General features: G+C 72.3%; 54 protein-coding genes and 1 pseudogene (1 of these 55 cut by a window edge). 26 read left to right on the top strand and 29 right to left on the bottom strand.

From position 1 onward, the window contains the following. From HCC61_RS15830 to HCC61_RS15800, 7 genes are all read right to left on the bottom strand, one after another. Positions 1-179, bottom strand: partial view of a DoxX family protein gene (locus HCC61_RS15830; protein WP_206322572.1) — the start only. 1,543 nt of this gene lie to the left of the window's left edge; only the first 179 of its 1,722 coding nucleotides appear in the window; the start codon lies at positions 177-179; its stop codon lies beyond the left edge, outside the window. A 204-nt stretch (positions 180-383) separates the two neighbouring features. After that, positions 384-1,337 carry a 23S rRNA (guanosine(2251)-2'-O)-methyltransferase RlmB gene (gene rlmB / locus HCC61_RS15825; protein WP_169136117.1) on the bottom strand — a complete coding sequence of 318 codons (954 nt, stop codon included), beginning with the start codon at positions 1,335-1,337 and terminating at the stop codon, positions 384-386. Between the two features lie 232 nt (positions 1,338-1,569). After that, positions 1,570-2,982: a cysteine--tRNA ligase gene (cysS, locus tag HCC61_RS15820; RefSeq protein ID WP_169136116.1), complete on the bottom strand. Its 1,413-nt coding sequence runs from the start codon at positions 2,980-2,982 to the stop codon at positions 1,570-1,572. A 155-nt stretch (positions 2,983-3,137) separates the two neighbouring features. Further along, a complete protein-coding gene (locus HCC61_RS15815) occupies positions 3,138-3,545 on the bottom strand; it encodes a PPOX class F420-dependent oxidoreductase (protein ID WP_169136115.1) in 408 nt (135 codons plus the stop codon). A gap of 101 nt (positions 3,546-3,646) precedes the next feature. Continuing rightward, positions 3,647-4,198: a 2-C-methyl-D-erythritol 2,4-cyclodiphosphate synthase gene (ispF, locus tag HCC61_RS15810; protein WP_169136114.1), complete on the bottom strand. Its 552-nt coding sequence runs from the start codon at positions 4,196-4,198 to the stop codon at positions 3,647-3,649. Beyond that, a complete protein-coding gene (ispD, locus tag HCC61_RS15805; RefSeq protein ID WP_169136113.1) occupies positions 4,188-5,039 on the bottom strand; it encodes a 2-C-methyl-D-erythritol 4-phosphate cytidylyltransferase in 852 nt (283 codons plus the stop codon). The genes ispF and ispD overlap by 11 nt, the downstream gene beginning before the upstream one ends. Before the next feature lie 514 nt (positions 5,040-5,553). Further along, positions 5,554-6,036, bottom strand: a complete 483-nt coding sequence (locus HCC61_RS15800) for a CarD family transcriptional regulator (RefSeq protein WP_016472332.1) — start codon at positions 6,034-6,036, stop codon at positions 5,554-5,556. Positions 6,037-6,590: 554 nt separating this feature from the next. On the opposite strand from HCC61_RS15800, the gene HCC61_RS15790 reads away from it, so the two are divergent. Continuing rightward, complete coding sequence (locus tag HCC61_RS15790) at positions 6,591-7,289, top strand: DUF461 domain-containing protein (RefSeq protein ID WP_169136112.1); 699 nt, start codon at positions 6,591-6,593, stop codon at positions 7,287-7,289. 168 nt (positions 7,290-7,457) lie between these two features. On the opposite strand, the gene HCC61_RS15785 is transcribed toward HCC61_RS15790, so the two are convergent. Further along, positions 7,458-8,138 (bottom strand): response regulator transcription factor, encoded by a 681-nt coding sequence (locus tag HCC61_RS15785; protein WP_169136111.1) that lies wholly within the window; start codon positions 8,136-8,138, stop codon positions 7,458-7,460. Then, positions 8,135-9,808, bottom strand: a complete 1,674-nt coding sequence (locus tag HCC61_RS15780) for an ATP-binding protein (RefSeq protein WP_240969033.1) — start codon at positions 9,806-9,808, stop codon at positions 8,135-8,137. The genes HCC61_RS15785 and HCC61_RS15780 overlap by 4 nt, the downstream gene beginning before the upstream one ends. 219 nt (positions 9,809-10,027) lie before the next feature. Here HCC61_RS15780 and phoU point away from each other — a divergent pair, with 219 nt between their 5' ends. Continuing rightward, entirely contained in the window at positions 10,028-10,726 is a 699-nt protein-coding gene (gene phoU, locus HCC61_RS15775; RefSeq protein WP_169136110.1) for a phosphate signaling complex protein PhoU, read from the top strand. A 548-nt stretch (positions 10,727-11,274) separates the two neighbouring features. On the opposite strand, the gene HCC61_RS15770 is transcribed toward phoU, so the two are convergent. Further along, complete coding sequence (locus tag HCC61_RS15770; protein WP_169136109.1) at positions 11,275-12,033, bottom strand: phosphoglyceromutase; 759 nt, start codon at positions 12,031-12,033, stop codon at positions 11,275-11,277. A gap of 122 nt (positions 12,034-12,155) precedes the next feature. Between HCC61_RS15770 and HCC61_RS15765 the strand changes: the two genes are divergently transcribed. Next, a complete protein-coding gene (locus tag HCC61_RS15765; RefSeq protein WP_169136108.1) occupies positions 12,156-13,682 on the top strand; it encodes an MFS transporter in 1,527 nt (508 codons plus the stop codon). On the opposite strand, the gene HCC61_RS15760 is transcribed toward HCC61_RS15765, so the two are convergent. Together HCC61_RS15760 and HCC61_RS15755 are read right to left on the bottom strand one after the other, a co-directional pair. Continuing rightward, complete coding sequence (locus tag HCC61_RS15760; protein WP_169136107.1) at positions 13,644-15,668, bottom strand: GAF domain-containing protein; 2,025 nt, start codon at positions 15,666-15,668, stop codon at positions 13,644-13,646. The two genes, HCC61_RS15765 and HCC61_RS15760, sit on opposite strands and share 39 nt — an antisense overlap. Before the next feature lie 302 nt (positions 15,669-15,970). Next, a complete protein-coding gene (locus tag HCC61_RS15755) occupies positions 15,971-16,795 on the bottom strand; it encodes a 3-hydroxybutyrate dehydrogenase (protein WP_169136106.1) in 825 nt (274 codons plus the stop codon). Positions 16,796-16,991: 196 nt separating this feature from the next. On the opposite strand from HCC61_RS15755, the gene HCC61_RS15750 reads away from it, so the two are divergent. Both HCC61_RS15750 and HCC61_RS15745 read left to right on the top strand, forming a co-directional pair. After that, the gene (locus tag HCC61_RS15750) at positions 16,992-18,014 is read left to right on the top strand and encodes a PHB depolymerase family esterase (protein ID WP_169136105.1); all 1,023 of its coding nucleotides are present in this window, start codon (positions 16,992-16,994) and stop codon (positions 18,012-18,014) included. A gap of 311 nt (positions 18,015-18,325) precedes the next feature. Next, positions 18,326-18,712 (top strand): hypothetical protein, encoded by a 387-nt coding sequence (locus HCC61_RS15745; RefSeq protein WP_169136104.1) that lies wholly within the window; start codon positions 18,326-18,328, stop codon positions 18,710-18,712. 156 nt (positions 18,713-18,868) lie between these two features. Here HCC61_RS15745 and HCC61_RS15740 read toward each other — a convergent pair whose 3' ends face one another. After that, positions 18,869-19,414 carry a YbjN domain-containing protein gene (locus HCC61_RS15740; RefSeq protein WP_169136103.1) on the bottom strand — a complete coding sequence of 182 codons (546 nt, stop codon included), beginning with the start codon at positions 19,412-19,414 and terminating at the stop codon, positions 18,869-18,871. After that, positions 19,407-20,804 (bottom strand): D-inositol-3-phosphate glycosyltransferase, encoded by a 1,398-nt coding sequence (gene mshA, locus HCC61_RS15735; protein WP_346777227.1) that lies wholly within the window; start codon positions 20,802-20,804, stop codon positions 19,407-19,409. Before mshA ends, HCC61_RS15740 begins: the two co-directional genes overlap by 8 nt. A gap of 304 nt (positions 20,805-21,108) precedes the next feature. Between mshA and HCC61_RS15730 the strand changes: the two genes are divergently transcribed. After that, positions 21,109-21,924, top strand: a complete 816-nt coding sequence (locus tag HCC61_RS15730; RefSeq protein WP_169136102.1) for a class I SAM-dependent methyltransferase — start codon at positions 21,109-21,111, stop codon at positions 21,922-21,924. Between the two features lie 24 nt (positions 21,925-21,948). On the opposite strand, the gene HCC61_RS15725 is transcribed toward HCC61_RS15730, so the two are convergent. The 10 genes from HCC61_RS15725 to HCC61_RS15680 all read right to left on the bottom strand — a co-directional run bounded on the left by HCC61_RS15725 (position 21,949) and on the right by HCC61_RS15680 (position 33,908). Continuing rightward, positions 21,949-22,329: a DUF2267 domain-containing protein gene (locus HCC61_RS15725; RefSeq protein WP_346777226.1), complete on the bottom strand. Its 381-nt coding sequence runs from the start codon at positions 22,327-22,329 to the stop codon at positions 21,949-21,951. Positions 22,330-22,522: 193 nt separating this feature from the next. Beyond that, entirely contained in the window at positions 22,523-22,948 is a 426-nt protein-coding gene (locus HCC61_RS15720; RefSeq protein WP_169136100.1) for an Hsp20/alpha crystallin family protein, read from the bottom strand. A gap of 124 nt (positions 22,949-23,072) precedes the next feature. After that, positions 23,073-24,293, bottom strand: a complete 1,221-nt coding sequence (locus HCC61_RS15715) for a CHAD domain-containing protein (RefSeq protein WP_346777225.1) — start codon at positions 24,291-24,293, stop codon at positions 23,073-23,075. A gap of 348 nt (positions 24,294-24,641) precedes the next feature. Then, a complete protein-coding gene (locus HCC61_RS15710) occupies positions 24,642-26,969 on the bottom strand; it encodes an RNA degradosome polyphosphate kinase (RefSeq protein WP_169136098.1) in 2,328 nt (775 codons plus the stop codon). 289 nt (positions 26,970-27,258) lie between these two features. Continuing rightward, entirely contained in the window at positions 27,259-28,173 is a 915-nt protein-coding gene (mshD, locus tag HCC61_RS15705; RefSeq protein WP_169136097.1) for a mycothiol synthase, read from the bottom strand. A 181-nt stretch (positions 28,174-28,354) separates the two neighbouring features. Next, the gene (locus tag HCC61_RS15700; RefSeq protein WP_169136096.1) at positions 28,355-29,077 is read right to left on the bottom strand and encodes an NAD(P)H-dependent oxidoreductase; all 723 of its coding nucleotides are present in this window, start codon (positions 29,075-29,077) and stop codon (positions 28,355-28,357) included. A gap of 123 nt (positions 29,078-29,200) precedes the next feature. Further along, entirely contained in the window at positions 29,201-30,754 is a 1,554-nt protein-coding gene (locus tag HCC61_RS15695; RefSeq protein WP_169136382.1) for a HAMP domain-containing sensor histidine kinase, read from the bottom strand. A gap of 218 nt (positions 30,755-30,972) precedes the next feature. Then, positions 30,973-31,731, bottom strand: a complete 759-nt coding sequence (locus HCC61_RS15690; protein WP_169136095.1) for a response regulator transcription factor — start codon at positions 31,729-31,731, stop codon at positions 30,973-30,975. A gap of 205 nt (positions 31,732-31,936) precedes the next feature. Then, complete coding sequence (locus tag HCC61_RS15685) at positions 31,937-32,983, bottom strand: LacI family DNA-binding transcriptional regulator (protein ID WP_169136094.1); 1,047 nt, start codon at positions 32,981-32,983, stop codon at positions 31,937-31,939. A gap of 109 nt (positions 32,984-33,092) precedes the next feature. Further along, the gene (locus HCC61_RS15680) at positions 33,093-33,908 is read right to left on the bottom strand and encodes a response regulator transcription factor (protein WP_169136093.1); all 816 of its coding nucleotides are present in this window, start codon (positions 33,906-33,908) and stop codon (positions 33,093-33,095) included. A 356-nt stretch (positions 33,909-34,264) separates the two neighbouring features. On the opposite strand from HCC61_RS15680, the gene HCC61_RS15675 reads away from it, so the two are divergent. The 12 genes and pseudogenes from HCC61_RS15675 (at position 34,265) to HCC61_RS15620 (ending at position 43,785) form a co-directional block, all read left to right on the top strand. Continuing rightward, complete coding sequence (locus HCC61_RS15675; protein WP_240969052.1) at positions 34,265-35,161, top strand: alpha/beta fold hydrolase; 897 nt, start codon at positions 34,265-34,267, stop codon at positions 35,159-35,161. A gap of 136 nt (positions 35,162-35,297) precedes the next feature. Further along, entirely contained in the window at positions 35,298-35,564 is a 267-nt protein-coding gene (locus tag HCC61_RS15670; protein WP_169136092.1) for a MoaD/ThiS family protein, read from the top strand. A gap of 221 nt (positions 35,565-35,785) precedes the next feature. Then, a pseudogene (locus tag HCC61_RS15665) lies at positions 35,786-36,556 on the top strand (hypothetical protein); the annotation flags it as partial. 62 nt (positions 36,557-36,618) lie between these two features. Next, entirely contained in the window at positions 36,619-37,329 is a 711-nt protein-coding gene (locus tag HCC61_RS15660; RefSeq protein WP_169136090.1) for a DUF2993 domain-containing protein, read from the top strand. A 601-nt stretch (positions 37,330-37,930) separates the two neighbouring features. Further along, positions 37,931-38,770, top strand: a complete 840-nt coding sequence (locus HCC61_RS15655; protein ID WP_169136089.1) for a sulfurtransferase — start codon at positions 37,931-37,933, stop codon at positions 38,768-38,770. A 75-nt stretch (positions 38,771-38,845) separates the two neighbouring features. Next, positions 38,846-39,133 carry a DUF1416 domain-containing protein gene (locus tag HCC61_RS15650; protein WP_070018969.1) on the top strand — a complete coding sequence of 96 codons (288 nt, stop codon included), beginning with the start codon at positions 38,846-38,848 and terminating at the stop codon, positions 39,131-39,133. Positions 39,134-39,314: 181 nt separating this feature from the next. After that, positions 39,315-39,713, top strand: a complete 399-nt coding sequence (locus HCC61_RS15645; RefSeq protein WP_169136088.1) for a DsrE family protein — start codon at positions 39,315-39,317, stop codon at positions 39,711-39,713. 330 nt (positions 39,714-40,043) lie between these two features. Continuing rightward, the gene (locus tag HCC61_RS15640; RefSeq protein ID WP_169136087.1) at positions 40,044-40,634 is read left to right on the top strand and encodes an FABP family protein; all 591 of its coding nucleotides are present in this window, start codon (positions 40,044-40,046) and stop codon (positions 40,632-40,634) included. Between the two features lie 22 nt (positions 40,635-40,656). Next, positions 40,657-41,169, top strand: a complete 513-nt coding sequence (locus HCC61_RS15635) for a Fur family transcriptional regulator (protein ID WP_169136086.1) — start codon at positions 40,657-40,659, stop codon at positions 41,167-41,169. A gap of 113 nt (positions 41,170-41,282) precedes the next feature. Next, positions 41,283-42,254, top strand: coding sequence for a folate-binding protein YgfZ (locus HCC61_RS15630; RefSeq protein WP_169136085.1), 972 nt, complete (start codon positions 41,283-41,285; stop codon positions 42,252-42,254). A 158-nt stretch (positions 42,255-42,412) separates the two neighbouring features. Beyond that, positions 42,413-43,342 carry a helix-turn-helix transcriptional regulator gene (locus HCC61_RS15625; RefSeq protein WP_169136084.1) on the top strand — a complete coding sequence of 310 codons (930 nt, stop codon included), beginning with the start codon at positions 42,413-42,415 and terminating at the stop codon, positions 43,340-43,342. Next, a complete protein-coding gene (locus tag HCC61_RS15620; protein ID WP_169136083.1) occupies positions 43,339-43,785 on the top strand; it encodes a VOC family protein in 447 nt (148 codons plus the stop codon). The genes HCC61_RS15625 and HCC61_RS15620 overlap by 4 nt, the downstream gene beginning before the upstream one ends. Before the next feature lie 43 nt (positions 43,786-43,828). Here the strand turns inward: HCC61_RS15620 and dtd are convergent, their stop codons facing one another. Continuing rightward, complete coding sequence (gene dtd / locus HCC61_RS15615; RefSeq protein ID WP_169136380.1) at positions 43,829-44,254, bottom strand: D-aminoacyl-tRNA deacylase; 426 nt, start codon at positions 44,252-44,254, stop codon at positions 43,829-43,831. 159 nt (positions 44,255-44,413) lie between these two features. Here dtd and HCC61_RS15610 point away from each other — a divergent pair, with 159 nt between their 5' ends. From HCC61_RS15610 to HCC61_RS15600, 3 genes are all read left to right on the top strand, one after another. Then, positions 44,414-45,067, top strand: coding sequence for a hypothetical protein (locus HCC61_RS15610; protein WP_206322571.1), 654 nt, complete (start codon positions 44,414-44,416; stop codon positions 45,065-45,067). 124 nt (positions 45,068-45,191) lie between these two features. Then, a complete protein-coding gene (locus HCC61_RS15605) occupies positions 45,192-46,169 on the top strand; it encodes an asparaginase (RefSeq protein WP_169136081.1) in 978 nt (325 codons plus the stop codon). A 149-nt stretch (positions 46,170-46,318) separates the two neighbouring features. Then, a complete protein-coding gene (locus tag HCC61_RS15600; RefSeq protein WP_169136080.1) occupies positions 46,319-47,569 on the top strand; it encodes a GNAT family N-acetyltransferase in 1,251 nt (416 codons plus the stop codon). A 239-nt stretch (positions 47,570-47,808) separates the two neighbouring features. Here the strand turns inward: HCC61_RS15600 and HCC61_RS15595 are convergent, their stop codons facing one another. After that, complete coding sequence (locus tag HCC61_RS15595; RefSeq protein ID WP_169136079.1) at positions 47,809-47,985, bottom strand: hypothetical protein; 177 nt, start codon at positions 47,983-47,985, stop codon at positions 47,809-47,811. 237 nt (positions 47,986-48,222) lie between these two features. Here HCC61_RS15595 and HCC61_RS15590 point away from each other — a divergent pair, with 237 nt between their 5' ends. From HCC61_RS15590 to HCC61_RS15575, 4 genes are all read left to right on the top strand, one after another. Beyond that, the gene (locus tag HCC61_RS15590) at positions 48,223-49,089 is read left to right on the top strand and encodes a GntR family transcriptional regulator (protein ID WP_169136379.1); all 867 of its coding nucleotides are present in this window, start codon (positions 48,223-48,225) and stop codon (positions 49,087-49,089) included. A 194-nt stretch (positions 49,090-49,283) separates the two neighbouring features. Then, the gene (locus HCC61_RS15585; RefSeq protein WP_169136078.1) at positions 49,284-50,384 is read left to right on the top strand and encodes an aminoglycoside phosphotransferase family protein; all 1,101 of its coding nucleotides are present in this window, start codon (positions 49,284-49,286) and stop codon (positions 50,382-50,384) included. Between the two features lie 213 nt (positions 50,385-50,597). Then, positions 50,598-51,293 carry an HAD-IA family hydrolase gene (locus HCC61_RS15580; RefSeq protein WP_169136077.1) on the top strand — a complete coding sequence of 232 codons (696 nt, stop codon included), beginning with the start codon at positions 50,598-50,600 and terminating at the stop codon, positions 51,291-51,293. A 316-nt stretch (positions 51,294-51,609) separates the two neighbouring features. Further along, a complete protein-coding gene (locus HCC61_RS15575; RefSeq protein ID WP_169136076.1) occupies positions 51,610-52,032 on the top strand; it encodes an ankyrin repeat domain-containing protein in 423 nt (140 codons plus the stop codon). Positions 52,033-52,223: 191 nt separating this feature from the next. Here the strand turns inward: HCC61_RS15575 and HCC61_RS15570 are convergent, their stop codons facing one another. Further along, on the bottom strand, positions 52,224-53,453 hold the full coding sequence (locus HCC61_RS15570; protein ID WP_169136075.1) for a MerR family transcriptional regulator: 1,230 nt from the start codon (positions 53,451-53,453) through the stop codon (positions 52,224-52,226). 375 nt (positions 53,454-53,828) lie between these two features. Between HCC61_RS15570 and HCC61_RS15565 the strand changes: the two genes are divergently transcribed. Next, positions 53,829-54,563: a DUF4097 family beta strand repeat-containing protein gene (locus HCC61_RS15565; RefSeq protein WP_169136074.1), complete on the top strand. Its 735-nt coding sequence runs from the start codon at positions 53,829-53,831 to the stop codon at positions 54,561-54,563. A 12-nt stretch (positions 54,564-54,575) separates the two neighbouring features. Here HCC61_RS15565 and HCC61_RS15560 read toward each other — a convergent pair whose 3' ends face one another. Then, positions 54,576-55,682, bottom strand: coding sequence for an aminotransferase class V-fold PLP-dependent enzyme (locus HCC61_RS15560; protein WP_169136073.1), 1,107 nt, complete (start codon positions 55,680-55,682; stop codon positions 54,576-54,578). Between the two features lie 126 nt (positions 55,683-55,808). Further along, a partial coding sequence (locus tag HCC61_RS15555; RefSeq protein WP_169136072.1) for a transposase occupies positions 55,809-56,230 on the bottom strand: 422 nt, incomplete at its 5' end.

Raw genomic sequence — 56,230 nt, 5'->3', positions numbered from 1 at the left:
GTCCACCCGCCAAGGTCCGCGGCCGTGCCCCATACGACGGGCATGCCGGGCACGGCGGAGTGCTGTCCTGTGGCGGCGAGGTCGGCGGAGTCCGCGGTGGGCGATGCGAGCTGCACCCGGAAACTCGCGTGAGTGACGACGACTTCGGCAGGGTCGGAGGGGACCTTGACCGTGCTCAATGCCGGTCCGTCGTCGAAGAAACCGCTCGGGCCGCCCTGTCGGGTGTCCCCAGGACGCCGGCCCGAGGGGTCGGGCGTGCGGGGTGTTCTGGTGTCCACACTGATCTAACCGAGTGACGGACGCTTAAGACACTGCCTTGACCGCCCCGATCTGTCCGAGGCCCGTCAAGGCAGGCCGACGCGGGTCACGGCCTGCCCGCGTGCTCAACTCCTGCGCCGCGCCGCCTCGTAGAGCACCACGCCCGCGGCCACTCCCGCGTTCAGCGACTCGGCCCCGCCGGGCATCGGGATCCGTACGCGTACGTCGCAGGTCTCGCCCACCAGACGGGAGAGGCCCTTGCCCTCGCTGCCGACGACGATCACGACCGGGCCGTCCAGGACCTCCAGCTCGGTCAGGCCGACGTCGCCGTCCGCGGCGAGTCCGACGACCATCACGCCGGCCTTCTGGTAACTCTCCAGCGCACGCGTGAGGTTGGCGGCGCGCGCGACCGGCGTACGCGCCGCCGTGCCCGCCGAGGTCTTCCACGCACCGGCCGTCATCCCCGCGGCCCGGCGCTCCGGCACGACGACGCCGTGCCCGCCGAAAGCCGAGACGGAGCGCACGACCGCGCCGAGATTCCGCGGGTCGGTGATCCCGTCCAGCGCGACGATCAGCGGGTCCTCGCCCTCGTCGAAGGCGGCCGCGGTGAGATCGTCGGGATGCGCGTACTCGTACTCGGGGACCTGGAGCACCAGGCCCTGGTGGTGCAGGCCCTTCGTCATGCGGTCCAACTCCGGCTTCGGCGCCTCCATCAGATGGATGCCGCCGTGCTCACCGGCGAGGCGCACGGCTTCGCGCACCCTGTCGTCGTTGTCGACGAACTGCTGCACGTACAGCGTCGTCGCCGGCACCTGCTCGCGCAACGCCTCGACCACCGAGTTGCGGCCGACGACCAACTCCGCGGGGCTCTTCCCGGCGCCCTTGCCGCGCTGCGAACCGCCCTGCGCGCGGCGGGCCTTCGCCTGCGCGGCGCGCTGCTTGGCATGCCCCTTGCGCATCTCGGCGGGCGGCGTGGGGCCCTTGCCCTCCAGGCCGCGGCGCCGCTTGCCGCCGCTGCCGACCTGCGCGCCCTTCTTGTTGGACGTACGCCGGTTGGGGCGCTGGCTGTTCCCGGCCATCGGGCACCTGTTCCTCTGCTGCTGGTCTTCGACGGGTCGCCGCCGCTGCGCCTTCACCGGGACGATCGCCGCTGCGTCGTCGCCGGCTCTCGCGCCTGGGGCACGGCTGCTTCCGCCATTATTCCGGAGGGCAGGGCGCACCGAAGAAGTGGATCTTCCCGGCGCCCGAGCGGGCCTCCTTTGCCCGGTCCGCACGGTCCGCCCGGTCCGCCCGGTGGCCCGTACGCCCCGCTCAGTGGCTGCCGCCGCCCAGCTCCCAGCGGGGGCCCGACGGGGTGTCCTCGATCACCAGCCCGGCGTGCTTCAGCTCGTCCCGGATGGCGTCCGCGGTCGCGTAGTCCTTGCGCTCGCGCGCCGCCTGCCGCTGGTCGAGCACGAGGCGGACCAACGAGTCGACCACCTCGCGCAGTTCACCGCCCTTGCCGGCGTCGGTCGCCGTGGACTGCCAGCGCGCGTCGAGCGGGTCGAGGCCGAGGATGCCGAGCATCGCCCGCACATCGGCGAAGGCCCTCGCCGTGGCGTGCTTGTCGTCGTCGCCCATGGCGGCGTTGCCCTGCCGGACGGTGGTGTGCACGACGGCCAGCGCCTGCGGCACCGCGAAGTCGTCGTCCATCGCGTCGGCGAACGCGGCCGGTACGTCATCAGCCGGACGCACCTCGCCGACCGCCTCCGTGGCCCGCTGGAGGAAGCCCTCGATGCGGCCGAAGGCGGCCTCCGCCTCGCGCAGCGACTCCTCGCTGTACTCGATGGTGGAGCGGTAGTGCGGCGAAGCCAGGTAGTAGCGCAGCACGATGGGCCGCCAGTGCTTGACCATCTCGCTGACGAGCACCGAGTTGCCGAGCGACTTGCTCATCTTCTCGCCGCTCATGGTGACCCAGGCGTTGTGCGCCCAGTAGCGCGCGAACCCGTCGCCGTACGCCTTCGACTGCGCGATCTCGTTCTCGTGGTGCGGGAAGACCAGGTCGACGCCGCCGCCGTGCAGGTCGAAGGACGAGCCGAGGTACTTGTGCGCCATGGCCGAGCACTCCAGGTGCCAGCCGGGACGGCCGCGGCCCCAGGGCGTCTCCCAGCTCGGCTCGCCGGGCTTCGCCGCCTTCCACATGGCGAAGTCGCGCGGGTCGCGCTTACCGGTCTCGCCCTCGCCCTCGGGCTGGAGGAGATTGTCCAACTCCTGGTTGGAGAGCCGGAGATAGCCGTCGTACGAGCGGACGTCGAAGTAGACGTTCCCGTCGGCCGCGTAGGCGTGACCGTCGTCGATGAGCTTCCGCATCATCTCGATCATCTCGGGGACGTGGCCCGTCGCCCGTGGCTCGTACGTGGGCGGCAGGCAGCCGAGCGCGTCGTACGCGGCGGTGAAGGCCCGCTCGTTCTCGAAGCCGATCGACCACCAGGGGCGGTGCTGCTCCTCCGCCTTCACGATGATCTTGTCGTCGATGTCCGTCACGTTCCGCACGAACGTGACCTCGTGGCCGCGGTGGGCGAACCAGCGGCGCATGACGTCGAAGTTGAGACCGGACCTGATGTGCCCGATGTGCGGGGCGGCCTGCACGGTGGCGCCACACAGGTAGATCGAGACATGGCCCGGCGTCTGCGGGACGAAGTCGCGGATCTGCCGGCTGCTGGTGTCGTACAGGCGAATACTCACGCGACCAGGGTAGTGGGCCCGTGCGGCGGGACGCCTCGCGCACCGGGCAAGGTGCGCGGATCTGTGACAGACGTCAGACCGCGGTGGGACGCGGCGGGGGCGGACGGGGCCGCCGACCAGGGCGGGCCCCCCGTCCGTCCGGACCCCGGCGCCGTTCAGATGTGTCCGGCGACCTTCCGGGGACTGACGCGCACGACGACCCTCTCGGCGTCCTGCTTCGAATTCGGGTTGAACTCGGCGTACTTCTTGCCCGCGTACTTCTGCGCCAGCTCGTCGATCAGCTCCTGGCCGCCCTCGGTGGTCAGGCTGGCGGTGCCGCGGATCTCGGCGTACGTGTACGGGGCGTCGGCGGGCTGCACCAGCACGGTCACCCGGGGATCGCGCTTGAGATTGAGGACCTTGCGGCGGTCCACGGTGGTCGAGATCAGCAGCTCGTCGCCGTCACGCTTCACCCAGACCGGTGACACTTGCGGGCTTCCGTCGGGCTGGATCGTCGCGATGCTGACGAAGACGGGGGTGTCCAGAACCTGCTTGAGGCTGTCGGAGAGCTGTGCTGCTGCCACGGGGGTCGCCTTCTCTCGGGGGCGTCGGAGTATGCGGCGCGAGGCGCCGCGTCAGCTCCAACACCGGTCCGGTGCAAGGTGTTCCGGTCCGGCGGCCGCTCTCACGCGGACGGTGGACCTTGAGCCGCCGCCGGCGGCAGCACCAGCGCCGTGGCCATCGCCGCCAGACCCTCGCCGCGTCCGGTCAGGCCCAGCCCGTCCGTCGTCGTGCCGGACACCGAGACCGGGGCACCGACCGCCGCGGACAGCACCCGCCGCGCCTCCTCGCGACGCTTGCCGATCTTCGGACGTACGCCGATGACCTGGATCGCGACATTGCCCACCGCGAACCCCTCCGACCGCACGATCCGCGCGGCCTCCGCCAGCAGCGAGACCCCGGACGCACCGGCCCACTCGGGGCGGCCCGTGCCGAAGTGGGCTCCGAGGTCACCCAGGCCGGCGGCCGAGAAGAGGGCGTCGCACGCTGCGTGCGCGGCGACGTCGCCGTCGGAGTGCCCGGCGAGGCCGTAGCGCTCGCCCTCCCACAGCAGTCCGGCGCACCACAGTTCGCGCCCTTCCTCGAAGGCGTGCACATCCGTACCGATGCCGACCAGGGGCACCGGCGCGCGGAAGGCCTCCGGGGACCCGGCGGGTTCAGCGGTCTCAGAAGCCATCGGTCGCGCGCCTCCTCGCCAGGACCGCCTCGGCCAGCACCAGGTCGAGCGGCCGTGTCACCTTGAACGCCTCGTCGTGCCCGGGGACGACCACGACCTCCACGCCGAGCCGCTCCACCATGCCCGCGTCGTCCGTGGCGCCGTCGCCCTCGCGCACCACCTGGGCGTGCGCCGCGGCCAGCACCTTCAACTCGAAGCCCTGCGGCGTCTGCACGGCACGGAGCCGCGAACGCTCGGGCGTCCCCGTCACGGGCTCCGGACCGCCGTCCTCACGTACCTGCACCTCTTTGACCGTGTCCGACACGGGCAGGGCCGGCACCACGGCGGGCGCACCCTCGCGTACGGCGGCGGCCACCGCGTCCACGGTCTCTACGGGCACGAGGGGGCGGGCCGCGTCGTGCACGAGTACGGAGCCGACGTCGTCCGGGAGCGCGGCGAGCCCCAGCCGGACCGAGTCCTGACGGGTCTCGCCGCCGGGTACGACCACGACATCCGAGGTCTCGGAGGGGGCGGTGTGCTCGTCGAGCATCCGCCGGACCTCGTCGGCGCCGTCCGGCGGTGCGACCACGACGACCAGGGAGACGGAGCGGGAACGGGTCATCGCGCGCACGGCGTGCACCAGCATCGGCGTACCGCTCAGCGCGCGGAGCGCCTTGGGTGCGCCCGGGCCGAGGCGTACACCGCGGCCCGCGGCCGGGATGACGGCGGCCGTACGGTTCCCGGAAGGGGCGGGCCGCACAGCTCCGGCACCGGCACCGGGCGCGGGGTCCTCGCCCGGTGCCCTTTCGCCTGGTCCCTGCGTGTGGTCGTCGGGCGGTTCGCCTGCGGGTCGGATTGACATGCCTCGCACGTTCAGGTTTGTGTCCTCAGCCGGTATGGGTATGGCCTGGGGGTACCCCCGGCCGCAGGTTGGGGGCGTGCCGGGCGCGAGCCTGACCGGCCCTTCCGTGATCTCCGGTCCAGGCGTGCCCGGGTCCGGCACGCTCTTGCCAGTCGCGGGCCACCATATGGGAGCGCATCACGACGAACAGTGACGAGATTACTGAACGCTGCCGGGGGCGCTCACCTCGTACGAGGCCGTATGAGGCCCCGCCCCCGGGTGGGAAGCCGGGCCGCCGGACGTGCGGAACGCAGCGCATGCCGAAGCTCAGTGCATGCCGAAGCGCCCGGCGACGGACGATGTCACTCGGGCACTGCGGCAGTTTCAGCGTTCTACGAAGCGCGCGGGGTCTACGAAGTGCACAGGAACCCCGTACACGCAGAGCCCTGCACTCCAAAGCCCTGCACACTCCAGATCCCTGCACGCCAGCGCGCTGGACGCCGTCACGACGAAGGCGCGCGAAGTCGAAGTCCCGTCAGGACGCGAGGACTTCGTCGAGCAGCGCTTCGGCCTTGTCCTCGTTCGTGTTCTCCGCGAGAGCGAGCTCGCTCACCAGGATCTGGCGGGCCTTGGCGAGCATCCTCTTCTCACCGGCGGAGAGTCCGCGCTCGCGCTCACGGCGCCACAGGTCGCGCACGACCTCCGCCACCTTGATCACGTCGCCGGACGCGAGCTTCTCCAGGTTCGCCTTGTAGCGCCGGGACCAGTTGGTCGGCTCCTCTGCGTACGGCGCGCGAAGCACCTCGAAGACCCTGTCCAGCCCGTCCGAACCGACCACATCTCGCACGCCGACGAACTCCGCATTGTCCGCTGGCACACGAACCGTCAAGTCGCCTTGTGCAACCTTCAGAACCAAGTAGGTCTTGTCCACGCCTTTGATCTGGCGGGTTTCGATAGCCTCGATCAGCGCGGCCCCGTGATGGGGATAGACCACGGTGTCGCCAACCTTGAACGTCATGTGTCAGGTACCCCTTCCGTGGCTATCCAGAGTAACACGGAATCGGGCTCTTCTGAATGGCGTTTTCGCAGGTCAGACCGCATCTCGGGGCTTGACAAGGGGCCCTGTTACGTGCTGCGGAGACCGGCGGGGGAACGGTATTCGCAGGTGGGGGCACTTCTGTACGCCCGTCGAAACACGGCCGACACGTCCGAAGAAGATGCTTCAGAAAGCATCTGCTGTCCGTTTTGTCCTGCTGTAAGTCGTCGCCCGTTCGGCCCTCTTCGGCTCTTCACGGACTTTCCCAAGAATTGATCAGCAGTTCCGCTGATCAATTCACAAGCCGTTCGCATTCTTTACCCCGGAAACCGGCCGGCCTGTTGTGCGGGAGCGTGCTCCCCGCGTGCGCGAGTGCCCGCACGGCGCGCGGCGGGAGGGCCGGGTGCGGGGCGCCGCGGAGCCCTCGGTAACCTGAACCGCGCCACAGACCGACCGCGTTACGGACGGTCGATCGTATCCGCCCGCGACCGGCTCGTAGTTCGGCCGCCAGAGCTCGCCCAGGAGTTGCCGCCGCCGTGAGCAGCAGCATTCGACGCGGCACCCTCGCCGCCACAGTCCTCGCGCTCGCCGTCGTCACACTGTCCGCCTGCGAAGCCGGTCACGACGCGCAGACGCTGGAGGTCAAGCCGGACAGCGCCGCGACGTCCGTCGGCTCCGTGAAGGTCCAGAACGTGACGATCATCACGCCCGCTGCCGGGGAGGGTCCCTCTGCCGTGACCGGCCGGATCTTCAACCAGGGCACGAAGGACGAGACCCTGACGTCGGTAAAGGTCAAGGGCACCGGTGAGCGTGTGAAGCTGCGGCCCGCCGAGGGCGAGAAGGCGCTGACGGTGCCGGCCGGCGGTTCGCTCGCGCTCGGCGGCAAGGACAACGCCTCGGCCGAACTCCCGCCGGGCGCAGAGATGCGGGGCGTGCGAAACGGCAACGCGCAGCAGGTCTCGTTCGATCTGAGCCGTACGGGAGTGGTGACGCTGCGGGCTGCGGTCGTGCCCTCGCACGGCGACTACAGGAAGTTCGGCCCGACGGTCGCGCCTTCGCCGAGCACGACCTCCGCGACGCCTTCGGGTTCGCCCTCCGGCTCTGCCTCCGAGTCGCCCGGCAGCCCCGCCGGTGAGAACTCCTCGGACGAGAAGGCCGGGAAGGGGCAGGAGGACGCCTCGGAGTCCGCGTCGCCGAGCGGCTCCGACGCGGAGCACGCGGACGGGGCGCACTGAGCGCCCGTCCCGGCAGCCCCTGACTGCGCGGCTGCGGCTGCGCCCAGACGCCGAAGGCCCCGCCCGTACGAGTCGTACGGGCGGGGCCTTCGGCGTGTGCCGGGGAGTTCGCCGGGTTCGCGAACTCATGGGCTGCGGCGCGGTGTTGCGGGCCGTGGCTCCCGCGGTCTAGGGCTCGAACTTGTAGCCCAGGCCCCGCACCGTCACCAGGAAGCGGGGGGCTCCGGGGTCCGGCTCGATCTTCGCGCGGAGACGCTTGACGTGGACGTCGAGGGTCTTGGTGTCGCCCACGTAGTCCGCGCCCCAGACGCGGTCGATCAGCTGCATCCGGGTCAGCACCCGGCCGGCGTTGCGCAGCAGCATCTCCAGCAGGTCGAACTCCTTGAGCGGGAGGTCGATCTTGTCGCCGTCGACCGTGACGACGTGGCGGTCGACGTCCATGCGGACCGGACCGGCCTCAAGGGCCGCCGGAGTGACCTCCTCCGGCTCGCCCTGGCGGCGCAGCACCGCCCTTACCCGGGCGACCAGTTCGCGTGAGGAGAAGGGCTTGGTCACGTAGTCGTCGGCTCCTATCTCCAGGCCGACGACCTTGTCGATCTCGCTGTCCTTGGCGGTGACCATGATGACGGGGACGTTGGAGCGGCCGCGCAGCTGGCGGCAGACCTCGGTGCCGGGCAGGCCCGGCAGCATCAGGTCGAGCAGGACCAGGTCGGCGCCGTTCCGCTCGAACTCGTCCAGCCCGTCGGGGCCTGTGGACGCGACGGCTACCTCGAAGCCTTCCTTGCGGAGCATGTACGACAGTGCGTCGCTGAACGATTCCTCGTCCTCGACGACGAGCACTCGGGTCACGGGAGGACCTCCGGGGCGGTTTCAGGGGCGCGCGGCAGTCCGCGCGGCGATGAGAACGGTGAAGTGGAGGAACGGGGAGGAGAGGGGCGGGGAGAAGAGGAACGGGAAGCGGAAGCGGAGTAAGAGGCGGGCGCGGGAGGCGGAGCCGCCGGTGGGTCGCCCGGGCCGCCGGGCAGGTGCCCGGGGCCGGAGCCCTTGGTGCGCTTGCCGGCCTTCGCCGGGTCACGGGGGTAAGCGGTGTCGCCGGGATGTGCGGAGGCAGCCGCGGAGGCGTCCGCGGGATCTCGGGAGACCTCGGCGGGGCGGAGGCCGCGGGGCTCGTGGAGACGCCCGTACGGGCGGTCCGGAACCTCCGCTTCGTCGGGGGCGCCGCAGTCCGGGCCGGCGTTGCCGTCCAGGTCCTCGGTGCCGTCCAGCTCGTCGGCGTCCTCGAGGTCCGCCGGCCCTTCGACGAGCCCCTGGGGACGGCGGCCGCGGGCGTGCGCCTCCGCGCGGCTGCGCGCGTGGCCCGACTCGGGCAGCCGCAGCGTGAAGGTGGAGCCCTGCCCCTCGGCGCTCCACACCGTGACCTCGCCGCCGTGCGACGCGGCCACGTGCTTGACGATGGCGAGCCCGAGGCCCGTGCCGCCGGTGGCGCGCGAGCGGGCCGGGTCCACCCGGTAGAAGCGCTCGAAGACGCGCTCCTTGTCCCGCTCGGAGATTCCGATGCCCTGGTCGCTCACGGATATCTCGATGAGGTCCCCGCCGGGTGCCGCCACCCTTCGCCCGGCGATGCCGACGCGGGTGCGGGCGGGCGAGTAGTTCACGGCGTTCTCGACGAGGTTGCCGAGGGCGGCGGCCAGCTGGCTCCGGTTGCCCCATACGTGGAGCCCCTCGTCGCCGGTGTCCGTGCCCGTACGGCCCGCGACGAGGGTGATGTGCTTGCTGCCCGCGGACTGGCGGCAGCGGTCGATGGCCTCCGCCATCAGCTCGTCCACGCCGACGCGCTCCGAGTCGCCCAGCGGATCGTCGTTCTGCACGCGGGAGAGGTCGATCAGCTCCTGGACGAGGCTCGTAAGCCGCGTCGACTCGTACTGCATGCGGCCGGCGAAGCGCTCGACCGCCTCCGGGTCGTCCGCGGCGTCCAGCACCGCCTCGGAGAGCAGCGAGAGGGCACCGACGGGGGTCTTCAGCTCATGGCTCACGTTCGCGACGAAGTCGCGCCGCACGGCCTCGATGCGGCGGGCCTCGGTCATGTCCTCGACCAACAGCAGCACGAGCCTGGAGCCCAGCGGTGCCACGCGGGCGGAGACGGCCAGGGCCTCTCCGCGGCCCGTGCCCCTGCGCGGAAGGTCCAGGTCGACCTGGCGTATCTCTCCGTCCCGCCTGGTGTCGCGGGCCATCTTCAGCATGGGCTCGACGGCGAGCGTGCCGCCCCGCACGAGCCCGAGGGCGTACGCGGCGGAGCTGGCCTTGACCACTTCGTCGGCCTCGTCCAGCACGACCGCGGAGGAGCGCAGCACCGACAGCACCGTGTCGACGCCCGGGGGCAGCACGGCCTCGATGTGCAGCGAAGAGCGGGTGGGGCGGGCCTGGTCGCGCTCACTCCAGCGGAACGCCAGCATCGCGATGACGCCGGTGAGCACCCCGGCGATCGCCGCCGCTGCGGCGACCGCCGCGTTCACGTTCATGCCTCCAGGCTATGCGCGCCCGCCGACAGCACCCCATGGGAAGCGGGAGACCTCGGACACTCGTCTCCCAGAGTTCACCTCGAGGTCGGGGCCGATTCACTCATGAGGTCGGCGACGGACGCATTGCGGACCGAGCGTGGGAGCGTGGAGGGCGCCGAGGCCTGATACCGCCCGGCCTGCGGGCCCCCTGGAGAGAGAACATGCGAGGGAAGGACAGCCATGCGTGACGCGTACCACGAGGAGCTGGACTCGATCAGCGACAGCCTGGTCGACATGGCCAGGTTCGTGGGCTCTGCGATCGGCCGCGCCACGACGGCGATGCTGGACGCGGACCTGAAGCTGGCCGAGAGCGTCATCGCCGCGGACGAGAAGGTCGACGACATCCAGCGCGACCTGGAGACCCGCGCCATCCAGCTGCTCGCCCGCCAGCAGCCGGTGGCGACCGACCTGCGGATAGTGGTCACCTCGCTGCGGATGAGCGCCGACCTGGAACGCTCGGGCGACCTGGCGCAGCACGTCGCCAAGGTCGCGCGGCTGCGGTTCCCCGACTCGCCCGTACCGAGCGACCTTCAGGCGACGCTGCTCGAGATGGGGCAGCTGGCGCAGCGGCTGATGGCGAAGGCCGCGGAGGTGATCATCACCAAGGACGTCGATCTGGCGATGCAGCTGGAGCAGGACGACGACACCATGGACGACCTGCACCGCACGCTCTTCCAGCACCTGATGGACGACCGCTGGCACCACGGGATCGAGACGGCCGTGGACGTGACGCTGCTCGGCCGCTACTACGAGCGCTTCGCGGACCACGCGGTCTCGGTGGCGCGCCGCGTCGTCTACCTCGTCACCGGCGACTACGCCGACGAGCTGGACCCGGCGGAGGCCGCCGAGGACGGCACGGCTCCCGTCGAGAGCGCCTGAGCGGTTCGTACGGGCCTGTTCGTACGGGCCTGATGGCGCGCGCTACCAGGCTTCTCGATACCGGGCCCGAGGTTCCGTACGGGCCCTGCCGACGCCCGTGCGCTGGGCCAACGGCCGTGCGCTGCCGGGGAGTTGACTCCTCGTGCACCGACGCGCCCTTGATGCGCCCGCCCCGGGATCCGGAATGTGGGGAGAAGACCCGGGGAGGGAGAGGAGGGAAGTCATGGCTGATCACAACGATCCGGTCCCGGCCCCCGCGCGGTCGGAGGACCGGCCGACCCTGCACGTACTGGGGGCATGCGGGTGCGGTCCGGGATGCGGTTGCGGTTGCCAGTCCGGCGGCCCGTGTCAGTGCGGCGGCTGCTGCGGCTGACCCAGGGGAGCGGCGGCGGGCGCGCGGCGGCCGCGGCCGTTCCCGTATGAGCCGCTGAGGGCCCTGCCCGGTTCGACGAGGCAGGGCCCTCAGCTCGTCCCGCGGCTGCGCGGGCACGGCAAGGACTCGGGCACGGCAACACCCGGACGCCGCCCGGGAGTTGCCGTGCCGTCGGCTACTTCTTGCCCTGGTTCTTCACGGCCTCGATCGCGGCCTTCGCCGCCTCCGGGTCGAGGTAGGTGCCGCCCGGCTTCACGGGGTGGAAGTCCGCGTCCAGCTCGTAGAAGAGCGGGATGCCCGTGGGGATGTTGAGGCCCGCGATGTCCTCGTCGGAGACGCCGTCGAGGTGCTTCACGAGGGCGCGCAGGGAGTTGCCGTGCGCGGCGGCCAGCACGGTGCGGCCGGCGAGGAGGTCCGGGATCATGCCGTCGAACCAGTACGGCAGCATGCGGCCCACGACGTCCTTGAGGCACTCGGTGCGCGGCCGCAGTTCGCTCGGGACGCCGGCGTAGCGCGGGTCGTCGCTCTGCGAGTACTCGGAGCCGTCGGGCAGTTCGGGCGGCGGGGTGTCGTACGAGCGGCGCCACAGCATGAACTGCTCCTCGCCGAACTCGTCACGGATCTGCGCCTTGTCCTTGCCCTGAAGGGCGCCGTAGTGGCGTTCGTTGAGGCGCCAGGAGCGGCGGACCGGGATCCACAGCCGGTCGGCGGCCTCCAGCGCGAGCTGTGCGGTGCGGATGGCCCGCTTCTGCACGGAGGTGTGCAGGACGTCGGGGAGCAGCCCCGCGTCCTTGATCAACTCGCCGCCGCGGACCGCCTCCTTCTCGCCCTTCTCGGTGAGGTTCACGTCCACCCAGCCGGTGAACAGGTTCTTCGCGTTCCACTCGCTCTCTCCGTGCCGGAGGAGGATCAGCTTGTACGGTGCGTCGGCCATGCGAAGCACCCTACTGTGTGTGCCGGCCGGGCCCGCCGGTGTGTCCGGAGGCGATATCCGGGCGGTCGGCTGTGGCCCCCGAGCACATGTGGCGGTGGCCGGTTCGTCCCTACGGTCACGCCATGACCCCCGAGAACTCCCCAGCTGACAAGAGCAGGACGCCGTCGTCCGCGTCCTCGTCGCCCGACCCGTCGACGCCGGTCCCGGCCCCGGTCCCGGCTTCGCCTTCGTCGTCCTCGTCGCTGCGCCGCATCGTCGCCGCCAGCCTCATCGGCACGACGATCGAGTGGTACGACTTCTTCCTCTACGGCTCGGCCGCGGCGCTCGTCTTCAACAAGCTCTTCTTCCCGGACTCCGATCCGCTCGTCGGCACGCTGCTCGCGTTCCTCACCTATGCCGTCGGCTTCGCCGCCCGGCCCGTCGGCGCCCTCGTATTCGGGCACTACGGCGACCGGATCGGCCGCAAGAAGCTGCTGGTCCTCAGCCTGCTGCTGATGGGCGGCGCGACGTTCGCCATCGGGCTGCTGCCGACGTACGCCGCGATCGGCTCCTTCGCGCCCGTACTGCTGACGACGCTGCGCCTGGTGCAGGGCTTCGCGCTCGGCGGCGAGTGGGGCGGCGCGGTGCTGCTGGTCTCCGAGCACGGGGACGCGAGGCGGCGCGGCTTCTGGGCCTCGTGGCCGCAGACGGGCGCGCCCGCGGGCCAGTTGCTGGCGACGGCCGTGCTGGCGGTGCTGACCGCGGTGCTGTCGGACGCCGCGTTCATGGGCTGGGGCTGGCGGGTGCCGTTCCTGCTGTCGGGCGTGCTGGTCGGCATCGGGCTGTGGATACGGCTCGCGGTCGACGAGTCGCCGGTCTTCAAGGAGGCCCGCGAGCGCGCGGAGGCCCGCAAGGCGGAGGCCGCGAAGCTCAGCGGCGACGAGCAGGTGGAGAAGATGCCGCTGATCGCGGTGCTGCGCTTCCACTGGAAGGACGTGCTCATCGCCATGGGCGCGCGCATGGCGGAGAACATCACCTTCTACGTCATCACGGCCTTCATCCTCGTCTACGCCACGAGCGAGCTGAAGCTGTCGCAGCAGACGGCGCTCAACGCGGTGCTGATCTCCTCCGCGGTGCACTTCGCGGTCATCCCCGCCTGGGGTGCGCTCTCCGACCGCGTCGGTCGGCGGCCGGTCTATCTGCTCGGCGCGATCGGCACCGGCCTGTGGGTCTTCCCGTTCTTCGAGCTGCTGAACACCAGGAGCTTCGGCGCCATCGTGCTCGCCGTGATGGTGGGGCTGATCCTGCACGGTGCGATGTACGCGCCGCAGGCGGCGTTCTTCTCCGAGCTGTTCGCCACCAGGCTGCGCTACTCCGGTGCGTCGATCGGCGCGCAGTTCTCGTCGGTGGCGGCGGGGGCGCCCGCGCCGATGATCGCGACCGCGCTGCTCGCGGACTACGGCAGCTCGACGCCGATCGCGCTGTACGTCATCGCCGCCGCGCTGATCACCGTGATCGCGATCGCGTGCGCCAAGGAGACCAGCAAGCGGGACCTGACGAGGATCGGCGAGGACGACACCACCGCCCCGGCGCCTGTCTCGTCCGGCAACACCGGCCCGGCCGGGGGGAGTTCAGCGCCCGACCGCTCCCGCGAGGCGGTGCAGCCGTAGCGCGAGCTGCGTCTCCAGGGCGCGCTCCGGGGCTTGCCAGTCGTCGCCCAGCAGCCTGGCCACGCGCTCCAGGCGCTGGGCGACGGTGTTGACGTGGACGTGCAGCTCGTCCTTGGCGCGGGCCGGGCTCATGCCGCACGCGAAGTAGGCGTCCATGGTGGCCACCAGGTCGGTGCCGCGGCGTTCGTCGTAGTCCAGTACGGGCCCGAGCGTGCGGCGTACGAAACTGCCCACGTCCCGGCTGTCGGTGAGCAGCATGCCGATGAAGCCGAAGTCCTCGGCGGCGGCGCCCTCCCCGGGGCGGCCGAGCAGGCGGAGCGCGTCCACGCAGCGACGGGCCTCGGGGTAGGCGGCGGCGACTGCGCCGGACTCGGCGGCGGGCGCGGAGACCGGCGCCGAGGCGCCCACCGTGACGGGGGCGCCCGCCGAGTGGCCCAGCTCGTGGGCGATCTCGCGGGCGACGCGCGAGGGCGTGCCGTCCGCGGGGAGCGGCAGCAGCAGCACGATGCCTCCGTCCCTGGCGGCGGCCAGGCCCCGCCGGGTGGCGGCCAGATGGGAGGCGGCGGCCCACAGGCGCTGCCGGCCGGGGCTCTGCTCCTGCTCGCCGGGCCTGTCCCGGGTCCGCTCCCGTGCCGCCTTCCGTGCCGTCTCCCCCGGCGCCTCCCGCACCGTCTCCCTCGGTCTCTCCCGTGCGCTCTCACCCCCGTCAGACCCGTTACGGGCGGTGCCGTGCCCGCCGGGCTCTCCCGCCGCGAGGCCCTCGACGCGGGCGCTGAGCAGTACGTGCGGGGCGTCGAGGTCCGCCTTGAGCCGTGCCGCGCGGTCGCGCAGCAGACGCGGGTCGTGCCGGGTCGAGTCGAGCAGGTCGTCGAGGAGTTCGCCGCGTACGCGCTGTTCGGCCTCGCCCGCGGAGCGCCGTGCGAGCAGCAGCAGGGAGGTGACCATGGCGGCACGTTCGAAGGTGCGCTGGTCGACGGGGTCGAGCACGGGGTGGCCGTGGAGCACGAGCGCGCCGAGGAGTTCGCCGCCCGCCGAGACCGCGGTGACCCAGCTGCCGTCGTCCCGCATGGCGTACCCGGCGCTGCGGGAGCGTTCCACGGCGGGGCGTGCGGAGGCGGCCGACGGCTCGACGAACTCGACGCGCCCCGCGAGCACTTCGGAGACCGCCGCGGCCACGTCCGTCACGTCGCCGCCGCGCAGCACCAGTTCGGTGAGCCTGTCGTGCACGTCGCTGGCACGCTGCATGGTGTCGTTGGCGCTCTCCAGCTCGGCCATCGCGTCGCGGGTCTCGGACAGCAGCCGGGCCGTGTCGATCGCCACGGCGGCGTGCGCGGCGAACGAGCCGAGCAGCGCGATCTGTTCACGCTCGAAGACCCGGGCGCGGCGGTCGGCTGCGTACAGCACGCCGATGACGTCCCGTCCGCCGAGCAGCAGCGGCACCCCGAGGATCGCGATCAGGCCCTCCTCGTTCACGGCGGCGTCGATGGGGCCGGTGTGCCGGAAGCGCTCGTCGGAGGGGTAGTCGTCGGTGACGTACGGGCGTGCGGTCTGCGCCACGAGACCGCCGAGGCCCTCGCCCATGCCGAGCCGCACCTGCTGGAAGCGGGCCGAGACCGAGCCCTCGGTGACGCGCATGTAGGTGTCGCCGCGCTCGTGGTCGGTGAGGGTCATGTACGCGACCTCGGTGCCCAGCAGCGAGCGGGCCCGCTGGACGATGGCACGCAGCACGTCGTCCAGGTCGCGCAGCCCCGCCAGGTCGTGCACGGTCTCGATCAGCGCCGTCAGCTCGGCCTCGCGCCGCCGCCGTCCCTCCAGCTCGGCACGGATGCGCAGGGCCAGCTGCTTGCCGCTATCCAGGGCCGCGAGCTCCGCGGGGGGCGCGCCGGACTCGCGGGCGAGGGCGAGCGGTTCGTCGTACGCCTCGGCGGGGGCGCGGCGTACGAGGAGCTCCAGGTACGCGTCGTGGGGCGGCGGGGCTTCCGGCATGGTCACAGCCTTACCCGCGGCGGGGTGCGCGACGCCAGGGCGCGTGCGCCGCACCCGGCGGCGAGCCCGGCGCCGGGCCCGCACCCGCACCTCGCGGCAGGCCCGCACCCGCACCTTGCGGGCTGCCGTGACCGGGCGCCGCCGTCCCGCCGACGGGACTGACCTCGACGGCCCGCCGACCCGACGGCCCGCCGACGGCCGCGCGCCTCGCCTCCCTCGCGGGGCGCGCGCGGCGCCGTCGGTGCGCCTCCCCGTCAGTGCGCCTCCCCGTCAGTGCGCCTCCCCGTCAGTGCGCCTCCCCGTCAGTGCGCGGTCCAGCCGCCGTCGAGCGGCAGCGAGGACCCGGTGATGAAGGACGCCTCCGGGGCGCACAGATAGGCCACGGCCTCGGCGACCTCCCCGGGCTCCAGCAGCCGCTTGAGCGCGGAGTCCGCGAGGAGTATCTGCGAGACGACCTGCTCGGCGGGGATGCCGTGTGCATCGGCCTGGTCGGCGATCTGCTTCTCCACCAGGGGCGTACGTACGTAGGCGGGGCTGACGCAGTTGGAGGTGACGCCGTGCTCGGCGCCCTCCAGCGCGGTCACCTTCGACAGTCCCTCCAGCCCGTGCTTGGCGGAGACGTACGCCGACTTGTAGGCGGAGGCACGCAGCCCGTGCACGGAGGAGATGTTCACGATCCGGCCCCAGCTCTGGCCGTACATGTGCGGCAGCGCGCCGCGTACGAGCCGGAAGGGCGCCTCCAGCATCAGCGTGAGCAGCCTGCGGAAGTCCTCGGGCGGGAACTCCTCGATGGGACGGACCAGTTGGGCGCCCGCGTTGTTGACGAGGACGTCGGTCCCCGAGGCGAGGCGCTCGGCCACGTCCAGTCCCTCCGGAGCCGTGAGGTCGAGCGGGTGGGGCTGGACCGAGCCGGCGGGCTCCGCGTCCTGGAGGGCGCTCAGCCCGTCCGCGTCGCGGTCGACCGCGCGCACCTTCGCACCCGCGGCCGCCAGTCTCAGGGCGCACGCGCGGCCGATGCCGCTCGCGGCTCCGGTGACCAGCGCGGTGCGCCCGGTCAGGTCGAGGGCGACGGAGTGCGGGCCGGGGCCCGGGCCGGGATGCGGGCCGGGTGTCTGCTGCTCGGTCATGCCGCCACGCTAGGCCGGTGCGCGGCGGGCGCCCAATGTGGCGGCGCCACATTCGCGCCCGTGCACCGCTGGACGTACGACACGTTCGGGCGGCGGCTTCCGCGGCTCTACCGTCGGTGCGTTCCCCCACGGGCCCCGCGGGATCCCCGCAGGATCCCGTGGGCACCTCACGGGGCACCCCCACATAAGGAGCGCCATGAAAGCACAACGCTCGAAAGCCGCTCTGCTGTTCACCGCACTCACCACGATCACGAGCCTGACCGCCCTCACCGCGCTGACCGGCGGTACGTCGCAGGCCGCCACCGCGGGCGGCAAGACCCCCGACGGGCGGCGGGCGGCGGCCGGCCTGGAGAAGATCGGCGACTTCGGCTCCAACCCCGGAGCGCTCGGCATGTACCGCTACGCCCCCGAAGGGCTGCCCGCGAAGAGCCCGGTGGTCCTCGTGCTGCACGGCTGCACGCAGGACGCGGCGACGTACTTCGAGGGGGCGGGCTGGCAGAAGGCGGCTGACGAGGGGAAGTTCTCCGTCGTCGCGCCGCAGCAGGAACAGGCCAACAACGCCAACAAGTGCTTCAACTGGTTCCAGTCCGGCGACACCGGCCGCGGCAAGGGCGAGGCCCTGTCGATCAAGCAGATGGTGGACCGCACGGTCGCCGACCTCGACGCCGACCCCTCGCGCGTCTTCATCACCGGCCTCTCCGCGGGCGGCGCGATGACGGCGTCGATGCTCGCCGCCTACCCGGACGTCTTCAAGGGCGGCGCCGTCGTCGCGGGACTTCCCCACGGCTGCGCGGACAGCGTCGCCGAGGCCTTCACCTGCATGAATCCCGGCGTCTCCAAGCAGCCCGCCGAGTGGGGCGATCTCGTACGCGCGGCAGACCCGGACCACTCCGGAGCCCGCCCGAAGGTCTCCGTCTGGCACGGCACGGGCGACACGACCGTGGCGCCGGTGAACGCCGAGGAGTCCGTCAAGCAGTGGACGGACGTGCTCGGGGCCGACCAGAAGGCCGACGCCACCGAGGAGTTGCAGGGCGGCACCACGCGCTCCGACTACGAGAACGCGGACGGCGACGTGGTCGTGCGCAGCTATCTCGTGGACGGCATGCCGCACGGCACTCCCGTGAAGCCGGACGAGGGCTGCGGCAAGGCGGGGCAGTACTTCCTCGACACCATCTGCTCCACCGGGCACATCACCGCGGACTGGGGGCTCGGAGGCTGACGAGAGGTCCCTCCCGGTTCCCGTGCGCTCCCCCGGGGCGCTGCCGGACCCGCTTGCGCTCCCCCTGGTGCAGACGGGCCGCTCACACCCGCGGGGGAGCGCACATCTCCGTTCTCCCAGGGGCCTGTTGAGGCCTTCCGGGGCCCGCACGGCCCGTGCGCCCGAGCCCGTACGACGACCCGCGAAGGCGGGGCCGACACCCGGGCGGACTCCTCCGCGCGCGTTCCGGTCGCGCTCCTCACACGATGGAACCGGCGTCGGCAGGTGCGCGGCGCCGCCATCCACGTGCAGGAACACGAGAAGGGACAGAAATGGGGAACCTGCCACGCGCGATAACCACGGCCGGTGTCGCACTCGCGGTCGGACTCGTCGCCGTACCGTCTGCCTCGGCTGTGGTGAAGGAGGCCGGGAGGACCGCCGCGGCGGCCAAGTCCCGGGCGTCCGCGAAGAAGACCCCGGCACCGGCGGAGTCCACGGCTCTCAAGCAGGCCCTGGCCTCCGAGCGCCCCGCCACCGTGAACGTCCACTACGTGCTGCGCGACGGCCGCGTCGTCAGCGAACAGGGCCCCGGCGGCTCCGCCGGCGTGCAGACCTGGAACGAGCCCGCCGGAACCGGGGATCTCCCCGCCGGGCGGAACCAGGGCGGGGGCGCCTTCGGGTTCGAAGCCGCGGAACAGGACACCGGAGAGGCCTCCTGACTCCCTGACCGGACCGGCTCGACCGGCCCGGACCTCCGGCCTCCGGCTTCGACCGGCCCGGACTCCGAACCACCGGTCTCCGCCGGCCGTACCGTCCCGTTCGTCCCTTCCCTCCGGACGCACCCGGGCGGCGTGCGAGCTGCCGGGGCCCCGTCGTCAGCCCCGCTCGCCGCCGTCCGGTGTGCCTCCCGTCAGATGCGTGAACGCGTCGAGGTTGCGGGTGGACTCCCCACGGGAGGTGCGCCACTCGTACTCGCGCCGGATCGCCGACGCGAAGCCCATCTCCAGCAGCGTGTTGAAGGATCCGTCGGCGTTCTCCAGGACCGCGCCCAGCAGTCTGTCCACCTCCTCGGTGGTGACCGCGGCCAGCGGCAGGCGGCCCGCCAGATAGATGTCGCCCAGCTTGTCGATGGCGTAACTCACCCCGTACAGGCGGGTGTTGCGCTCCAGCAGCCAGCGGTGCACCGCCGCGTGGTTCTCGTCGGGGCAGCGCACCACGAAGGCGTTGACGGAGAGCGAGTGCCTGCCGACGGCCAGGGAGCAGGTCGTCGAGAGCTTGCGCGTGCCGGGAAGCGTGACGACGTACGTGCCCTCGGACGGGCTCTCCCACTCCAACCCGGCCTCGCGCAGGGCCTGTTCGACGGTGCCGCGGGCGGCGGCCGGACGGGCGCGGCGGTCCGCGGTGTCGTCAGCGTCAGCCATGGGCCGATCGTAGGCGACGGCGCTGGTCGTGCATCGCCTCGGCATAGACATCGAGGGTGCCCTCCGCGGCGGCGTCCCAGCCGAACTCCGCGGCGTGCACCGCGGCCGCCTCGCCCATGCGCTCGGCCGGTCCGTGCGGTGCGCCCGGCGGGTCCGTGACGAAGTTGCGCAGCGCGTTCGCGTACGCCGCCGGCTCGTGCCCCTCCACGAGGAAACCGCTGACCCCGTCACGTACCGCGACGGGAAGTCCGCCCACGGCCGCCGCGATCACGGGCGTACCGCACGCCTGCGCCTCGACCGCAACCAGCCCGAACGACTCGCTGTACGACGGCATCACGAGCACGCTCGCCGCGCGGTACCAGTCGGCCAGCTCCTCCTGCCCGACGGGCGGCCGGAAGCGCACCACGTCCGAGACGCCCAGCTTCGCGGCCAGCTTGTGCAGCCGCTCCGGCCTGGCCAGCCCGCTTCCGCTGGGCCCGCCCACGACCGGCACCAGCAGCCGGCGCCGCAGCGACGGGTCCTCGTCGACGAGCAGTGCGACGGCGCGCAGCAGCACGTCGGGCGCCTTCAGCGGCTGTATCCGCCCGGCGAACAGCGGGATCAGGGCGTCCTGCGGCAGGCCCAGCCGGGCACGTGCCGCGGCTCGGCCGTCGGCGGGGCGGAAACGCTCCAGATTGACGCCGGGGTGCACGACGGCGGTGCGCGCGGGATCGGCCTCGTAGTGCCGCACCAGCTCGGCCGCCTCCTCCGCCGTGTTGGCGATGAGCCGGTCGGCGGCCCGCACTATCTGCGTCTCGCCGATGACGCGGGCGGGCGGTTCAGGGTTGTCGCCCTCGGCGAGGGCGGCGTTCTTGACCTTGGCCATGGTGTGCATGGCGTTGACGAGCGGCACGCCCCAGCGCTGGGCGGCGAGCCAGCCCACGTGCCCCGAGAGCCAGTAGTGGGAGTGCACCAGGTCGTAGTGGCCGGGCCGGTGGCCTGCCCAGGCCTGCATCACGCCGTGCGTGAACGCGCAGAGCTGGGCGGGCAGTTCCTCCTTCGCCAGGCCCTCGTACGGGCCCGCGTCGATGTGCCGTACGAGCACCCCGGGAGCGAGTTCGACGCTGGGCGGCAGCGCGGCGGCGGTGGCGCGCGTGAAGATCTCCACCTGGGTGCCGTGCGCGGCGAGCTGCTTGGCCAGCTCGACGATGTAGACGTTCATGCCCCCCGCGTCGCCCGTGCCCGGCTGGTGCAGCGGCGAGGTGTGCACGCTCAGCATGGCGACCCTGCGAGGGCGCCGGGCGGCGCCGGCCTTCAGCCGTGGCCGCTGCTGCTGCGGCAGGGAGCCCCGCCCGGACCGGAGCCCGGGGAGGGTGCGGAGCTGGCCGAGCCGCGCCATGTACTGGCTCACGCGCGATTGCCTCCTCGTATGGAGTGCGGGTCGCTGCGGGGCAGCGGGTGCTGTGGGTCGTCTCGTCTACGGGCAGGAGACCTCGGGCGGCGAAACCTCGGCAGGGCCCTGACAGCCACAACACCGCAGGAACTGCTTCCCATCTCCGCTTTGCCGAATCGTGACAAGGCCATGTCCGGGCGGCCGGGCACGGCCGGGCGCGCTCGGGAGCGGCCGGTCCCTGGTCCGCTCTCCCGCTCGCTCCAGCCCCTTCCGCTTCCGCCCCTGGGCCGCTCCCGCCCCGTGCCGTACGTACGCTCATGCCATGACCGCCCGCCCCGTGCCACGCCCCCTGGGGAACGTGACGCGCGGGACCACGAGCCCCAACCGGCTGCGCCGCATGGACCGTTGGATCGCCACCGCGCTCGCGCCCGCGCTGCGCCGCGGGCACTCCCCGCGGCCGCTCGCAGTCGACCTCGGCTTCGGCGCGGCGCCGTGGACGGCAGTGGAGCTGCTGCAACGGCTGCGCAAGGTCCACGCGGACTTCCGAGTCGCGGGCGTCGAGATCGATCCGGAGCGGGTGGCCGCAGCCCGCCCGTACGAGCGGGACGGACTGACGTTCCTGCACGGAGGCTTCGAGGTGCCGCTGCCGGGCGGTGCGCGCCCGATGCTGATCCGCGCCGCGAACGTGCTGCGTCAGTACGAGGAGGCGGAGGTCGCCCCGGCCTGGGCCCGGCTGTGCGCACGGCTCGCCGCACCCGACGGGCTGCTGGTCGACGGCACCTGCGACGAGATCGGACGCCGCCACGTGTGGGTCGCGGTCGGCCCCGAGGGCCCGCGCACTGTCACCTTCGCCGCCCGGCTCGCCTCGCTGACGGCGCCCTCCGGACTGGCGGAGCGGCTGCCCAAGGCGCTCATCCACCGCAATGTTCCGGGGGAGCCGGTCCACGCGTTCCTGCGGGACTTCGACCGCGCTTGGGCGACGGCCGCACCGTACGGTGCGCTCAGCGCCCGGCAGCGCTGGATACGGGCGGTGCGGTCACTGGCCGGGGAGTGGCCCGTCGTGGACGGGCCGCAGCGCTGGCGGCAGGGAGAGGTCACGGTCGCGTGGAGCGCCCTTGCACCACGCGTGCACTCGTGAGGGCCACCGGCTTCGGGCAGCCGGTCAGGCCGCGCTCATCAGCTCCGCACGCCCGAAGAGCAGGGCGTACCCCTGCGGCAGTTCCGTGATCATCCGGTCCGTCAGCTCGTCGCCGCAGACCTCACCGAGCACGGAGAGCACCGAGCTGGCGTCCCAGCGCGCGGTCCCGTTCGTCGCACCGTCGAGGCGGTTCGCCACCGCGTCCACGAACTCCGGTGCGGTGAGCGGCTTCGTCGCCGGCAGCTGGTACCTGAGCGTCTCCGCCGCCGTGGCGGGCAGCCGCGCGGCGACCTGCTCGCGGACGCCCTCCGGCAGGTGGCCGCCGAGAGACGACAGGACGACTCGGACGACCTGCTTCGTCTCGGCGTCCGTCGCATAGCGACCGTACTCACGGACTCGTGCCACGAGTTCGTTCCACTGCATAACTTTTTGTCCCTTTCCCCTTACACACGGGTGACCTGAGAGGCCGCTCTCCGGAGTGCCCCGGAGAGCGGCAGAAAATGTGCAGCAGAGTCGTAAGTCACATCGATGTCGTCTGTGACTTCTGCCTCACCGGCCTCGGCGCCACCGGCTTCGCGAGCGGTGCGCGCCTCGGTTCTCAGCCTGTGAGCTGCCGGTCCGGCGAACCGCCGCCGCTGATCTCGATCTTGCGGGGCTTCGCCTGCTCGGCCACCGGGATGCGGAGCGTCAGCACGCCGGCGTCGTACGCGGCGTCGATCCGCTCGGCGTCCAGGGTCTCGCCCAGGAAGAGCTGGCGGCTGAACTTGCCCGCGGGCCGCTCCGCGGCGATCAGCTCCGCGCCCTCGGGGGCGGGCGAGCGGCGCTCGGCGTGAACGGTCAGCACGTTCCGCTCGACGTCCAGATCGATACTCTCGGGCGCGACCCCGGGAAGATCGAAGTGGATCACGAACTCGTCGCCCGAGCGGTAGGCCTCCATCGGCATCCCCGCGGGCCTCGTCTGGGTCCCGAAGACGTGCTGGGTGAGGCGGTCGAACTCCCGGAACGGGTCGGTACGCATGAGCATCACTGTCATCTCCTTCCATGGACTGCACTTCCGTGCGATGCCCTGTGCGTTCTTATATACCTCGAACCGAGGAAAGTTGACAAGCTCAGACTCAACTGCGGCTCCGCACCTGCACCTTCGCAGGTCAGAGCGTCTGCTGCATCGCTTCGCGGTTGTCGCTCACCACCTGCTGCCAGATCCTGCGGAACTCCCGCCGTGCCGACTCGGCCTCCTGGCGCTGCCCGGCGTGCAGCACGCCCAGCGCGTACGCGGTGGCGGGGGCGATGCGCGGAGTGCGGGCCGCCGCCGCGGCGGCCTCGGCCGCCTCGACCGCGTCACGGTGCACGTCGAGCGCGGCGCTGGCGGCGACGAGGCGGGGGTCGGGGCAGTGGTAACCGGGGCGCTGAGGATCGATGCGCTGAGCATCGGTGCGGTGAGGATCGATGCGCTGAGGATCGGAACGGTGAGGCTCCGTGCGGTGAGCGCCTTCCCGGGCGCGCGGCGGGTGCGGGGCCGGTGCGTCGTCCCGCGGTCCCGGAACGTCGGAGCCCGGTTCCGTACGGGCGCCGGTGCCGGCGGCCGCGCGCTCGCCGCCCGCGTCGGCGTCCCCGCCGGAAGACGCGCCCGCGGCGCACAGCACCTCCTGTGCGTACCTGTGGTGCCGCAGCAGTATCCGCATCTCCAGCCAGGCCGCGTCCTGCCTGCTCTGCGCGTCGTGACCGGGGCGGCCGGCCCCGGCGTCCGTGCCATCCCGGCCCTCCTGCGCCTCGGGCCCGTCGCGCCCGTCGCGGCGGCCGGCCGAGGGCCGTGCCGACGGCGGAAGCGACTCCACGGCGTGTACGAGCCGCTCCCATGCGCGCTCCGCCGGCGGCACGAGCAGTTCTCCGGCCGTGCCCTCTGCGGCGTCCGTCGCGAGCGGCACCTCGTAGGCGAGCAGGGCGACCGCGTCGGCGACCGCGTGGAAGCGGGAGGAGACCAGCGCCTCCAGCGCGGCCGAGTGCGCACGGCTGCGGGCCAGATTGTGCTGCCGCTCCAGCAGGGCCGCCGCACGGTCGCCGCCGACCCCGTCGACCGCGAGCCGGTGCAGCGCGGCGAGCAGCCGCGCCTGGCGTGCGGCGCACCGGTACTCGTACGCCAACGTGCCGGACAGGCGGCGCAGTTCGGCGCTCAGCTCGTCCGCCCAGGCGGCGTCCACGAACGACCGGTAGGTGAGCAGCGCGGAACCGATGCGCCGGGAGGCCCGGCGCAGCTGCCGTACGGCGTCGGCCGCGGCCGGTGCCGTCTGCGCGTTGCTCGCGCTCTCCTGGTGCATGCGCAGGCTGCGCATGAAGTCGGCCGCCCAGGTGTGCAGACAGCCGCTGAGCACCTCGGCCGCGTCCGCGGTCTCCAGCGCCCTCGCCGGTGCGGCGCAGCCGCCGCCCCCGGCGCCCCCGGCGGACCCCGCGGGCCCGGCAGATCCCGTGGGCCCGGCAGGACCGGCTGACCCCGCAGGACCGGCAGGACCGGCAGGCCCGGCGAGGCCGCCCCCTCGTACCCTCACGGCTCCGTCACCCCCTCACCCCGTCGTTCTGTGACTCCGAAACCCCTGGTGCGGCTGTCCGCCGGGGCCGCCCGCCGTCCGCGCGTACGTACGTCCGCGCCGCCGTCGTGCGGTCCGGCCCCTCGGCCGGGCTCGTCAACCCGGCGCGTCGATCCGGCCCTTCAGCCCGGCCCGTCAGCCCGGCGCCGGTCCGCGTCTGCGTCTGCGCCCCTCGATCAGCGACTCCTGGATGTTGCGCAGCGGCTGTCCCTCGGCGTCGCGTGCGTGCCGCGTCCACCCGCCGTCGGGGCCGAGGTGCCACGATGCGGTGTCGTCCGCCATGCCCGCCTCCAGCAGCCGCGTCAGGGTGCCCCGGTGCGCGGGGTCGGTCACGCGCACCAGCGCCTCGATACGGCGGTCCAGGTTCCGGTGCATCATGTCGGCGCTGCCGAGCCAGACTTCCGGGTCTCCACCGTTCCCGAAAGCGAATATCCGCGAGTGTTCGAGGAACCGTCCGAGGACGCTGCGCACCCGTACCGTCTCGCTCAGGCCCTCGACCCCGGGGCGCAGCGCACAGATCCCGCGCACCCACAGGTCGACCGGCACGCCCTCGCGCGACGCCCGGTAGAGGGCGTCGACGACGGCCTCGTCGACGATGGAGTTGAGCTTGAAGCGCACGTACGCGGGCTCTCCCGCGCGGTGCCTGCGGATCTCCCGGTGGATGCGCGAGACCAGGCCGTCGCGCAGCGAGGTGGGCGCGACGAGCAGCCGCCGGTAGGTCTCGCGGCGCGAGTAGCCGGACAGCCGGTTGAACAGGTCGGACAGGTCGGCGCCGACCTGCTGGTCCGCGGTCAGCAGCCCCAGGTCCTCGTACAGCCGCGCCGTCTTGGGGTGGTAGTTGCCCGTGCCGACATGTGCGTAGCGGCGCAGCGTGTCCCCTTCCTGCCGCACCACCAGCGAGAACTTGCCGTGCGTCTTGAGCCCGACCAGCCCGTGCACCACGTGGCAGCCGGACTCCTCCAGCTTCCGCGCCCACTTGATGTTGGCCTGCTCGTCGAAGCGCGCCTTGATCTCGACGAGCACCAGGACCTGCTTGCCGGACTCGGCCGCGTCTATCAGGGCGTCGACGATCGGCGAGTCGCCGGAGGTGCGGTAGAGCGTCTGCTTGATCGCCAGCACGTCCGGGTCTGCCGCGGCCTGCTCCAGGAACGCCTGCACCGAGGTGGAGAAGGAGTCGTACGGATGGTGCAGCAGCACGTCGCGCTCGCGCAGCGCGGCGAAGACGTCCGGCGGCTGAGCCGACTCCACCTGCGCCAGATCGCGCTGCGTGCCGGCCACGAACTTCTGGTACTTCAGGTCCGGCCGGTCCATCGCCGAGACGATCCCGGACAGGCCCGTCAGGTCCAGCGGCCCCGGCAGGGGATAGACCTCGGCGCCGGAGACGTTCAGCTCGCGCACCAGCAGGTCCAGGACGTACGGATCGATCGACTCCTCGACCTCCAGCCGCACCGGAGGGCCGAAGCGGCGGCGCAGCAGCTCCTTCTCCAGGGCCTGGAGGAGGTTCTCGACGTCGTCCTCCTCGACCTCCAGGTCCTCGTTGCGCGTCACCCGGAACATGTGGTGCGCCAGCACCTCCATGCCCGGGAACAGCTCCTCCAGGTGCGCGGCGATGACGTCCTCGACCGGCACGTACCGGTGCGGCGACGCCTCAAGGAAGCGGGAGAGCAGCGGTGGAACCTTCACACGTGCGAAGTGCTGATGGCCGCTCACGGGATTGCGCACGACGACGGCGAGATTGAGCGACAGCCCGGAGATGTACGGGAACGGGTGCGCCGGATCGACTGCCAGCGGCGTCAGCACCGGATAGATCCGCTGCCGGAAGAGGGTGAAGAGCCGCGCCTGCTCCTTGTCGGTCAGCGCGTCCCAGCGGAGCAGATGCAGGCCCTCCGCGGCGAGCGCCGGGGCGACGTCCCGCTGGTAGCAGCCCGCGTGCCGGGCCATCAGCTCGCGCGAGCGCGTCCAGATCTGCTCCAGCGCCTCCCGGGGCTGGAGCCCGGACGCGGAGCGGGTGGCGACGCCGGTCGCGATGCGGCGCTTGAGACCGGCGACGCGGACCATGAAGAACTCGTCCAGGTTGCTCGCGAAGATCGCCAGGAAGTTCGCGCGCTCCAGCAGCGGCACCTCCTCGTCCTCGGCGAGCTCCAGCACCCGCTCGTTGAAGGCGAGCCAGCTGCGCTCGCGGTCGAGGAAGCGGTCGTCCGGCAGATCGTCCGGCTGCCCGTCCTGGGAGGCGAGCGCGTCCGCCGGATAGATGTCCGGGTCGGAGTCGAGGTCCGGGTCCAGATCGGGGCCGCCGGGCCGTCCGGCACGGCCGCCCGCGACGCCGGGCGCCGGGACCGCGTACGCGGCGTCGTGGCGGGCGTCGTCACGTGAGTCGTACGCCACGTCGTGAGGGTCCTGCTGCGGGTCGAACGGCGTGTGGACCGGGGACGCGGATGCGGCACGCGAGGTGGGCTCGCTCATGTCTCCATTGTTCCCCGCGCCGGTGACGGCGGTAGGGGCGCGGAAGCGACGAGCGGGGAGGCGCATTCCGCGATGCTCACAAGCCCGTCTTAATCAGCGGTTACGCCCACATGGCCACCCGGCGAGCGGCGCACCACCGGCACGGGAGCGCCGCCGGGGCCGACCGGGTGACGCGGCCCTCACCTGGCCCTTGAGGTACGGGTGGCATCCGCAGGGGGGCTGCTGGGCGGCATCCTCGGCGGGCCGCCGGACCGCCGGACCGCCGGGTGAACGGCAGGGGCGGCGCGGCTCAGCTCTCCGTGCGGTACATCAGGTCGGTCTCGTACGTGGTGAAGCCCAGCCGCTCGTAGACGCCGACGGCCGCGAAGTTGTCCGCGTCGACGTAGAGCATCGCCGTCGGCAGCCCGCGGTCGCGCGCCAGGTGGCGCAGGCCGATCGTGGTGAGGGCCTTGCCCAGGCCGCTGCCCTGCGCCGCGGGGGCCACGCCCAGCACATAGACCTCGCCGAGCTGCTCCGCGCTGTGCACCTTCGTCCAGTGGAAACCGACGAGGCGGCCCGCGCGCTCGGCCAGGAAGAAGCCCGCCGGGTCGAACCACGGCTCGGCTTTCCTGTCCTCCAGATCACGCTGGGTGAGGCTGCCCTGCTCGGGGTGGTGCGCGAAGGCCGAGGCGTTCAGCGCCAACCACGCCTCGTCGTCCTCGCCGGAACGGAACGTACGCACGGTCACCTCCTCCGGCAGCGCCGGGGCCGGCAGCGCGGGGGCCGGCTCCGGGCCGTCCTCGGCCAACGGCCGCCGCATCTGGCGCAGTTCGCGGAAGAGGCTGAGCCCGAGCACCTGCGCGAGATGGCGGGCGGCGGGGTGCCCGCCGTGCGCCCACACGCGCAGCCGCTTGCCGGACTCCTTGAGCAAGGCCTGCCCGAGCTGCCGCCCGTAACCGAGACCGCGGTGCGAGGGGTGCACGGCCAGCTCGCCGGTGGGCGGTTCGACGGGGTCGGTGTCCTCCAGCTGTGCGTAGCCGACGAGTTCGCCCCCGTGGCGCAGGAGCAGATGCCGCACACCCGGGCGGCGTCCGCCGCGCAGCTGGAGCCTGCCCTGCTCGGAGAGGGGCGACTGACCGTCCGTACGCGCCGATTCGTCGATCAGCGCCTGCACTTCCCGTACGACCTCGGTCGACGCCTCGTCCACTACCACCACGTCGCTCATGGCACGACCTTACGAGACGCGGCGGGTGATCCACCTCCCGGCCGCCGCGAACGCGGGGAGATGCGCGCCGTGTTCGCGACACAGCCGAGGGGTGCGGACGGACAGCCGGGTGGGCGGGACGGCCGCGCCGCCGACGGCACCCCCGTGGCCGTCGGCGGCGCGGTGGCCGGGACTGCTGCCGTCAAGCGGCGGCTCCGTAGGGCGACTTGGCGCGTGCCTCGCGCAGAGCGCTCCCCCACCAGGCCAGTTGCCGCAGCATCCGCCCGGCGGCGGCCGAGCCCGCCTCCTCCTCGCGGAGACGGCCGTCGGCGTCGAAGCGCTCCCAGGCCATGTGGAAGCTGAGCGTCTCGCGGACGGTGACGGCGTGCAGTTCGGCGAAGACCTGACGCAGATGCTCGACGGCCCGCTGGCCGCCCGCCATCCCGCCGTACGAGACGAAACCGGCGGGCTTGGCCTGCCACTCGTCGCGGAACCAGTCGATGGTGTTCTTCAGCGGCGCGGGGAAGCTGTGGTTGTACTCGGGCGTGACGATCACGAAGGCGTCGGCGGCGGCGAGCCGCCGGGACAGACCGCTGTGCACGGCCTTCACCGGGGGCGGCAGCGGTGCGCCGAACTCCGCGAAGGCGACGGGGAGTTCGTGCTCGGCCTCGGCCAGATCGATGACGTCGACCTCGTAACCGCCGTGCTTGCGCGCCTCCTCGGCGAACCAGTCCGAGACCACCGGCCCGAAGCGTCCCTTCCGGACGCTGCCGACGATGACGGCGAGGCGCAGCGTCTCCGGGTCGGCCGGCTCCGGGCCGGCCGGCTCCGGGCCGGCCGGCTGCGCGCCGGTCCGTGGCGCCACGTGGGCGGTGGCGGTGTCTGCCGGGACGGCTGTGGCGTCGGTGCTCGCTGTGGCTGGCATGGGATCTCTCCTCGTACGCGATGGCCGGAACGGCGGGACGGCCGGAAGGGACGCCGTGGGCGGGCCCCGGCCGTGGGTGCCGTGGTGACAGACCCCAGGCTCAAACATGAAGTTAAGTTGAAGTCAAGCTTCTGGTCCCGCACCCCGATCCGGCGGCGGTCCCGGCCCTGCCCCCGGACCCGGCCGCGCCCCCGGTTCCGCTTCGGATCCCGGCTCCGATTGCAGACGCGCTCCCGGTGGCGGCTCCGCTTCCGGCCCGGGCCCCGGCCCGGGCCCCGGCTCGGGCTCCGGTGAGCCCGGCAGGTCCAGCACCGCCACCGTGCCGCCGCCCCGCGCCGCCTCCAGCGCCACCTCGCCGCCGGCCTGCCGCGCCGTACGGGCCGCGATCGACAGCCCGAGCCCCGACCCAGGCAGGCTCCGCGCGGACGGCGAGCGCCAGAACCGGTCGAAGACGTACGGCAGTTCGTCCTCGGCGACACCCGGACCGTGATCGCGCACCCGCAGCGTCCCGCCGCTCAGCTCCGTCTCGACCGTGCCGCCGTCCGGGCTGAACTTGACCGCGTTGTCGAGCAGGTTGACCACGGCACGCTCCAGCGCCGCGGGCTCCCCGCACACGTACCAGGGCTCCGTGCGCACGACGACCGCGATGCCGCCGCTGCGCAGCCGTACGCGTTCCGCCGCCCGCTCGGTGATCTCGTGCAGCGCGATGCCCGCCACCGGACCGCCACCGGGCGGCATCTCGCGCGAGAGCTCCTGCAAGTCCCCTACGAGAGCGCCGAGTTCGCTCATCTGCGCGCGCACCGACTCCAGCAGCGCCCTGCGGTCCTCCGCGGGCAGCGTGCGGCCCGACTCCTCGGCCCTCACGAGCAGTTCGATGTTGGTGCGGAGCGAGGTGAGCGGCGTGCGCAGCTCGTGCCCCGCGTCCGCGATCAGCTGCTGCTGCAACTCCCGGGAGGAGGCGAGCGCTTCGGTCATCGAGTTGAACGAGCGGGACAGGCGCGCGATCTCGTCGTCGCCCTCGGCGGGAATGCTCACGCCGAGGTCCTCCGTACGTGCGATGTGCTCGACTGCGCCGGTGAGCCGGTCCACCGGGCGCAGCCCCGCCCTCGCCAGCACCACGCCGGCGCCCGCCGCCGCGAGCACGCCGGTGCCGCCGACGAGCGCCAGGATGAGGGCGAGGTTCCGCAGCGACCGGTCGGTCTCGGTGAGCGGGCGCGCCACGGAGACGGCCACGTCGGTGCCCTCGACGGGCGTGGTCAGCACCCGGTAGTCGGTGCCCGAGCCGTCCTTGCTGCGCGCGGTGTGCACCGCCTCGTCCCGGCGGTGCTCCGCCACGCGCTCGTCGCCCGGGGTCACCTCGACCCTGCTGCCGACGATCACGCAGCTCTTCCCGTTCCGGTCGACGACCTGGACGGTCGCGTCGAACGGATTCGGGGCGCGCTCGTCGGCCGGCGAGCACTGCCCGGAGCTGAGCTGGCCCACGACGAAGCTGGGATCGACGCGGCTGTTGCTGCGCAGCGACTGGTCAAGCGAACCGACCAGCTGCGCCCGCACGATGAACCAGCAGGCGGTGGCGCACGCGGCCACCGCGAGCGCCACCGTGACCGCCGCGAGCAGCGCCAGCCGGGAGCGCAGCGTCGGCACGGGGAGCCGGGGGCGGCGGATCAGGCCGCGGATGCGGGACCGTACGCCGAGCCGCTCCGCCGCACCGGCCGCGGCCTCGGGGTCAGCCGCGCCCTCCGGGCCAACCCGCTCCTCCGGGTCCTCCGGGTCAGCCCCCGCCGCCGGGTCCACAGGATCCTCCGGGGTCCGGTCCGCCCGCTCCGCGCCCTCTGCCGGCTCTCTCCGGTCCGCCCGGCCGGACCGACGGCCCGGCCGGTGCACGCTCGGAAGCCTCACGCCCCGTCGTCCTTGAGCACGTAGCCGACGCCGCGCACCGTGTGCACGAGGCGCGTTTCGCCCGCCGCCTCGGTCTTCCGGCGCAGATACATCACGTACACGTCCAGGGAGTTGGACGAGGGCTCGAAGTCGAAGCCCCAGACGGCCTTGAGGATCTGCTCCCGGGTCAGCACCTGCCGGGGGTGGGTGAGGAACATCTCCAGCAGCGTGTACTCGGTACGGCTCAGCTCCACCGTGCGCGTCCCCCTGGTCACCTCCATCGTGCCCAGGTCCATGCGCAGGTCGCCGAAGGCCAGGGAGTCCGAACCGGGGCGGCCCATGCGCGGGTTGTCCGCGCCGGGGGCCACGGCCCTGTCCGTACCGGTACCGACCGGCTCCTGCGCGTACGCGTTGCGCCGCAGCAGAGCCCTTATGCGCGCCAGCAGCTCGTCCAGCTCGAAGGGCTTGACCAGGTAGTCGTCCGCCCCCGCGTCCAGCCCCGTGACGCGGTCGCCGACGGTGTCACGCGCGGTCAGCATCAGGATGGGGACGCGCCTGCCGCTCTCCCGGAGCCGCCGTGCGACGGTCAGCCCGTCCAGCCGCGGCATCAGCACATCGAGCAGGATCAGGTCCGGCTCGTACGCCGCGGTCTTCTCCAGGGCGTCGAGTCCGTCCTCGGCGAGTTCGGTCCCGTAGCCCTCGAAGGTGAGGCTGCGGCGCAGCGCGTCCCGCACGGCGGGCTCGTCGTCGACGATCAGCACCTTCATGGCCACCATGGGCCCAAGCCTCGCATTCCGTACGGCCGAACCACGTGTCAGCCGCGTCACAGGACCGGCGTCGGGATCGCGCCGCCACCGCGGCGCGAAGGCGCACGGCCCCGGCGCGCAGCCGCGGAAGCGGAAGCACCGGCAACGAAAACCTGCAACGGAGCCGGAGACGGAGACGAATGCGAGCACCGGCCCGGAGACACGGAAGCGCGCGTCAGCGCGCGTCGCGCCGGGGCGGCTCCCCGCAGCCGCAGGAGCGGCGGACCACCAGGCCCGCCGGGAACTGCCGTACGCGCTGCCGCCGCGACCCCGCGACCCGCAGTCCGTCGTCGAGGACCAGCTCGACCGCCGCCTTCGCCATGCCCTCGCGGTCCGAGCCGACGGTCGTCAGCGGCGGGTCGGTCAGCGCCGCCTCCTTCACGTCGTCGAAGCCCGCGACCGCCAGGTCCTGCGGCACCTCCAGGCCCAGCTCGCGGGCCGCCCGCAGCACGCCGAAGGCCTGGTCGTCGGTGGAGCAGAAGACGGCGGTGGGACGGTCCGGGCCGGCCAGCAGCTCCAGCGCGAGCCGGTAGGTGTCGTAGCGGTTGTACGGGGCCTGGAAGAGGCGGCCCTCCAGGGAGCGCCCGGCCTCCTCCATCGCCCGCGTCCAGCCCTCGACGTGGTCGGTGACGGGGTCGCCGGACTCGGGTGTCGAGTCGATGCCGCCGAGGCAGGCGACGTACTCGTGCCCGTGCTCCAGCAGATGGCGGGTGGCGAGCTGCGCGCCGCCCACGTCGTCGAGTACGACCGCCACGTCGTCGATGGCCTCGGGACGGCGGTGCAGCAGCACGACGCGGGCGTCCCAGGCGTCGATCTCGACGGCGGCATGCTCGCTCGGGCCCTGGCTGATGAGGATCAGGCCGGAGACGCGCATCCCGAGGAAGGCCCGCAGATAGTGCACCTCGCGCTCGTCGAGGTAGTCGGAGTTGCCGACTAGGACCATCTTTCCGCGCTCCGCGGCGGCCTGCTCGACCGCGTGCGCGAGCTCGGCGAAGAAGGGCTGGCGCGCGTCGGGGACGATCAGACCTATGAGGTCCGTACGGCGTGAGGCCATCGCCTGCGCGACCCGGTCGGGCCGGTAGCCCAGCTCCTTGATGGCCGCGAGCACGCGCTCGCGCGTGGCCGGTGCTACGGGCCTCGGCCCGTTGTTGATCACATAGCTGACGACCGCGGTCGACGTACCCGCAAGCCTTGCCACATCGTCCCGCGTCACCCTGGCCACGCGGGCAGTCTACGCGGGATGCGTCCGCCGTTTGAGGGGCCTGCCGGTTACGGCCGCGACCGCACCGTGGCCCTCTCGTGCGGCCGTCGCCGGACGCGGAACGCCGGCGTCAGCCGCCCGTACCGTTTGCGCCTTCGGTCCCGCCCGGGCCGCTCGTGGATTCTCCCGCCGCCTCGCGCACGAGACGGGTGGCCGCGTCCGTCACCGCACGCGCGTCCGCCTTCGCCTTCTTCTCCTCGGCGGTCCTGCCGTCCTTCTCCGGAGAGACGAAGCGGTAGCCGACGTTCCGTACGGTCCCGATCAGCGACTCGTGCTCCGGGCCGAGCTTCGCGCGCAGCCGCCGCACGTGCACGTCCACGGTGCGGGTGCCGCCGAAGTAGTCGTAGCCCCACACCTCCTGGAGCAGCTGGGCGCGGGTGAAGACCCGGCCGGGGTGCTGGGCCAGATACTTCAGCAGCTCGAACTCCTTGAAGGTCAGGTCCAGCACCCGCCCCTTCAGCTTCGCGCTGTAGGTGGCCTCGTCGACGGAGAGGTCGCCGTTGCGGATCTCGGTCGGCTCGTCGTCCCCGCCGCCCTGCATCCGGCCCGTCGACAGGCGCAGCCGCGCCTCGACCTCGGCCGGACCGGCGCTCTCCAGCACCACGTCGTCCACGCCCCACTCGGCGGTGACGGCGGCGAGCCCGCCCTCCGTGACGATGAGGATCAGCGGACAGCCGGGACCCGTCTGGTGCAGCAGCTGGCACAGCGAGCGCACCTGCGGGAGGTCACGGCGGCCGTCGATGAGGATGGCGTCCGCACCGGGGGTGTTCACGAGGGTGGGTCCCTCCGCGGGCGCCACGCGCACGTTGTGCAGCAGCAGGCCGAGGGCGGGGAGGACTTCGGTGGAGGGCTGGAGGGCGTTCGTCAGCAGGAGTAGCGAACTCACGTCGGATCCTTCCTCTGTCCCTGGAGGACTTCGGTTCGGCTCGGCACTGCTTCGTACGTCGTACGTGTGCGCTTCGCGAAGCGCACTGCTCCTGAAAGCACGATGCGCTCCTGAAGCACACTGCGCTCCTGAAAGCACGAAAGGACCCGGGGGCCACGCTGCCCGGATCCTTCATCCCGAACAGAATAGCCGACATGGGTGACGATGCAGAGTGTGAGTTCGCTCGCTCTTGTGGCGATGCCCGCCCCATGAGCGAGAACGGCGGTGTACGAGGGGCACCGGCCGGGATGCGTCCCCCTGGGCCTGCGGCCCGGGCGGTACCCCCAGGGCCGCAAGGGCCCAGGGGGAAGGCGGTGCTGCGGGCCTCGGACGGGGTGGGCATCGAGGCTGCGTACGACCCGTACGAGGGCGAGGATCCGGGCGGCACCGCGGCAGCAGCGGGCGCGATCGTCCTCGCGCACGGCTTCAGCGGTTCGGTGGACCGGCCCGCGCTGCGCCGGGCCGTGGAGGTCTTCACGCGGTACGGAGCCGTGGTCAGCTTCTCCTTCCGCGGGCACGGCCGCTCCGGCGGCCACTCCACCGTCGGCGACCTCGAAGTCCTCGATCTCGCGGCGGCCGTGAGCTGGGCGCGCTCCCTCGGTCATGAGCGGGTGGCGACCGTCGGCTTCTCCATGGGCGGCTCCGTGGTCGTTCGGCACGGCGCACTGCGCCGGCCCGGACCTCCGCCCGCGCACCCGTCCACCGAGCCCACCGATTTCGCCGAGTCCACGGACCTCGCCCAACCCGCAGACCTCGCCGAACCCGCAGACCTCGTCGAGGCCGACGTAGATCCCGCCGAGCACTCCGACGCCGTGGTGGCCGTCAGCGCGCCCGCCCGCTGGTACTACCGCGGCACGGCTCCCATGCGGCGTCTGCACTGGGTGATCCAGCGCCCCGTCGGCAGGCTCGTCTCCCGTTACGGGCTGCGCACCCGCATCCATCCCCGCGACTGGGACCCGGTGCCGCTCTCGCCGGTGGCCGCCGCTCCGCTGCTGGCTCCGACCCCGCTGCTCGTCGTGCACGGCGACCAGGATCCGTACTTCCCGGTGGACCATCCGCAGTCCCTCGCGGCGGCGGGCGATCCGGAATCCACCGAGCTGTGGCTCGTGGAGGACTTCGGCCATGCCGAGAACGCCGCCGATGCCGCACTGCTGCACCGCATCGGAGGCTGGGTCCGCGATCGGTGGTCCGGGCCCGCCGAAGGCCCGGCATGATGGACCCGCAACACACCGCGCGATCCCGTACCGGCGATCCGTACAGGCGGCCCCTGCACGCGAGTTGTGCACGCGAGCCGCACAGGCGGTCGTACGTACGGCGCGGAACGGACAGGCTGAGAGGGCAGGACCCGAGATGGCGAGTGGCACGATCCGTTACTGGGCGGCGGCCAAGGCCGCGGCCGGTACGGCCGAGGAGCGGTACGAGGCGGGGACCCTCGCCGAGGCGCTGAACAGCGCCCGCGAACGGCACACCGAACGCCCGGACTTCGCACGCGTACTGCTGCGCTGCTCCTATCTCGTGGACGGCGACCCCGTCGGCAAGCGCGCACACGAAGCGGTCGCGCTGAGCGACGGCGGCACCGTCGAGGTGCTGCCGCCCTTCGCGGGAGGCGCCGCATGAGCGAGCACACCCACTCCCGTCCCGGCGGCGCACAGCCGCAGCCACAACCGGGGTCGCAACCGGGGCCACAGCCGGGGCCCTACGCGCCGGGCTCCTACGCGGACGGGCAGGCGCGTCCCCACCCGCAACCACAGCGCCCCCCGCAGGCCCAGCCTCATCCCCAGGCGCAGCCCCACCCGCAGGCCCACCCGTCCGACCCGGCGGCCACCGGCCCCGCCCCCCGCGCCAAGGGCTCGCCCCTCATCGCCCCGGGCCTGCTCCCCGCGGGCGTCACCTCCGCGCTGGCCCTGCTCATCGCGGGAGCCGCGCAGTTCGGCGCTCCGGCGCTCGCCGTCTCCGTAGCGCTGCTACAGGCCGTCACGGCCGCGGGCTGGTTCCGGCTGAACGGGATGTGGCCCGCCCGGCAGGGCATCGCGCTCGCCTTCGCCGCCGGTCTTGTGACCGACCTCTGCCTGCTGCTCGCCGACGAGGGCCACGCCCCTGTCGTGATCATCGGCACGCTCGGCGCCTGGTGCGTGCTGACGGTGACGCTCCATCTGCGCAACCGGTCCGGTCCCGACGAGCGGCTCTACGCGCTGACCGCCGCGTTCACGGCGACCGGCCTCACGGTCGTGGCGGCCGGATTCCTCGCCTCGCTCGACGCCGCCTCGGCCGACGCCGTGACGGCCGGCACCGCAGCCGTCGCCGTGGCCTCGCTCGTGCGCGCACTGCCGCTGCCGCCCTACGTGGCGCCCGCGGTCGCGCTGGTCGCCGCCGCCGGAGCGGGCGCCGCGATGGGCGCCCTTACGGTGCTGGGCGGCGACGGCGCGGCCACCGCGCCCGCGGTGGCGGGCGGTGTGCTCGGCCTGGTGACCGGCGGCTGCGCGCTGCTCGGGCTGCGGGTGGCGAGCTACGACTACCCCTCGCGCTTCGTCCATATGACGGCGGGCGTGGCGCTGCCCCTGGCGCTGGCGGCGCCCGTCGTCTATCTCTTCGGCAGGGCCTTCGTCTGAGGAGGGCCGGGTAGGCTCGCCGGAGCCGCGGAGGCCGTCCGGATGCATGGGAGACATTGCAGATGCGCGCACTACGCAGGGGGCTCATCGTCCTCTTCGTCCTCGCGGTGCTGTTCGTGGCCGCCGACCGGCTCGCGGTGAAGCTGGCCGAGGACAAGGCCAGCGAGGAGATCAAGAGCGCGCCGGGCATCGCGTCCGCGGGCAAGACCTCCGTGGACATCAAGGGCTTCCCGTTCCTCACCCAGGTCGCGGGCAGGGAACTGACCGAGATCGACGCCCGCATGAGCGGTATGAAGGCCGAGGCCCAGGGCGGCCGCCTGAAGGTCGGCCGCATCGACGCGCACCTGCGCGACGTGCGCCTCAAGGACGACTACACCCCGGACGTCGCCGGCCGCGCCGACGGCACCGCTCTCGTCTCGTACGAGGAGCTGACGAGGGCCGCGCTCAAAGGCGTCGACGTGGGCTGGGGCGGCAGGGACAGCGCGGGCCGGGGCAGGGTCAAGGTCAGCGCCGGCGTCACGGTCCTCGGGCAGACCTTCAAGCGCAGCGTCATCAGCACGGTCAGCGTCGCCGGCGAGGACACGGTGCGGCTGCGGGCCGACAAGGTGCCGGGCGGGAACATCCCGGGCCTGGAGGGCGCGATCCGCGGCAGGATCGACTTCGAGCGGCGGATAGCGGGCCTGCCCAACGGGCTCGAGCTGAAGAAGGTCGAGCCCACCGCGCAGGGCATCGAGCTGTCGGTACGCGGCAAGGACGTCAAGCTGGGCAAGTGACCGGCGGCCCCATGTGGGGGCCGCCGGGCGGGGCCGCCCCGGAGCCTCACCGTCCGTCCCACTGAACGAGACGGCGAAGTCCGCGGCAAGGGCGTCCTTCGCTCCGCACGAGGGCTCCGGCGGGCCCGCGGGGACGGGCCCCGGGACCTCCGTCCCGAATCACGGGCAAATACATCTCACGATGTGGATTCGCGGTGACACGGCCCGTCCACCGTCCTTACGATCGTTCCCATGAAGCGACAGGCGGACCTCACGAAACGACGTGCAGTCGACCTCTGCCGCGTCGCCGCGATGCTCTGTCGCGTCCCCTTCTGACGGCCGCCGTCCGGGCGGGCTCCTGGAGGAGCACCGTCCACGTTCCGGACGGATCCGGCTGAGGGCAGGTCACGCACTCCGCGTCGCCGCCCCGCCGTTCTCCGGTCCGGTGCCGTCAGTCCGCCGCCTCGCAGCCGGCCGTGGTGCCCGACCGCGCGCAGCGCCCGAGATCCCTTCCAGCCCTCTCTCACGTACGTGCGCATCCGGACCCGCTCCGGCCCCCACGGTGCGCCCGTCCCGCACCACTACGCCCCGCTTCATCCGCTATCTGCCCGGAGGAGAAAACATGAGCCGCAGTGACGTCCTCGTAGACGCCGACTGGGTCCAGGAGCACATCGACGACCCCAAGACGGTCATCGTCGAGGTCGACGAGGACACCTCGGCCTACGACAAGAACCACATCAAGAACGCCGTGCGCATCGACTGGAAGCAGGACCTCCAGGACCCGGTGCGCCGCGACTTCGTCGACCAGGAGGGCTTCGAGAAGCTGCTCTCCCAGAGGGGCATCGCCAACGACGACACGGTCGTGCTCTACGGCGGCAACAACAACTGGTTCGCCGCCTACGCCTACTGGTACTTCAAGCTCTACGGCCACCAGGACGTGAAGCTCCTGGACGGCGGCCGCAAGAAGTGGGAGCTGGACTCCCGCGACCTGGTCGCCGAGGTGCCCAGCCGTCCCGCGACCGACTACAAGGCCAAGCCGCAGGACCTGTCGATCCGCGCCTTCCGCGACGAGGTCGTCGACGCGATCGGCACCAAGAACCTCGTCGACGTGCGGTCCCCCGACGAGTTCAGCGGCAAGCTGCTCGCGCCGGCCCACCTTCCGCAGGAGCAGTCGCAGCGCCCCGGCCACGTGCCGAGCGCCCGCAACATCCCGTGGTCGAAGTCGGCCAACGACGACGGCACCTTCAAGTCCGACGAGGAGCTGAAGGAGCTGTACGAGGGCGAGGGAGTCGACCTGGGCAAGGACACCATCGCCTACTGCCGCATCGGTGAGCGCTCCGCGCACAGCTGGTTCGTCCTGCACGAGCTGCTGGGCCAGGAGAACGTCAAGAACTACGACGGCTCCTGGACCGAGTACGGCTCGCTGGTCGGCGTCCCGGTCGCCGTCGGCACCGAGGACTGAGCGCGTACCGGCGGTCCTGCGGGACCCACCGGCCGCGGCCGGATCCAGACCTGATCAGAACCGAAGGGAAACCCCATGTGCGGAGCCAAGGCAGGCGGACCCGACGCCTCCACCATCAAGCCCGGTGAGACGACGATCCAGGGCAGCGTGACCCGCGACGGGGAGCCCGTCACCGGTTACGTGCGCCTGCTCGACGCGGGCGGCGAGTTCACGGCGGAGGTCCCGACGTCCGCCACCGGCCAGTTCCGCTTCTACGCGGCCGAGGGCACCTGGACCGTCCGCGCACTGGTGCCGGGCGGCACCGCGGACCGCACGGTCGTCGCGCAGGACGGCGGTCTGGCGGAGGTCGCCATCGCCGTGTGACGGCCGGTCCGTTCCGATCCGGTCTTCGGCGTACGTCGGAGTCACTTCGCGCGTACGCCGGCCGCAGGTTCGCCGTACGAAGGGCCGTGCCCCGGGTTCCGCACCCGGTGCACGGCCCTTTCGTGCGCGTGCACGCGGGACGCCGGGCGGGCGCGTCACAGGTGCGGCATAGGCTGGCCGCATGGCGGCAGACACAGCGGACGCGGCAGCGACGGCGGGCAGGAAGCTCGTAGTGAAAGTGACGGCCGGGACGGACGCCCCGGAGCGCTGCTCGCAAGCGTTCACGGTGGCGGCGGTGGCGGCGGCCAGCGGCGTCGAGGTGTCGCTGTGGCTCACGGGCGAATCGGCGTGGTTCGCGCTGCCCGGCCGGGCCGCCGAGTTCGAGCTGCCGCACGCGGCGCCGCTGCCGGAGCTGATCTCCGGCGTGCTGGAGACGGGCGGCCGGATCACGCTGTGCACGCAGTGCGCCGCGCGCCGCGGCATCGAGCAGAAGGACGTGCTGGAGGGCGTGCGCATCGCGGGCGCCCAGGTCTTCGTCAGCGAGATCATGGGCGAGGGCGTACAGGCGCTCGTCTACTGAGCCGCCGCCCCGAGGCTTCCCCTCAAAGGCCTTGCGCCGAGGCCGTGTACGGCACCTCCCGCGGCGCCGACTAGACTCGGCCCGGTACGACGGAGTCGCCGCGCGCGCATCCCGTACATCGAGAAGCACCCCGCGAACAGCGAACGACCCGAGGAGCACACCCCGTGCTTGAAGCATTCTTCACCGCGCTGATGGTCCTGGTCTGCGTCGGCACCGCGGCCTTCGCCGGTCTCACGTTCAAGAAGCTCTACCAGGGCCAGCGCTGACGGCGGGCACACCGCCCGCCCGTACCGGCCAGGCCACCGTCCGACCCCGACCGTCTGAGATCCCATGATCGAGATCCCGTCCGACCTGCACCCGGACCTCGTCCCCCTCGCCTTCCTGCTGGGCAGCTGGCAGGGCGCGGGCGTCGCCGCCCTCGACGGCCGGGACGGCCCCGGCAGCGACAAGTGCAACTTCGGGCAGGAGGTCACCTTCAGCCACGACGGCCGTGACTTCCTGGCATACGTCTCGCACACCTGGCAGCTCGACGAGCAGGGCGAGAAGGTACGCCCGCTGGAGACCGAGAGCGGCTTCTGGCGCATCGACTCCGAGCGCAAGGTCGAGGTCGTGATGATCCGCGACCAGGGAGTCGCCGAGGTCTGGTACGGCGAACTGGCCGACCAGAAGCCGCAGATCGACCTCGCCACCGACGCCGTCGCCCGCACCGCCTCCGCCCCCGAGTACAGCGGAGGCAAGCGCCTGTACGGCTATGTCAACGGCGACCTGATGTGGGTCGGCGAGCGCTCGGCCCCCGGGGTCCCGCTCCAGCCGTACATGTCGGCGCAGCTGAAGAAGGCCGTGGATCTGCGCGAGGTCGCCAAGGACCTGAGCGAGAGGGAGGGCGATCTGCCGGACGACGGCATCGCCTTCTTCAAGTGAGCGGCGGTCCTACACTGTCGGTGTGGTGACGACGGACTGGCAGAGCGATCTGAGAGCGCGCGGATACCGGCTTACTCCGCAGCGCCAGCTCGTGCTGGAAGCCGTCGACAAACTGGAGCACTCGACCCCGGACGACATCCTCGCCGAGGTGCGCCGCACCGCGGGCGGCGTCAACATCTCCACCGTCTACCGCACGCTCGAACTGCTCGAGGAGCTCGGGCTCGTATCGCACGCGCATCTTGGCCACGGCGCCCCCACGTACCACCTCGCCGACCGGCACCACCACATGCATCTGGTCTGCCGGGACTGCACGGAGGTGATCGAGGCGGACCTGTCGGTGGCCGAGCCGTTCGCCGAGCGGCTCCTCGCACAGTTCGGCTTCGACACCGACATGAAGCACTTCGCGATCTTCGGCCGCTGCGAGAAGTGCGCCGCGCAGCCCCGGGACGACGCGGCGGACTCCGGGGACGCCGGTGGTTCGGCCGGCGCCGGGGACACCGCGGCGGCCGCACAGCGGGGACGGCGCCGGCCGTAGCCGGAGCCCCCCGGGGAGCGCGCTTCGAGGGGTGTCCGCGGCCCGTCGTAGTCTGGTCGTATGTGCTTCGAAGGCCCGGCCCGCCCGCTTCTCGTGCCGCACGGTGATGCCGCATGAACTCCCCTCTCCTCTCACTGCCCGGTGCCGTGGCCGCCGAGGGCCAGGACGAAGGCGTCGCCGCGCACTACGGCGATCTCTTCCGCGAGCAGCGGTCGCTGGCCGAGGGCGACGGTTTCGTCGACCTCTCACACCGCGGTGTCGTCACCGTCTCCGGCGACGACCGGCTCTCGTGGCTGCATCTGCTGCTGACGCAGCACGTCAGCGAGCTGCCGCGGGGTCACGCCACCGAGGCGCTGATCCTCTCGGCGCACGGGCACATCGAGCACGCGCTCTATCTGGTGGACGACGGGGAGACGGTGTGGATGCACACCGAGCCCGGCACGCAGGGCGCTCTCATCGCGTACCTGGAGAGCATGCGGTTCTTCTACCGCGTCGAGATCGCCGACCGCACCGAGGAGTTCGCGGTCGTGCACCTGCCCGCGGGCTCCATCGCGGACACCTCCGAGGGGACCGTCGTACGGGAGACGGCGCACGGCCGTGACCTCTTCCTGCCGCGTGACGCCCTGAAGTCCTTCGCGGAGTCGGGCCCGCCGGCGATCGGGCTGCTCGCGTACGAGGCGCTGCGCGTCGAGGACCACCGCCCGCGGCTGGGCTTGGAGACCGATCACCGCACCATCCCGCACGAGCTGGGGTGGCTGGGCAGTGCCGTGCATCTGGACAAGGGCTGCTACCGCGGGCAGGAGACCGTCGCGCGCGTGCACAATCTGGGCAAGCCGCCGCGGCGTCTGGTCTTCCTCCACCTCGACGGCAGCGAGGTCCGGCTCCCGGTGCACGGCGACGCGGTGCGCCTCGCGGACGACGGGCCGGAGGGGCGCAGCCTCGGCTTCGTCACGACGTCCGCCAGGCATCACGAACTGGGGCCCATCGCAATGGCGTTGGTGAAGCGGAACGTGCCGGTGGACGCGGCACTGGTCGTCGGCGAGGACGCGACGGCGGCGGCCCAGGAGGTCGTGGTCGCGCCCTGACGCGGAAGGCCCACGCGGAAGGCGCGGAAGGCCCACGCGGAAGGCGCGGAACGCTCACGCGGAAGGCGCGGAACGCCCACGCGGAAGGCGCGGAAGGCTCACGCGGAAGCCCCCGTTCGCCGGGGTACGGCGGAGCCCCGGCTGCCTAGACTGGCCGCATGGCCTTCTCAGAGGGCAGCGGGCATCCGCCCGCCCCGGCGACCACGGCTTCGTACGAGTTCGTGCGGGCCCCGCGGACGCTGGGCGCGCTGGTGGCCTCGACGGTCGGCTACCGCTCGGAGGGCGCCGCTCCGCAGCTGCACCGCGGACTGCCCGCCCCGTACCTCACGTTGATCTTCTCCCTCGGCGGTCCGGTCGTGGGCGGCGATACCCCGGAGCACGCTCAGGGGGCGCACGCCCTTCGCGAGGAGATCATCGTCGGCGGCCTGCATCACCGGCCCATGTACATCGCCCAGCCCTCGTGCGAGGACGGTGTGCAGCTGGCCGTGCATCCCCTGGCGGCCCGGGCGCTGTTCGGCGTACCGGCGGCCGAGCTGACGGAGACGGCGGGCCGGGGCGAGTCCGTGCTGGGCCGGCCGGCGGTGTACGTGCACGAGCGGCTGCGCGAGTGCGGGAGCTGGGACGAGCGGTTCGCGGTCCTCACGCGCTATCTGCGGCGGCGGGCCGTGGACGAGGGGCGGCGCGCGGAGGTGCGCCCCGAGGTGGCGGAGGCCTGGAGGTGGATGACCCGCCACCAGGGCGCCGGTTCGCTGGACGCGATGGCCCGCCATGTGGCGCTGAGCAGGCGGCAGTTGAGCACGCTCTTCCATCGCGAGGTGGGCGCGGGCCCGAAGCAGATCAACCGGCTGATGCGATTCGAGCGGGCCCGGCAGGAGGTGGTGCGGGCGGTCGCGGAGGATGCGCCCGCACCCGGTGCCCACGCGCCGGACCTGTCGGAGATCGCCGCGCGGTGCGGGTTCTTCGACCACTCGCATCTGGTACGGGACTTCCAGCAGTACACGGGCCTGAGCCCGAGCGGGTGGATCTCCGAGGAACGCCGGAATATCCAAGCCGGAGGCCACCGCAACGGCGAAGAGTGGGACACATGACGAACTCGGCGAACACCACCACCGGCACCGGCACCGACGCGGGCACCTCCCCGGCCCCCGCCCCGACCGTCTGGCCCACCCTCCAGGCACACGACGCCCACGCGCTGATCGACTTCCTCGTGGAGAAGATCGGCTTCCTCCGTACGGCCGTCTACGAGGACGGCGGCCAGGTCGCCCACTGCCAGCTGGACTGGCCCGAGGGCGGCGGGGTCATGCTCGGCTCGCACAAGCCCGGCGGCGAGTGGAGCAGGCCGCCGGGAACCTCCGGTTGCTATGTCGTCACCAACGACGTCGACGGCCTGTACGAGCGGGTCAAGGCCGCGGGCGTGACCTTCACGCGGGAACTGGCCGATCAGGACTACGGAAACCGCGAGTTCGCGATCCGCGACCCGGAGGGCAACCTGTGGTCCTTCGGCTACTACCGCGGCGCGCCGAGGCCCTGAGCCGGAGCCTTCAGCGGGGGCCCTGAATCGGGGCCCGCGCCGGTCAGACCTCCAGCAGGACCGTGAACGGGCCGTCGTTCGTCAGCGACACCTTCATGGCGGCGCCGAAGCTGCCGGTCGCGACCTCGGCGCCCGACTCGCGCAGGCGCGCGACGACTTCGTCCACCAGCGGCTCCGCGACGGGCCGCGGCGCGGCGGCGTTCCACGTGGGGCGCCGCCCCTTGCGCGCGTCGCCGTACAGCGTGAACTGGCTGACGACGAGGAGCGGCGCCCCCACGTCCGAGCAGGACTTCTCGCCCTCCAGGATCCGCAACGACCAGAGTTTGCGGGCGAGTTGGGCGGCCTTCTCCGCTGTGTCGTCGTGCGTGACCCCGACCAGGACGCACAGCCCCTCGCCGGTGATCTCCCCGACGGTCTCTCCCTCTGCGACGACGCTCGCGCCGTTCACCCTCTGCACCACAGCTCGCATGACGGCCATCATGCCGTGCGGCTCGGCGATCTGTTCCATGGCCCGTATGGGTGCGACATCGCTGCGCGGCGGAGCCCGGCAGTGGCACGATGCGTACACGCGGTACGTACCGCTGCTCTCACCGCTATTGCGGCAATAAGGATGAAAGGGACACCGTCCATGAGCGCAACCGGCGCCGCCCGTACTCCCCCTGGGCCTTTCGGCCCGGGTGGTACCCCCGGTGACCTGCCGGGTGCCCGTACCGGCACGGGCACCGCAGCCGCCTCCGCCGGCGCGCCCCTGGCTCCCGGCGGCCCCGATGTCCCCCAAGGGCCCGGTGTTCCCGAGGTTCCCGACGTCCCCGATCTGCACGGACTGCTCCTCTCCGAGCTGCGCACCCTGCTGCGGGACGCCAAGCGCGAGGAGGGCGAGCTCAGTTATGTACGGCGGCTGCTCCAGGGGCGCATCGACATCCTCCGCGCCGAACTGGCCCGGCGCAGCGCCCCCGGCTCGCCGCTGCTCGACCTGCTGCCGCAGATCCTCGCCGACGGCCCGTCCAGCCACCGCAGTTCGGCCCGACACGTCACGCTGGGCACGCCGCAGAGCGACGAGTACCGCTCCCTCGCCGAGGGGATGCTCGCGCAGGTCGAGCTGAGCGACCTCACCGCGCGCACGGACGAGGAGCTGCACGACGCCATGGCGCGCCTGGCCGGCTATGAGCAGCACGTCTCACAGCGCCGGCAGGTGATGCAGCGCACTGCGGACGGGTGCAGCAGGGAAATCGCACGCAGGTACCGTGAAGGCGAAGCGCAAGTGGACGACCTGCTCCCCTGACCCCAGGCCCTCACTCCAGGCCCCGACCTCGCCGGATCCGTACGGGACGTTCTCGTACGGGGCGGGAGGCGCGGCCCGGGGCGCCGTCTCCGGGGGCCGGTCGGTGAAGTGAGAGGCCCCGCCCATGCCGCCGTACGGGACACCGACGACCCTGCCCCCGGTCCTGGCCGAAGTCGTACGCTCCGGGTTCGTCGAGGGACATCACCGCGGCTCGCTCGTGGTGCTCGCCGCCGACGGCAGCGTGGAGCTGTCCATGGGCGACCCCGACGCCCCGTTCTTCCCCCGCTCCTCCAACAAGCCGGTGCAGGCCGCCGCCATGCTCCGCGCAGGGCTCGAACTGGCCGGTCCGCGGCTGGCGTTGGCCGCCGCGAGCCACTCCGGAGAACCGTTCCATCTGGATCTCGTACGGAAGATGCTCGCCGAACACGGCCTCACCGAGGACCAGTTGCAGTGCCCGCCCGAACTGCCCCTGGACCAGGCCGAGGCCGTCGGTGCCATGGTCGCCGCCGGCTCGGAGGAGGCTGCGCGCAGCCGCGTGAACATGAACTGCTCCGGCAAGCACACCGCGATGCTCGCCACCTGCGCGGCGAACGGCTGGCCCCTGGAGAGCTATCTCGACCCGTCGCACCCGCTACAGCAACTGATCGCGGAGACCCTCGAATCGCTCTCCGGCGACCCTGTCTCCCACATCGGCACGGACGGCTGCGGTGCGCCCCTGATGGCGATAACGCCGTCCGGGCTCGCCCGCGTCTTCCGCACGCTCGCACTGGCACCGGCGGACAGCCCGGAGGGCCGGGTCGCCGAAGCGATGCGCGCCCACCCCGAGTACGTGGCGGGCACCCGGCGCATCGACACATGGCTGATGAGCGAGGTGCCCGGCTCGGTCGCGAAGGTGGGGGCGGAGTCAGTACAGGCGGCGGCGCTGCCCGACGGGCGTGCCCTCGCCTTCAAGATCTACGACGGCGGCAACCGCGCGGTGGGGCCCGTGCTGGCCCGTACGCTCGCCCTCCTCGGGGTCGGCTCCCCGGTGCTCGACCGCATCGGGGACTCGCCGCTGATGGGCGGGGGCCAACGGGTCGGCGAGGTGCGCGCGGCGTTCTGAGCGGCGTCCCCGCGGACGGCGAGGGCGCCGCCGGGACAGGGGACGGCGAGGGCGCCGCCGGGACAGGGGACGGACATCCTGCGGGGGCGGCCGCGGGGCGGCGGTTATTCAGGTGCGGCACGCAGCGCGCCGCACCTAACGTGACCGCCATGCCTCCCGCGATCCGCACGCTCACCTCCGCAGACGAGCTTCCGGAGTGGCTGCGCGCCCTTTCCGTCGCCTTCCTGCGCTCCCCCTCCGTCTCCGACGAGGAGGTGGCGGCCCGCGCCCCGTTCATCGAACCGGCGCGTACGCAGGGCGCGTTCGACGGAGGCAGGTGCGTCGGCACCTTCCGTACGTTCTCGCAGGAGATGACCGTCCCCGGCGGTGCGGCTCTGCCGTCGTGCGCGGTCACCAACGTCACCGTCTCCCCGACGCACCGGCGCCGCAGCCTGCTCACGCGCATGATGAGCGGCGCGCTCGCCGCCGCCAAGGAACGCGGGGACGCCTTCGCGTCGCTGGTCTCCGCGGAGTATCCGATCTACGGGCGGTACGGCTTCGGTCCGGCCGCATGGGTTGCCGAGTGGGAGGTGGACGTGACCCGTTCGGGACTCGACCCGCGCCATTCCGGGCCCGGCGACGGCGGGCGCGTCGACATCGCCGAGCCCGAGGAGATCGGCCGCATCGGCCCGGCGCTGCACGAGCGCTACCGCGCGCAGCCGCACCGCCAGGGCGTGATCGACCGCCCCGAGCGCTGGTGGCGGAACCTGACGGGCCAACTCCGTTACCCGGGCGACGAGTTCACACCGCCCTACCATGCAGTGCACCGTGACGAGCGGGGCGAGCCCCAGGGCTTCGTCAGCTGGACCGTGCACGAGCGCTGGGACGGCAAGCTGCCGCAGAACCGCGCTGACGTGCAGTACCTCACCGCCCTCACACCGGCCGCCGAGCGCGCTCTGTGGCTCTTCGTGCTGTCCATCGACTGGATCACGCGGGTGCGTTCGGGCTTCCGCGCGCCCGACGACGTACTGCCGCTGCTGCTGCCCGATCCGCGCGCGGCCGTGCTCGACACCCTCGCCGACTTCCTGTGGCTGCGGCCGCTGGACGTGCCGCGCATGCTGGAGGCGCGTGGCTATCCCGTGGAGGGCGCGCTCGTGCTCCGGCTGCGCGACGAGGCGGGTCTGGCCGGCGGAAGCTACCGACTGGAGGCCGGCCCGGACGGCGCCACCTGCAAGAGCACGGGCGAGAGCCCCGATCTCACCCTGGACGTCGCCGAGTTGGGCACGATCTTCCTGGGCGACGAGTCCGCGGTACGGCTCGCGTCGCTCGGCCGGGCCGAGGAACACCGCGAGGGCGCCGCCGAGTCGGCCGACCTCCTCTTCCGTACGCCACGACGGGCGTGGTGCCCCGACATCTTCTGACGCGCATCCGATTCCCCTCCGAAGGGATGTGCGTCCGCTGGGACGTGGGGCACCACGCCCGGCTGGCCGACGCGGCGCGCGGCATAGGCGTGGGATGGGACCGCGCGCCGCGAGTCCCGGTAACAGGGAGATGTGGACAGGGACTTGGGCCTCTGATCGCCCAACACACCGGCTGCGCCGAACACTTCGGACACAGCGGTTACTTCGGACTCACCGGTTGGTTGCTCCGGACTCACCGCTCAAACGATCAGCATGGTCAGTACGGCCGCGCCGATGCAGCTACAGGTGACGTTCTTCGCCTTCAGGCCGACGCTCAGCACCACGAAACCGATGGCCCCGAGGGCACCGAACTGGCTCTCCACGAATCGTTCGAAGCAGATCACGACGGCTGCGACAACGAGAGCACATACAGGCATGGCCTCCCCCTTTGCTTGAGCACGGGCCCGTACGTCGTCGGACAGGCGGGAACCAGAGCGCTCCGTGCCGGCGGGCAGCCACACCTACTTGGCGACTCTCTTTCGAACTTGGCCACCATCTCCAGGAAGTTGTCCGCCAACTTATTCGAAGTCTGCCCACTTGGTGTGAACTTGAAAACAGTTGACCGACAACTCCCCGTGCTTTGCATGTAGTTGTACGGTCTTGGTGTGAACAGGATGAGCCCCGGGAACGACGCACGGCCTCCCCACGAGATCGTCGCCACCGCGCTACGCGACCTGATCGACTCCGGTGAGCTGCCGCCGGGCGCCCGCATCCCCACGCAGAAGGACCTGGCAGCCGAGTTCGACGTCAACCGCACCGCGGTCCGCCAGGCCCTCCAGGAGCTCAAGCGGCTCGGGCTCCTCACGGACGCCGGCCGCGGCGCGCCCCCGTCCGTCGCCCGGCCCGGCCCCTCCCAGGAGTCGCCGAAGCCCGCCGGCACGGAGCTGGCGAGCCGTCTCTACGAGGCCTTCCGCGCCGAGCACGTCACCATCGACACGTACTCCCTCACGACGGAGACGTTCAACAACGCCCTGGCCCGCCCGCACCGTTCCATCGTCGACGGCACGCTCCGGCCCCGCTCCATCACGGTCCGCGTGATCGTGCCGGGCCCCGAGGCCAATCTCGCTCTCCCCCGGCTCGTCGACGACCCTTCGGACCCGCGGCCCCTCCAGCGCCTGCACGAGCTCCAGACGACGTGGTCCGCGGCGCTGCGCATGAGCCTCGCCACCTTCCGGGACCGCTACGACGTACCGGAGGTCTCCTGCGAGATACGGACGGTGCCGGCGACCCCGCTGCACAAGCTCTACATCCTCAACCGCACCGAGGCGCTGATGGGCTTCTACACCGCCGTGCACGACCGAGTGAGGTATCAGGGCGACCAGTTGGACATAGTCGACGTCCTCGGCTTCGAGAGCCCGCTCTTCCGCTTCCAGCTCGCGCACGGCGGCGCCAGCAAGCAGGACGCCGCCTTCGTGGCCCACTCGCAGCAGTGGTTCGACGCGCTGTGGGACACGATCGCTTCGCCGCCGACTGACGACTGACGACTGACAGCTGACGGGCGACGGCTCACGGGCGGCGGGCGACGAGCGACGGGCGACGGCTGTGGCGTGAGAGCAGCAAGCGGAGAGAGTGAAGAGACGCCGAGCACGGCGGGCAAACGGCCGCAGGTGGCCGGATCCGGCGGTAGTGTGCGCTGTCACGAACGCCGAGCGTGCACGAACGGAAAGCCCAGCCGATGACGTCCCATGTCTTTGCGCAGGCCAGTGATGTCGGAACCGTCGACGGTCCGCTTCAGGGTAATCACCGTGAGTGGTATGTCGTACGGCCCGGAAGCGAACTGGCCCACGGCGGGGGCAGGTTGAAGGTCGGAGAGCCGCGTGAGGACGTGCTCTGGTACGACCGGCGCCAGTTCGCCCACGAGGAGGAGCTGCTGCGGCGGCTGGCCGAGCACCGCGTGCCCCGCGTGCCTCCCGTGCACAGCCTCGGTTCGCACGGACCGATGGTCTTCGGCTTCATCGAGGGGCAGCCGCTCAACGAACGCGCCGCCGCCGGCACTGACGTGCCGCACGAACTGGTCGGCCAGATCATGGAGGTCTTCGGCGCGCTGGCGCACCTGCCGGCGGAGAGGGTCTCCGACTGGGGCCTGGCCACCCTGGGCGGCGAAGTACCGGAGAACTGCGGGCAGTTCATGCGGAGCCTGATCGCCTTCACCCGCGACGAGGTCTACGCGAAGCGGCTGGCGAAGTTCGGCGCACTCTTCGAGCAGCTCGGCGTCTCCGACCGGCCGCTGGGCGACGGGGGGCCACTGGCAGAGGAAGCGGACCGGCTGGCCGCCCGCCCTCTCTGCCTGGTCCACGGTGACCTGCACCGCGCGAACTTCATCGTCGACGCCGCCGGCCGGCTCTGGACGATCGACTGGGAGCTGGCGGCCGTCGGCGACCCGCTCTACGACCTGGCCACCCATCTCCACCTGATGCGCTATCCGGAAGAACAGGAGCGGAAGGTCAAGGAACGGTGGCGGGCCACCGTCCGTGGGGTGCTGCCCGGCGACGGCAACGGCAACGGCAACGGCAACGGCTTCGGCGAGGCCTTCGACGAAGACCTGTCCCGCTATCTCGCGTACAAGCGCCTCCAGTCCGTGTACACGGACGTCATCCGGCACGCGATCAAGGTCAGTGGCTGCACGACTCCCGAGGAGCGGGAGGCGCAGCTGCATCACAGCGCGAAGGTCGTCGAGTACGTACTGGGCCGTGCCCGTGAACACCTCGGCCTGGACGACGTTCCCGACGCCTGGTCCATCGCCCGCGCCTACGACGACTTCTGCCGCGCGGACTGAGCGGCAGCGGACCGAGCGGCAGCCGCGGCGCGCGTCGCCCGTACCGCCGCCTCCCTCCCCTCGGGCCGTCCCCTCGGGCCGTCCCCTCGGACCCTCCCGTCGGGCCTCCCTCGGCCGTGCGACCGGCCGGAGGGGCCCGTTCACCGCTGTACGGCGGGGCCCGCGCGGGAGATAGTTGGGGCCCACCACCGCGGACCTGGTACGAGGAGTGAAATGCGCGATCTCATCGAAGCCGCGAAGTGTGTGCTCTTCGACTTCGACGGGCCCATTTGCAACCTCTTCCAGCAGCGCCCCTCGTCCTCGATCGCGGAACGGCTGCGGCAGGCCGTCGGCGGCGGCAGCGGCGACGCCCTCGACCGGCTGCCGGAGACCGACGATCCGCTGGAGATACTGCGGGCCGTGTTCGAGGATCCGGCACTCGTGGAACGCGGCCTCGCGCGGGAGCTCGAAGGGGCGCTGACCGCGGAGGAGGTGGCGGCGGCGCCCGGCGCGTTCCCCACCGCCTACGCCGACGCCCTCGTACGGACGCTCGCCGCCACCGGGCGCCGGCTCGCCGTCACGACGAACAACTCGCAGCAGGCGGTGGAGCGTTACCTGGAGACCCGGCTGACGGGCGAGCTCTTCGCGGGCCGGATCCACGGCCGCAACACCGATGGCGAGCTGCGGCTCAAGCCCGACCCCGACTGTCTGCTGCGCGCGCTGAAGTCGACCGACACCCAGGCCCAGGACGCCCTGATGATCGGGGACGCCCCTCGCGACCTCGAGGCGGCGCGTGCGGCCGGGGTCGCCTTCCTCGGGTACGCGCGCAACGAACGCAAATCCGAGCAGCTGCGTGCCGCGGGCGCGGAGCACCTGGTCGACTCGCTGCGGGACGTCGTCGTGGCCGTGGACCCGCGCGCGCACGTGTGACCGTGCGGGCCTCCGGCGGGAGTGCGTCTCGCGCAGGGGTGCGCTGTGGGCATGGGTGCGCCGTGGGCATGGATGCGCCGCTCGCGGGTGGGCACGCGGTGACGGTACGGGCCGTGCGCGAGTCCGTACGCGACGCAGCCCGTATGTGAAGGAGCCCGTACGTGAAGGAGCGTGCGACCGTGCGCAGGACCGTACGTAAGGTGGGAAAAGGAGGCCTCGTGCCGGACGCGCGGCACGGCCACCGTCCCGCGCAGTCCGGCCCGCCGGGCGCCAGCAGCCCCGGCGGCCACCGGAGCAGCAGTACGAGGAGGACGCGATGACCGACGCCCCCACGCCCCAGAGCAACGAGCCGGCCCACGACCCCGAGGTGCTGGAACTCGCCCAGAAGATCTTCGAGCTGGCGCGGAACGGCGACACCGACACCGTCGCCGCCTATGTGGACGCGGGTGTGCCGGTGAACCTCACCAATGACAAGGGCGACTCCCTCGTCATGCTCGCCGCCTACCACGGTCACGCCGCCGTCGTACGGGCGCTGCTCGACCGCGGAGCCGACCCCGACAAGCCCAACGACAAGGGCCAGATGCCCATCGCGGGCGCGGTCTTCAAGGGCGAGGACGAGGTGGTGCGGGTGCTCCTGGAGGGCGGCGCCGATCCGCGGGCGGGGGAGCCGTCGGCGGTGGAGACTGCGCGGATGTTCGAGAAGACGAAGCTGCTGGAGCTGTTCGGCGAGACCGCCTGAGCGGCGCGGCACGACGAGGCCGCGAGCACGGCCGGACGACGAGCACGGCCAGCCGCTAGCCCACGGCGCCGGGCGAAGCGCAGCGCGAGCCGGAGCGCGGGGCGGGGCGCCCGTTCCGCCGGGCCGGGAGACCCGCCGGACGCCGGACGGCGGCCGGGCGCGCACCACCGCACCCGGCCCCGCCCCGGGGCTTAGCGCCCGCCTTCCACCACGTCCGCCACGACGCAGCTGATGTTGTCGGGCGCGCCCGACCGGTGTGCCAGGGCGACGAGTTCGCGAGCGGTCTCCTCCGGGTCGGCCGTGCCCGCGACCGTCCGCCGCACCTGCTCGTCCGGCACGACGGACGTCAGCCCGTCCGAACACAGCAGATAGCGGTCGCCGGCGCGTACGTCCTGTAGACGCACGTCCGGCCGCTCAGCCGTCGCGGTGCCCGGCGAGCCGGGCGCCGAACCGCCCGCCGAACCGGGCGACCGGGCGCCGAGCGCCCTCATCAGCAGGGCCCGCTGCGGGTGCGAGGCGGCCTCCTCCTCGCTGATGCGGCCCTCGTCCAGCATCGACTGCACGAGGGTGTGGTCGTGGGTGATCTGGAAGAAGTCCCCGTCGCGCAGCAGATAGGCGCGGGTGTCGCCGATGTGCACGAGGGCGAGCTGCGACCCGGTCCACAGCATGGCGGTGAGCGTCGTGCCCGCCTCGTCGGCGTCCGGGGCGGAGGCCACGACGTCGCCGACGGCACGACCGGCGCGGTCGATGGTGTCGTCGAGGACGTTGAGCAGATCCGCCGCCGGGAGACCGCCCTCTTCGAGCTGTCTGAACGTCTCGACGGCCGCCGCGCTGGCCGGTCCCCCGCTGCCGCCGAAGCCGTCGGCGACGGCCAGCAGGCGCGAACCGGCGTACGCCGCGTCCTGGTTGCTCTTCCTCACGAGACCGGCGTCGGTCAGCGCGGCGTAACGGATGGCGAGTGGTGCGGGTGCTGCGGATGATTCGTCGGTGTGCGGCATCGCGGAGTCCTTCCGTGACAGGTGGTCGATGAGGAAGGCGGCCATGTCGCGCCGTACGGCCACGTCGTTCTCGACCTGCGCCCAGTAGGCCCTGATCTCACGCGCGGCGGCGGGACCGTCCAGGCCGTCCAGCTCGCGGATACGGGCCAGCGGCATGCCGAGACGGCGCAGCCACACGACGAGCCGGGCCTGTTCCAGCTGGGCGGGGGCGTAGAAGCGGTAGCCGGACACGGGGTCGACGCGGGCCGGGCACAGCAGTCCGAGCTCGTCGTAGAGACGCAGCGCCTTCGCCGACAGCCGGGACGCCTTCGCGAACGCCCCGATCGTCAGCAGACCGCCGCCCGCCCCGGACCCTGCCCCTGACTCCGACCCGGACTCCGGCCCGGACCCCGTGCCGGCGCCCGGACCCTCGCGTTCGCCCATGCCCCCTCCTCCCTCACACCGGGCCCTTCGCCCGGTTCCGCCGATGCTGTGGCTTCCCCCAAGGACAAGGTCAAGGGAGGGCCTGCGGCCAGGTCTCCTCCGCGATCCGTCCCGCGTACCCGGTCGGCAGGCCCCTGCCGACCGGCCCCGGCCGGCAGGCGGTGCAGGCCCCAACACGGTGCGGGGGTCTGCCTCATCGTCGGAGCCGGACGGGTGCCATAGCCTCGTCGGGCACTGGACGGACCGGGCAGAGCTGACAAAAGGGGATATCTGTCAGCTGACAGTTGATATCTGACAGCTGTTATCTGACGACCGCCGTCCGGCGACCGGCAGCCGACAGCTTCCTCCACCTTCCACGGAAACGGGGAGAACATCATGCGCAGGCATATCCGCCTCCTCGCAGCGGTCGCGGCCGCGGGGACCGGCATGGGCGCGCTCGGGGCGTGCGGCCTGGTGCCAGGGGAGACGTCCGAGGACAGCGCGAAGCTGTCCGGGAAGGTCACGTCCGTACGCCTGGACAGCAGCGCCGGCGCCGTGCGCCTCCACGGCAAGGAGACCGTCACCGATGTGGAGCTGCACAGGAGCATCGAGTTCGACGGCGACAAGCCGAAGAAGCGCACGTACGGCCTGGAGCACGGCGTGCTCGTGCTCCGCGGCTGCGGCGACGACTGCTCGGTGAGCTACACCGTCGACCTTCCGCGGGGGATCGCGGTGAGCGGCGGCACCTCGTCCGGCGGGATCAGCCTCAGCGGTGTGGGCAAGGTGGATGTGACCACCGACTCCGGGGCGGTGGATCTCGACGACGTGGACGGCACCGTGCGGGTGCGTACGACCAACGGCCGCGTCAACGGGCGCGGTCTGAAGGGCGAGGGCGTACGGGCCTCGACCTCCAACGGCGCGATCGACCTGCGACTGAGCACACCGCAGGACGTACGGGCGAGGACGTCGAACGGGGCGGTGTCCGTCACCGCGCCGGACGGCAGCTACAACGTGTCGGCGCGCACCAGCAACGGCGACCGGCACATCGGTCTGCGCGACGATCCGTCCGGCGACCACACGCTCGACCTGAGCACCACCAACGGCTCGATCCGGGTCAAGAAGACCGGCTGAGCCGCCCGCAGTTCACGTCTCGCGCACCACCCGCCCCGCGACCACTTCGGCGGCCCGGTCCGCGTCCGCCTCCGTGTTGTAGAGATGGAACGCGAGGCGCAGCCGCCCCGCCCGCGTACTGCCGACGACGCCCGCGCGCTCCAACTGCCGTGCCGTGTCCGGCGCGACGGCCGCGCTGACGACGGCCGAGTCGCCGTCCGGCAGCCCGACGGCGGCGCGGAAGCGGTTCGCGAGCCGGAGGGCGTGCCGGTGCAGTGCGCCGGTGCCGACCCCGGTCAGCAGCTCCAGCGAACGCGCCTGCCCGACCCACGCGTGCCACACCGGCGACACGTCGAAGCGGCGGGCGTCCTTCGCGAGCCGCAGCGGCGCGCCGTACAGGCTCTCCCAGCGCTCCTCGCCCGCGAACCAGCCCGCGCTGTGCGGGGTCAGATCGTCCATGTACTCCGGCCGTACGGTGAAGAAGCAGGTGCCGCGTGGTGCGAGCAGCCACTTGTAGCCGCCGTTGACGGTGTAGGCGTAGCGGCTCGCGTCGACGGGCAGCCAGCCGGTCGCCTGGGTGGTGTCCAGCAGTACGCGCGCGCCGTGCGCCTCGCACGCCGCGCGGAGCGCGTCGAGACGGGCGACGCGTCCGTCCGCGGACTGCACGGCGGCGACGGCCACCAGCGACGTACGGGAGGTGACCTCGTCGGCGAGGTCCTCCAGCGGCACCTCCCGCACGCGTACGCCACGCGGCGCCTGCGCGTGGAAGGGGAAGACGACGCTCGTGAACTCCCCGGCGGCGGTGAGCACTTCGCTGCCCTCCGGCAGCGACGCCGCGACCAGTCCGACGAAGGCGCTGACCTGGCTGCCGACGGCCACGGACGACGGGTCGGCGCCCACGAGACCGGCGTAGCTCGCGCGGGCCTCGGCCAGGGGCCGGTCGTATGCGGAGGGGCTCGCGGTGCCCTTGCGCCACTCGTCCTCCGCCGCGCGCAGGGCGGTCAGGGAACGCCGCGGGGGCAGGCCCAGCGAGGCGGTGTTGAGGTAGACGACGTCGGGATCGAACTCCTGCTGCGCAAGGGCCAGCCGGGCCTGTCCGCGGGCTTCGTCTCCGTCCGCGGGCGTCGTGTTCGTCTGCATGGCTTCAGCCTGGGGGCGGGAGGGGCTGTGGGGAAGGGCGCCTCATGTGGGCGGGGGGCTCCCGGGGGCGAGTTGCGCTCCTGAGAGATCCCGGGGGAGCGCCGGGGGGTGTCCCTATGGGTTTCGTCAACCCGTGGGGGCGGGCTTGGGGTCGTAGAAGGTGCCGTCGCGGAGCATCGCGAAGAGCACGTCGGCTCGTCGTCTCGCGAGGCAGAGAAGGGCTTGAGTGTGGTGCTTACCCTGGGCGATCTTCTTGTCGTAGTAGGTCCTGGAGGCCGGTTCGGCCAGGGCTGCGAACGCGGACAGGAAGAACGCTCGCTTGAGCTGCTTGTTTCCGCGCCGGGACGGTTGTTCACCTCGGATCGAGGAGCCCGAGCTGCGTGTTGCGGGTGCGAGGCCTGCGTAGGCCGCGAGGTGGGCGGCAGAAGGGAACCTCGATCCGTCGCCGACGTCGATGAGGATGCGGGCTCCGGTCCTGACGCCAATGCCGGGCATGGACGTCAGGACCTGGGAAAGAGGGTGGGCCTCCAGCAGTTCCTCGATCCTGG

The sequence above is a fragment of the Streptomyces sp. HNM0575 genome, from assembly GCF_012726265.1.
Classification (GTDB): domain Bacteria; phylum Actinomycetota; class Actinomycetes; order Streptomycetales; family Streptomycetaceae; genus Streptomyces.
This window is presented reverse-complemented; position numbering and strand designations above follow the sequence as displayed.

Excerpts from the sequence above, each read along its gene's own strand:
- rlmB (WP_169136117.1), bottom strand. The coding sequence starts at position 1,337 with ATGGCCGGGAACAGCCAGCGCCCCAACCGGCGTACGTCCAACAAGAAG.
- ispF (WP_169136114.1), bottom strand. The coding sequence starts at position 4,198 with ATGGCTTCTGAGACCGCTGAACCCGCCGGGTCCCCGGAGGCCTTCCGC.
- ispD (WP_169136113.1), bottom strand. The coding sequence starts at position 5,039 with ATGTCAATCCGACCCGCAGGCGAACCGCCCGACGACCACACGCAGGGA.
- HCC61_RS15800 (WP_016472332.1), bottom strand. The coding sequence starts at position 6,036 with ATGACGTTCAAGGTTGGCGACACCGTGGTCTATCCCCATCACGGGGCC.
- HCC61_RS15780 (WP_240969033.1), bottom strand. The coding sequence starts at position 9,808 with ATGAACGTGAACGCGGCGGTCGCCGCAGCGGCGGCGATCGCCGGGGTG.
- phoU (WP_169136110.1), top strand. The coding sequence starts at position 10,028 with ATGCGTGACGCGTACCACGAGGAGCTGGACTCGATCAGCGACAGCCTG.
- HCC61_RS15770 (WP_169136109.1), bottom strand. The coding sequence starts at position 12,033 with ATGGCCGACGCACCGTACAAGCTGATCCTCCTCCGGCACGGAGAGAGC.
- HCC61_RS15765 (WP_169136108.1), top strand. The coding sequence starts at position 12,156 with ATGACCCCCGAGAACTCCCCAGCTGACAAGAGCAGGACGCCGTCGTCC.
- HCC61_RS15760 (WP_169136107.1), bottom strand. The coding sequence starts at position 15,668 with ATGCCGGAAGCCCCGCCGCCCCACGACGCGTACCTGGAGCTCCTCGTA.
- HCC61_RS15755 (WP_169136106.1), bottom strand. The coding sequence starts at position 16,795 with ATGACCGAGCAGCAGACACCCGGCCCGCATCCCGGCCCGGGCCCCGGC.
- HCC61_RS15750 (WP_169136105.1), top strand. The coding sequence starts at position 16,992 with ATGAAAGCACAACGCTCGAAAGCCGCTCTGCTGTTCACCGCACTCACC.
- HCC61_RS15745 (WP_169136104.1), top strand. The coding sequence starts at position 18,326 with ATGGGGAACCTGCCACGCGCGATAACCACGGCCGGTGTCGCACTCGCG.
- HCC61_RS15740 (WP_169136103.1), bottom strand. The coding sequence starts at position 19,414 with ATGGCTGACGCTGACGACACCGCGGACCGCCGCGCCCGTCCGGCCGCC.
- HCC61_RS15730 (WP_169136102.1), top strand. The coding sequence starts at position 21,109 with ATGACCGCCCGCCCCGTGCCACGCCCCCTGGGGAACGTGACGCGCGGG.
- HCC61_RS15720 (WP_169136100.1), bottom strand. The coding sequence starts at position 22,948 with ATGCTCATGCGTACCGACCCGTTCCGGGAGTTCGACCGCCTCACCCAG.
- HCC61_RS15710 (WP_169136098.1), bottom strand. The coding sequence starts at position 26,969 with ATGAGCGAGCCCACCTCGCGTGCCGCATCCGCGTCCCCGGTCCACACG.
- mshD (WP_169136097.1), bottom strand. The coding sequence starts at position 28,173 with ATGAGCGACGTGGTGGTAGTGGACGAGGCGTCGACCGAGGTCGTACGG.
- HCC61_RS15700 (WP_169136096.1), bottom strand. The coding sequence starts at position 29,077 with ATGCCAGCCACAGCGAGCACCGACGCCACAGCCGTCCCGGCAGACACC.
- HCC61_RS15690 (WP_169136095.1), bottom strand. The coding sequence starts at position 31,731 with ATGGTGGCCATGAAGGTGCTGATCGTCGACGACGAGCCCGCCGTGCGG.
- HCC61_RS15670 (WP_169136092.1), top strand. The coding sequence starts at position 35,298 with ATGGCGAGTGGCACGATCCGTTACTGGGCGGCGGCCAAGGCCGCGGCC.
- HCC61_RS15660 (WP_169136090.1), top strand. The coding sequence starts at position 36,619 with ATGCGCGCACTACGCAGGGGGCTCATCGTCCTCTTCGTCCTCGCGGTG.
- HCC61_RS15655 (WP_169136089.1), top strand. The coding sequence starts at position 37,931 with ATGAGCCGCAGTGACGTCCTCGTAGACGCCGACTGGGTCCAGGAGCAC.
- HCC61_RS15650 (WP_070018969.1), top strand. The coding sequence starts at position 38,846 with ATGTGCGGAGCCAAGGCAGGCGGACCCGACGCCTCCACCATCAAGCCC.
- HCC61_RS15645 (WP_169136088.1), top strand. The coding sequence starts at position 39,315 with ATGGCGGCAGACACAGCGGACGCGGCAGCGACGGCGGGCAGGAAGCTC.
- HCC61_RS15640 (WP_169136087.1), top strand. The coding sequence starts at position 40,044 with ATGATCGAGATCCCGTCCGACCTGCACCCGGACCTCGTCCCCCTCGCC.
- HCC61_RS15630 (WP_169136085.1), top strand. The coding sequence starts at position 41,283 with ATGAACTCCCCTCTCCTCTCACTGCCCGGTGCCGTGGCCGCCGAGGGC.
- HCC61_RS15625 (WP_169136084.1), top strand. The coding sequence starts at position 42,413 with ATGGCCTTCTCAGAGGGCAGCGGGCATCCGCCCGCCCCGGCGACCACG.
- HCC61_RS15620 (WP_169136083.1), top strand. The coding sequence starts at position 43,339 with ATGACGAACTCGGCGAACACCACCACCGGCACCGGCACCGACGCGGGC.
- dtd (WP_169136380.1), bottom strand. The coding sequence starts at position 44,254 with ATGCGAGCTGTGGTGCAGAGGGTGAACGGCGCGAGCGTCGTCGCAGAG.
- HCC61_RS15610 (WP_206322571.1), top strand. The coding sequence starts at position 44,414 with ATGAGCGCAACCGGCGCCGCCCGTACTCCCCCTGGGCCTTTCGGCCCG.
- HCC61_RS15605 (WP_169136081.1), top strand. The coding sequence starts at position 45,192 with ATGCCGCCGTACGGGACACCGACGACCCTGCCCCCGGTCCTGGCCGAA.
- HCC61_RS15600 (WP_169136080.1), top strand. The coding sequence starts at position 46,319 with ATGCCTCCCGCGATCCGCACGCTCACCTCCGCAGACGAGCTTCCGGAG.
- HCC61_RS15595 (WP_169136079.1), bottom strand. The coding sequence starts at position 47,985 with ATGCCTGTATGTGCTCTCGTTGTCGCAGCCGTCGTGATCTGCTTCGAA.
- HCC61_RS15590 (WP_169136379.1), top strand. The coding sequence starts at position 48,223 with ATGAGCCCCGGGAACGACGCACGGCCTCCCCACGAGATCGTCGCCACC.
- HCC61_RS15585 (WP_169136078.1), top strand. The coding sequence starts at position 49,284 with ATGACGTCCCATGTCTTTGCGCAGGCCAGTGATGTCGGAACCGTCGAC.
- HCC61_RS15580 (WP_169136077.1), top strand. The coding sequence starts at position 50,598 with ATGCGCGATCTCATCGAAGCCGCGAAGTGTGTGCTCTTCGACTTCGAC.
- HCC61_RS15575 (WP_169136076.1), top strand. The coding sequence starts at position 51,610 with ATGACCGACGCCCCCACGCCCCAGAGCAACGAGCCGGCCCACGACCCC.
- HCC61_RS15570 (WP_169136075.1), bottom strand. The coding sequence starts at position 53,453 with ATGGGCGAACGCGAGGGTCCGGGCGCCGGCACGGGGTCCGGGCCGGAG.
- HCC61_RS15565 (WP_169136074.1), top strand. The coding sequence starts at position 53,829 with ATGCGCAGGCATATCCGCCTCCTCGCAGCGGTCGCGGCCGCGGGGACC.
- HCC61_RS15560 (WP_169136073.1), bottom strand. The coding sequence starts at position 55,682 with ATGCAGACGAACACGACGCCCGCGGACGGAGACGAAGCCCGCGGACAG.